A 57671-nucleotide genomic window follows, 5' to 3' on the forward strand; every position below is an offset into this window, starting at 1 on the left:
ATTTCAGCCCAGCTGTTGGTCTGTGAGCGCAAGGTTGCACTCATGCCAACAACCAGGCCCCAAAAAGGTCATCCCGGTCGGGATGCCAGCCCAGCTGTTGGCCTGTGAGCACGAGGCTGCACTCAGGCCAACAAATGCAGGCTGCGGGAGCGCACCCACTTAGATCGGGTAGATCAATCCCTGGGGTCGCTTGTCCTGTGGGCTTCCCCAGCCGAGGCCCTTTGAAGCCCATAATCGCTGGTCCAGGGGGCGTCCCTTACCGAGTTCGAGTTCGCGGCGGAGATCATGGATCCACTGGCCACTGGTGAAGGTCTCGGCTGTCACCCGGATCATGCGGGTGCCCAGATTCAGCAGGTCTTTTTCGCGGCGGCGCTCCTCCATCAGTGCCTGCTCGGTCGTCTGGTCGGGAGAGTTCCGGTATTTACTGCGGCCGTCGTATTCCACCAATACCGATGAGTCCGCGAACAACGCATCCGCGCGTCCAAGAAATTGACCTGATTCATCGATGATCGATGCTTGGAGGTGTGGCGCGGGAAAGCCGTTCTCCCATATCGCCACCCGCAGGGCGGATTCACGGGGACTTTCCGAGGCGCCGTGGGCCAGCATGAGCAACGTGCTGAGGTTGCCGGCTCCCTTGTGGCGTGCGAGATGAGCAGCATGATCGCCCAGTTGCGAAACGCTGAACATATTATGGTGCAGGCAGTGGTCAGCGGCGGTCACCGCATCTGCAATGGGGTACCATCTAGCCAGGTCAAGGACGGTCTGAAGGGGTGTCGTCACGAAGACACCCCGGTGGATCTGAGGTGGCTGACCCGGGATGGGCGCCAAACCCCGCATTCTGACAAGGTCTGTACCCAGTCCGCCTGCCCCGTTCAATCGTGCCAGCTCCACCCGCCCAGGGAGGTCGCCGAATGGAATTTCCCACACCGCGGCTGCGGCCTTGCCCACCAGTGTGTACCGGGGATAGGCATATCCCACTGCGGCGCACCGGAGCTGGAAGCGATCCCAGGGGTCGCGTGAATCGAAGGCGGCGCGGGAGATAAAGATCCCCGGTGCCAGCTTGGATACCTGGCCGTCCTGGTGATGTCGGTAGATGTTCCGTCGTTTCGTTGTCGTCATGTCTGATGTTCTGATGAGTGCCCCCATGCCTCTGAATCAACCAGTCCTGCGGAAAGGGCGCAAAAAGTTATCCACAGATGAGGTGGAAAACGCAGAAAAGCAGCGCAGCCTGTGAATAACTCAACAGCAGATCCATGCCCCACCTGGGGTGAAGTGCGTATCCTGAGATTCATGCTGACTTCGGATTCGGCCCATATCTCAGTCCTCGTGAATGCCAGACCACATGATGTGTATGAGATCGCCCGTGATGTGAAGCGTCTGCCCCAGTGGGCCGCCGGCCTGGCCACCGGCACAGTCGACGTCATCAATGATGATCTGGTTGTTCTGAATGCCCCGATGGGCCCGGCGCGCACAGAGTTCGTACCCTGGAATGAGCTGGGGATCTTGGATCACACTGTCACGCTCTCCGACGGCATCCGTTCCTATAACCCTCTGCGCGTCACCCCACACCCTTATGGGTCGGAGGTGACATTCACCGTCCTGCGGCTTGACTCCACCGATGCCGAGTTTGAGAGGGACTGCCAGTTGGTCCGGGAGGATCTCCGCCGGTTGGCTCTATTGGTGGAGGCTATCGCAGGCCAAAGCCAGCTTTTTCTAGCACGCGACGAACGAGCCGACGATTGGTTTTAATGATGCTCTCCGCGCCGAGGCGGGAGACAAACTGGTGTGACCACAGCTGGTGTTGGCCATACCGAGAATAGTAGGTGTCCAGGGCGGTGTCATAGGCGTCGATAAGCTCGGGACGCGGCGCCCCGTAAGCGTCCCAGTGCAGGACCGCGTCCTGCGGCAGACGGGGTTTGATGCCGGCGCGCTCGGTGGGGTCGGGGTGGCCGATGGCCAGGCCGACCACCGGAACGACGTGCGTGGGCAGGTGGAGGAGTTCCTGGACGCGCTCCATGTCATTGCGCATTGATCCCAGATAGACCGTGCCCAGGCCCATCGACTCCGCCGCGATCGCCGCGTTCTGCGACATGATGCCGGCATCCAGGAAGCCCAGGCCAGCCTCGTCGAAATACTCCAGGGCACCGAGTTCCTTGCCCTCGCGCTCCGCGAGAAGTCGCGCGATGGAATGGTCGATGCACCAGATCAGCACCACCGGTGCGGTCTCGATATGGTTGAACATCTGACGACCGACCACCTGCAGTTCCTTCTTGATCTCCGCATCCTGCACCGCCACCACGGAAACGGTCTGCTTGTTGGAGGAACTCGGCGCGGACTGCGCGGCCGCCACGATGCTCCGGACCTGCTCCTCACTGACGGGTTCATCAAGCCATCTACGCACGGAACGGTGGCTGAGGATCACGTTGAGGGTGTCATTCCACTCCCCTGGTTCCCAGTCGAGCTCGGTTCCATACCTCGCATTGAGGAGTTCCCGGGCGTTGTCATTGATGGTCATGGCGGTTGGTCCTTCCGATTGTTGGTCTGCCTATCCAGGCTACCGATGGGGGTTGCCCGCCCCCGGCCTCAACGAGTCACCTCCACCATGAACCGCGCGATCTCCTCCGGATCCTCCAGGAAATCCCGCAACGCGCGGAACGCCGTGGTCTCCTCCACGTCGAGCCCACGGTGAAAGCCGCCGTCGGCGGTGAACTCCCAGATCTCCGCGCCGGGGATCGCCGCCAGGATCGGCGAGTGCGTTACGACGACAATCTGTGCCCCGGCCTGTGCACACAGGTGCAGTTCGGCGAGCAGGGTGAGTTGGTGGATCGTCGACAAGCCGCTTTCGGGCTCGTCGAGCAGGTAGAGCCCGTTGCCGGCGAACGCCTCGCGGACGATGTGCATGACGGATTCCCCGTGGGACATCCGGTGCAGGTTGCTCACCCCCGGTGCGTTGTTGCCGTACTCGCTGGCCACGTTGAAGTGGGATTCGGCGCGCAGGAAATACCCTTCCATGGCGCGTGGTCCCCTGGTCACCCCGGCCACCGCGCGTAGGGGATTCTTACGTCCCGCCGGAGATGCCCCGAAGGGACCGCCCTGGTCATTGAAGCCACAACTGACGGCAATACCTTCCAGGAGTGTGGATTTACCCACCCCGTTCTCCCCGGTGATGATGGTGATCGGCGCACAGAAATCCAGCGCACCGACAGCACGTAATGCCCGGAACGCCGGTACCGCATACACCCACCCGTCCGCATCACCGAGGGGCTGGTCAAAGGCATAATAGCTGCGGAGGAAGGCAGTCATGCCCCCTCCCCGACCATGAACCGGGCGGTGCCGCGGGGATCGGCGACGAACTCGCGCGCAGCCCGGACGGATTCGGCGGCATCGAAGGCCACGGTCTCCACGCCACCTGCGGTGACCTCCCAGATCTGGGCCTCCGGGATGGCCAGCAGCACCGGCGAGTGGGTGGCCATGATGATCTGCGAGCCGCGTCTGGCCAGGTGGTACAACCTGCCCAGCAGTTCCAGTTGGCGCAGCACCGACAGCCCTGCCTCCGGCTCATCGAGAAGGAACAGACCGTGGTCGTGGAATCGCCGTTCGATCAGCGCCATGAGTCCCTGCCCGTGGCTCATCTCCAACAGATCATCCATCCGGGGGCCGCCCCGGGGCGCGGGATCCAGGTCCTCGTAGTACCGGGCGACATTGAGATAGGACTCCCCGCGCAGGAAGAACACATCGCGCGGGTTCTCCCGGCGGGACAGGGTGAGCAGCGAACCCAGCGGTGAGACGGATTCCCCCACGGTCTGGAACCGGGCATGCCTCGACCCGCCCTCGGGGTTGGCGCGCATCCCCACCGCCAGGGCCTCGATGAGTGTGGACTTCCCCACCCCGTTCTCCCCGGTGATCACGGTAACCGGGGTCTGGAAACGCAGTGGTGAGGACCTCAGGGCCTGCACCACACCGAGGTCCCGGAGATACGGGTCCAGGGTGTCCGGGTCATCATCAAGACGTGCTGCGGTGAGGAACATAACCCCGATCCTCCCCCGTGGGGGTATTCGTGTCCACCCGCTGGTTTATGGTTACGTCCATGACCGCAGGGACCACAGAAACCACCCAGGCTGCCGCGCACCCGGCACGTAAGAAGGTGCTCGCCGGGTTGATGTTCGCCCAGATCATGATCGGCCTGTCCAACGGCATCACCCTGTCCATGGGCAGTCTGCTCGCCGCCTCCATGGCGGGCGTGGCCTGGGGTGGGTCGGCGGCGACCCTGACCACGATCGGTGCCGCCATCTGGGCGGTGCCACTCGCGAGAATGGTGAGCAGGTATGACAGGCGGACGTCGTTAAGCACCGGCATGCTGCTGGGGGCGGTGGGCGCCGTGCTCGCGGTGATCGGCGCCCAGTTCGGGCTCTTCCCCGTCGTGCTGATCGCGTTCGCGTTTCTGGGCGCGATGAGCGCGGTGAATCTGCAGGCGCGGTTTGTGGCCACCGATGTCTCTGCAGAATCGACACGTGGGCGTGATCTGTCGCTGGTGGTGTGGTCCACCACGATCGGTGCGATTGTCGGCCCGAACCTGTTCACCCCCAGCGCCCGGTTCAGCGAGATGGTCGGGCTGGAGGTACACGCCGGCGCATATGTGCTCAGTCTCATCGGTCAGCTCATCGCCATCGCCGTCTGGATGTTCACCCTGCCCAAGGGCCTGAAACCAGGTGTGATCAGCGCACCGGATGACAGCCCGGCCACCCTCACCCCGATGGCCCGGCGCGCGATCGCATCGGTGGCCGTCGCGCATTTCTCCATGGTGGGCATCATGTCCATGACCGCCGTGCACATGCAGGGCCACGGCGCGGGTCTGACCATCATCGGTTTCACCATCAGCCTCCACGTCGCGGGCATGTACGCCCTGTCCCCGCTGTTCGGCATCCTCACCGACCGCGTCGGGCGTGGTGTCACCATCGGGCTGGGTTTCGGCATGCTCGCCGCCTCCGCGCTGCTGCTGGTGATCTGGCCGGAACCGCAGTGGTCAGTGATCGCCTCCCTGGTGTTGCTCGGCCTGGGCTGGAACTCGGCGCTAGTGGGTTCCTCCGCGATGCTTAACGACGCAACCCCAGCCCACCACCGTGCCCGCGCCCAGGGACGTTCCGACCTGACCATGAACCTCGCCGGTGCCACAGGTGGCCTGCTGGGAGGTATCATCGTCGGCGCCGCGGGCATGCCCTACCTGGCCGGGCTGGTGCTATTGGTGGTGCTGGTGCAATCATTTCTGGTACGTCCCAGAAGAACCGCCGAGAAGCGCTGATCCGCGCTAATCATAGTGTCGATCCACCCGGAACTGCTGTTCAATGTTGGCGATGATCTTCATGGTGAATCCCACACCGAAGGCAGCGAATATCGTACCTTCGCGGACCCCCTCCAATCCCCCGAGCAGGATCAGGGACAATATCGTCGAGATGATCACCAGACTCCAGTCGAAGATCATCTTCAGGGTGCTCACCCTCACGGGGGTCACCATCGCGAGCAGTGCCACCACACCATCGGCGGGGATGTAAGTGAATCTCGGTTTCATCTCGATGTGCACGCCGAGGGCGATGATGATCACGCTGATCACCACATACACCCACTGCATCAGGTAGTTCCCGGGAGCAACCCAGGGGGTCAGCGACATGGAGAAATCAATAAAGAAGCCGAAGAGGACTGCCGCCGGGATCTGCATCAGCTGAAAAAGTGGAAAGCGTTTCCGTGCAATGAGACTGATGAGCAGAGACAACGCCATCATCACCATATTGAAGATGATCGACAGGGTGCCCACCGACCACGGCAGGGCGAAGGATAGCACCGTTGGCAGGGAGATCACCGGCCCCGTGCCCAGATTCGCCCGGATGGAGATGGCGATACCGAACGCCATGATGAACATGCCGAGGGTGAAGATACCTGCCCGCCTGAGCGCGTCAACAACATTCCTGGAACTCATATGCGCGGGCAACCGATCCTTATCAAAATTAACTATATGTATCTTTGATGATCATAGTCCTGACATAAGAATTGGCATGTGAGGCCAGGAACAGACTGTATCGCGCGAGGAGATCCCCTGCGGCCTGTGTGTGGTGCCCATGACACACAGTTAGATAACGAAATCGTGAACAACACCTGTAGCGTTAGGAAACAACAGTTGTTTCACTGCTTTGAAGAAGAGGTGCCCCCATGCGGACTACCCGCCTGGCTATTGCCGGATCTGCCCTGACCCTTCTGCTCGCCCTCACCGGCTGCCAGGCCCCGGAGTCGGAGCAGACCACCAGCACCCCGGTGAGCACCTCGACGACGACGTCGGTCACCGCATCGGCGCAGGCCGAGAGCTCCCCATCATCAACCACCGCCACCACCACGGTTGCTGCAGACCCCGACAGCAACCTGGCCGTCGATGTTCTCAACATCCTGGAGGTCAAGGGCCGTGCCCCGAAGACCGGATACAGCCGCGACGAGTTCGGACCCGCCTGGGCCGATGTGGACCACAATGGTTGCGACACCCGCAATGACATCCTCGACCGTGACCTGGAGCAGGTGATCTACCGGGATAACACCCAGGACTGCGTGGTGCTCACCGGCGTGCTCAATGATCCGTACACCGCAACGCAGATCAACTTCCAGCGGGGACAGGACACCTCCACCGCAGTGCAGATCGATCACGTCGTCGCCCTGTCGGATGCCTGGCAGAAGGGCGCCCAGCAGCTCACCGCCGACCAGCGCAGGACATTTTCCAATGATCCGTTGAACCTGCTCGCGGTGGACGGGCCGGCCAACCAGCAGAAGAGCGACAGCGACGCAGCCTCCTGGTTGCCCGCCAACAGGTCATTCCGCTGCGATTACGTCTCCCGCCAGATCGCCGTGAAACACCGCTATGACCTGTGGGTGACCGCCGCGGAAAAGGACGCCATGATACGCGTTCTCGACGCCTGCCCCGGCCAGGAAGTGCCCACCGACGACACGGTCTACACCATCAATGTCACCAGCACGACCACGGTGGAACAGCCCGCGGTGGCCCCGGCAGCGGTAGCTCCGGCCCCGGAGGCTCCTGCGCCCGTCCCGGAAGCTCCCGCCCCTGCTCCGGTGCAGCCTGCTGTTGTTCCGCCGGCACCGGTGGCGCCGGTTGAAGCTGCGGGCACCGACCCGCAGTTCCCCAACTGCAAGCAGGCCATCGCCGCTGGATACGGCAACTACATCCAGGGTGTTAATCCCGAATACAACTGGTACCGCGACGGTGACGGCGACGGCATCAACTGCGAACACTGACACTGAGCCACCTCATTGAGGTGGCTCTTCGTGGTTCTACACGGCTTTTCCTGCAAGCTCAGCTGGCCTGATTCCGGGGTTGGGCATCCGCACAGACCTGCGGCCAACGATGGCGTTTCGTCGATAAGCAGGAAACCCGGAACACCCCGAACCCCGCGCCGGGCCTGAATTTTTGTGATTCAAAACTTCCATGCCCTCCATATAGACATGTAAGTTCATTTCTAATAGACAATCCTGTCTGCAATTTTCATAGTTGATGTCCCACCCATTCCGACTGGCACCAGCCCCGCTGCGGGCATCCCCAGCCCGTCGAATGGCCCGCTGATGTGGAATTTCCATTCCCGGGCATTACCCTGAACACGAGACGATAGCTTGGCCTAGATATGACCACCACAACGCGAACTTCGACGGATCTGCACCTAGAGATGACACCCCATATGGATGGCAATCAACCTCCGAACCCCACCACTTCCCCGCCTCCGCCCGGAAGTGCCGTTCCCGCACCGGGCGGAGCGGTGCCACCCGCTGTGACAAACGAACCGGCACCTCAGGCCCCTCCGGCACCGGGTGCGGCGGTCCCCGCACCGGTTGCTGCCACCCCTCCGGCCGCCCCGGGTGGAGCCATCCCCGCTCCGGGCGCAGCCATCCCCGCTCCGGGCGCAGCCATCCCCGCTCCGGGCGCAGCCACCCCGACGGGCGTGCCGACGCCGGGTTCTGCGATTCCCACGCCAGGCGCCGCTGTACCTCCACCGGGTGCGGTAACACCCTCCGCGCCCGGTTCGTCGATCCCGACACCGGGTGCCGTTATTCCTGCTCCAGGCACCTCAACCCCCGCCCCGGGCGCGGCTGTGCCCGCACCAGGCGCAGCCGCACCAGGCGCAGCCGCACCAGGCGCAGCTATCCCGGGTTCAGCAGTACCAGCTCCTGGCGGGGCTCCAGCAGCTCCACCAGCCCCTGGCGCGACGGTTCCGAGAACTCCCGCGCCGGGTGCTGCAGTCCCAGGTTCAGCCGTGCCCGCGCCCGGTGGGATCAGTGCCCCGGGGGCGGTCCCAGCCCCAGGCATCCCCACCCCTGGAGCTCCCGGCGCTCCCGGCTCCCCAGCCGCTCCCGGCATTCCGGTCGCTCCCGGCGCCCCAGGTTCAGCAGCAGCCCCTGCACGAACCTCAGCACCAGAGCCTGCCGCACCCTCTACCGCCAACACGGACACCCGCACCAAGGGCTCAACGGCGCTGAGGGTCGAGGAGTTGAGAAAGCAGTTCTCCCTCCGCTATAGCCTGCTCAAACCTCTGACCAGGAAGCAGTGGTCAGGGACGCTCGGCATGTTCCTCCTCGCCGCAGTGGTGGTTGCTGCGATAGCGGTGGTTGCTGCCAGGTGGTTCCTCACCACCGATCTCGCCCAGGATTTCGTGGCACGGTATCCGGGTAAGTACGACAACCCGGAGGGCGCCCCTGTCGGCATTCCGGGTTGGTTGGCGTGGCAGCATTTCCTGAATATGTTCTTCCTGGTGTTGATCATCCGGACCGGTATCCAGATCAACCAGACGAGACGCCCGAAGGGTTATTGGACCTCGAAACGTGGTGGCAAGAAGATCTCGCTGCTCCTGTGGCTGCATCTGTCACTTGATCTGTTGTGGGTGCTCAACGGTGTTGTGTTCTATGTGCTGTTGTTCAGCACGGGTCAGTGGATGCGGATTGTGCCCACCAGCTGGGAGTTCATCCCCAATGCCGCGAGCGCGGGCCTGCAGTACCTCTCCCTGGACTGGCCGATGGAAACCGGGTGGGTCAACTACAACAGCCTGCAGGAACTGGCGTACTTCGTCGTGGTCTTTGTGGCCGCGCCATTGTCGATCCTCTCCGGTGTGCGGATGTCCGCCTACTGGCCGAAGGACAACAAGGTGCTCAATAAGATCCTGCCGATCGGGGTGGCCCGCGCCATCCACATGCCGGTGATGATCTTCTACATCGTGTTCACCATCATCCATGTGTTCCTGGTGTTCGCCACGGGCGCGCTGCGGAATCTTAACCACATGTATGCCGGGCAGGATGCCACCAACTGGACCGGGTTCTGGCTCTTTGTCGCCTCGCTGGTGGTCATCGCGGCGGGGCTTGTCGCCGCGCGGCCGTCGATCGTCGCGCCGATTGCGAAGCGCTTCGGTACCGTCACCGCACGCTGATCCCCACACAGTCGTGGCCGTGGCTGGACCCCTCGGGGTTCCGGCCACGGCCTTTGATCTTCCACAGCCCCGAACCCCACCGACAGGAAGGGCATGCATTGCCTGCCCTTGCTGTCGGTATTGCCTGTTCAGGCATAGGGTTGGTGTTATAGCGCATCCCCGCTTATCCACCTCTACCCGGAGCTGATGAACCATGTCTGCTGCTGTTCCCCATCCCCTGCCTGAACCCCATGATTCCAGTCATCACAACCGGATGAATACGCTGCGTGCCGGGGTCCTGGGTGCCAATGACGGCATTGTGTCCGTGGCTGCACTGTTGCTCGGTGTGATCGCCACGGGTGCCAGTGACAGTGTGATCTTCGGTGCCGGCATCGCCTCCACCATTGCGGGTGCGGTGTCGATGGCGTTGGGTGAATACGTGTCGGTTTCGTCCCAGAAGGACACCGAGAAGGTCCTCATTGAGAAGGAACGGCGCGAGCTGGTGGAGGATCCGGTGGCGGAGCATGCGGAGCTCGCCGGGATCCTGCAGTCGTACGGAATCTCGGATGAGACAGCCCACCGGGCCGCCACCGAGATCTCCCGTACCGATCCGTTGGCTGCACATCTCCAGCTGGAACTGGGCATTGACGACAGTGAGCCCACCAAACCCATGGCCGCGGCGGCATCATCAGCCATTGCGTTCCTCCTGGGCGCACTGCTGCCCCTGCTGTCGGTATTCATCGCGCCTGAAGGATGGACGGCGGTGGTGGTTTTCGTCGTCACGCTCATCACCCTGGCGCTGACCGGGGCACTCTCCGCCCGTCTGGCCGGCACCTCGGTGCCGCGGGCCTGCGCACGGTTGGTGATCGGAGGTGCCCTGGGGCTGGCGCTGACCTACGGGGTGGGTGCGCTGTTCGACATCACGGCCTGAACGGCCTGAACGGCCTGAGAGGTCGGGCTGTCAGTCGGGAATGTAGCAAACCCTTGAAATGTGATATCACTTTCCTGTATTCTGATATCAGATTAATCTTCCACCCCAGCGCGCTTCCCGATTACCACCCGAAGGGATCGACACCATGAAGCAGGAACAGAACCTCCCCGACAACCCCGCAGAGGCCACCCCAGTCGCCGTTGCCACCGAACCGGTGGGCAACGAGGGCACCCGCGTCCGCATCAAGGAACGACCGGTATGGTCGCTGGGTGCAGGCCCGGCCGCAGTGGCGCTCATCCTCCTGATCGCCGTGTTGATCATCACGGTCGTCACCGGCATCAATGCCATCAACTCCCTGGAGGCCACCGCCGGGGCAGAGGGACTGCCCGGCCTGATCATCTCGTGCGTCATCTTCCTCATCGCCACCATCGTCCTGGCCACGTCCATCAAGGTGGTCAGTCCCGGACACACCATGACCACGCAGTTCTTCGGCCGCTACATCGGCACGCTGCGCCGCACGGGACTCTCCTTCATTCCGCCCCTGACCGTGGCCAAGCGCGTCTCCATCCGCGTGCGCAACTTCGAAACCGAGGAGGCCAAGGTCAACGACTACAACGGCAACCCCATCAACATCGCCGCCACCATCGTGTGGCAGGTCGCCGACACCTCCCAGGCCAGCTTCGCCGTCGAGGACTACGAGCAGTTCCTAACCCAGCAGGCGGAGTCTGCACTGCGTCACGTCGCAACGCAGCACCCCTACGACGCGCCTGTCGACGGCCGCATCTCCCTGCGCGGCTCCACCGAGGAGGTCTCCCGGGAGCTTGCCGACGCCGTCGCCGAACGCGCCGCAGTCGCCGGCATCGAGATCATCGAGGCCCGCATCTCCTCCCTCAGCTACGCCCCGGAGATCGCCCAGGCCATGCTGCAGCGCCAGCAGGCATCCGCCATTGTCGACGCCCGCGAAACCATCGTCGAAGGTGCCGTCACCATGGTCGAATCCGCCCTCGAGCAGCTGCAGCAACGCGAGATCGTGGACCTGGATCCCGAACGTCGCGCGGCCATGGTCTCCAACCTGCTGGTGGTGCTGTGCTCTGATACCAATGCGCAGCCGATCGTCAACGCCGGCAGCCTCTACCACTAAGATCATGGCCCGCAAACAGGTGCCGCTGCGCCTCGACCCCGCGGTGTACGATGCAATCGCACGCTGGGCCGGCGACGAGGCCCGCAGCACCAACGCCCAGATTGAAATGATGCTCCGAGATCAGCTGCGCCGCGCCGGCCGACTCCCGAAGAACATCGGTGAGATCCCGAAACCGGGCCGGCCGAAGGAGCAGCCATGAGCACCATCACCGGCGCGGATGGTCTGGCACGCCCACTCTGGGCAGCCACCGATCCCCTCCTTCGGGACTACTACGACACCGAATGGGGCATGCCCGTCCGCGATGAGCAGGGACTCTTCGAACGCATCTCCCTGGAGGCCTTCCAGTCGGGCCTGTCCTGGGCGACGATCCTGCGCAAGCGCCCCGCCTTCCGCGCCGCCTTCTGTGATTTCGACCCGGAGCAGGTAACCGGGTTCGGTGAGGGACGCGTCGAGAAGCTTCTCGACGACCCGACCATCATCCGCAACGAGCGCAAGATCCGCGCCACCATCACCAACGCGCGGGCCACCCTCCGCCTGCGCGACAAGGGTGGCCTGGTCGATTTCGTGTGGGGCTTCCAGCCAGCAGAAACTCCGCGACCCCGGACCATGGAGGAGGTACCCACCCAATCCGCCGAATCCCGGGCGCTGGCGACGGCCCTGAAGCGGGAGGGGTTCACCTTCGTGGGCCCCACCACCATGTTCGCGCTTATGGAAGCCATCGGAATGGTGGACACCCACCTGCTATCCAGCCACCGCCGGGGCAGTTCCGGGGTCTGGCCGGGATGAGTGGCACAGCTGTTGGCCTGTGAGCGCGGGGTTGCACTGAGGCCAACAACTACACCCGAAAACCGCACCCAAACCGTCCGAACCCACACAGCTGTTGGCCTGTGAGCACCCCCGTGCTCACAGGCCAACAGATCCCCCCAACCCAGCTACCAGAGCTAGGAGATCAGCCAGTCGTTCGGGGAGAAGAGCTCGAAGCGGATCTCGCGGGGCTGATTCTCAAGGTTCTGAAGCTGGCCGCGGACATTCTGCAGGAATTCGTTGCCACCACAGAGGTAGACCGAGGCATCGGATGGGATGTGGCCGGCAACATTGAGCCACTGGTCCGCGTCGCGGTAGAAGGTGTAGAGGGCGGCGTTGTCCAGCCCCTCGACCAGCGAGGCCATCTCCCCACGCTGGGCGTGATCCTTCTCGGACTGGTCGGCGTGCAGGACAGTGACGTGGCGCTCGGACGCAACCTGGGTGAGCATGCCCACCATCGGGGTGGAGCCGATGCCCTGGGAGATGAGGACCACCGGGTTGGCATCGTCGTTCATGACCAGGTCACCGGCAGCGACGCTGGCCTCGATGGTGTCGCCGACCTCCACGTTGTCGCGGAGGAAGGTGGAGACCTCGCCGTTGTCCTCCACGGCGATGCGGTACTGGGTGTCGGTGCCGCTGAGCAGGGAGTACTGGCGGAGCTGGCGTGCGCCGTCGGCAAGCTTCACGCCGACGGAGGTGTACTGGCCGGGCGCCGGGGTGACCAGGTCGCCCTCGAAGGTGTACTCCCAGACCTTGTCACTGAGCTGCTTCTTGCCGGTGACGGTGACGTGGCGGAACACATCGCCCGGTGCGAGGTCGTTGGAGGCGTAGAGGTCGTTCTCCAGGTCGATGAGGACGTTGGCCATGAGCCAGTAGACGGCGTCCCAGGCCTCGGCCACCGGTGGGGTGACCACGTCTGCACCGAGCACCTCGACGATGGCGCCGAACAGGTGCTCATGGACGATGTTGTACTGGTCGGCGGTGATTCCGAGGGAGACGTGCTTGTGGCCGATGCGGGCGAGCATGTCCACTGGGTCCGGAGCTTCTGGGTTAACAAGCATGGTGGCGAAGGTCGCGATGGAGGCGGCCAGTGCCTTCTGCTGATCGCCCTGCTTCTGGTTGGCACGGTTGAAGGTGCTGCGGAGCAGTTCCGGGTGGGCGGTGAACATCCGGTTGTAGAAGACCGGGGTGATGTCGTTGATCTTGCCCCCGACCAGTGGCAGGGTCGCCTTGATCATCTCGGCGTGGGCTTCGGACAGCCTGCTGCGGTCGGTTATTGGCTTGGTCGAGACGATCACGGTGAAACCTCCGGGGTGGGGATGCTGGGAACTGGGGCGGGGAGCCCCGTTTGATTAACTACGGCCAAACTCTAACTAATTAACCGGCATCTGAGGAATAGCTACAACTTTCGGATGACTACAAATCGTCCCATCAATTCGATTTAATCTATTTGTTAAAACCTGAAACATCCGGGCAAAATGCGCCCAACAGCATGAATAACCACGGATCCCCGTCGTCACCCCCGCTCCCACACCCCAATCGACATGAGGCCCCGTCGCAACCACCGAAAATCAACACGGCACCACAGCCACCCCGGCCATCTCGGGGAAGTTCCCGATTCCGAATGCCCGCCCATCGCACTAGTCTTGGGGGCATGGGTAGACAGTTTCCGGGAGATCCGCATGTCCGTGTCAGCGACAGTGAACGGTCGGCGGCTCTTGCAGCTCTGGGCCAGTTCTATGCCGAGGGGCGCCTGTCCATGGAGGAGACGGATGATCGCTGCTCCGCGGTCGCGGCGGCCACGACCCGCGAGGACCTGAATAAACTCTTCATCGATCTTCCCCAGCGGGAGATCGCGGTGCTCGCGGGCCAGGAGATGACCTACACCGCCAGCGAGGTCAATGAGCTGCACCGGAAGGGTGCCCGCCCCCGCGCTGGCCTCCTCGGGCTCACCACTGTCGGGGCCATCACCGGCACCGCGGTACTGGCCAGCACCACCCCGTTCGCCCCGGTTCTCCTCGCCCTCATCCCCATTGTGTTCATCCTCCTCTACGTGATGAAGGTCGGCCCGACCGAGTGGTATGCCCCGAGCGCCCGCCAGCTGGAACGCGAACGCCTGGCGGAGCTGCGCAAGGAGGAGAAGATCCGTGCCGCTGAACTGCGTGCCCAGCGCAAGGAGCTGACCGGCAAGATCACCAACCGCGCACTGAAGGCCGCGGAGGATGCACTGAACAACAGGCGGAAATAAAACCACCACCAACTTTGTTGATCTATAAACAAGCTGGCCTTGGCGCCCCAAGCTGCCCCGGGCCACGCACAAACCCTCAACAAAGATGAAAAGGTGTTGTTCTCGATGACGCAGCCCCAGACCAAAAACCACACAATCGCTATTCTCGGCGCAGGTCGCGTTGGTTCCTCCGTCACCCGGGCGGCTGTTACCGCAGGTTACACGGTGCGGGTAGCCGGTTCGGGAGCGGTGGACAAGATCGCCCTCACCGCTGAGATCCTCATGCCGGGAGCAACCCCGATGACCGCCGCGGATGCGGTGGACGGCGCTGATCTTGTCATTCTGGCCGTGCCCCTGCACAAATACCCGTCGGTGGATGCAGGCTCGCTGCGCGGGAAGGTGGTCATTGACACCATGAACCACTGGGTCCCGGTCAATGGCCCCATGGAGGAGCTCGACACGGATGAGCGCTCCACCTCCGAGGTCATCGCGGAGTATTTCGAGGGCGCACGTCTGGTGAAATCCCTCAACCACATCGGTTATCACGAGCTCGAGCAGGACGCCGCCCACGAGGGTGAGCGTCGCGCGCTGGGGTACGCCACCGATGACGAGGAGGCCGGTGGGATGGTCGCGGAGTTCATCGACCGCATCGGTTTCGACCCGGTCAACATCGGCCCCCTGGCCAATGGTCGCATCCTCGAACCGGGCCACGAGGCGTTCGGGGTGTGGCTCACCGCCGCCGACCTCCGTGAGCTCGCCATGAGCCGACGTTAAAGATGCTTGTCGACGCCCGCCCCTGACACCATCGGGGTAGGTGATCAGCGGTTTACTTTCAACTGCTGCAACAAAGTGGCAACATATACCGGGTGACTACCAAAAAGCGCAACACCTCAGAGACCACCGACACCGCCCCGAAGGCAGTGGGCGCGGATCAGGCAGCGCGTCCGGTTCGGCGGACCACCCGCCGCATCTTCGATCAGTCGGAGAAGATGAAGGACGTGCTGTACGAGATCCGTGGCCCGGTGGCCGCGGAGGCGGAACGCATGGAACTTGATGGACACAACATCCTCAAGCTCAACACCGGCAACCCGGCCGTCTTCGGGTTCGATGCCCCCGATGTGATCATGCGTGACATGATCGCCGCCCTGCCCACCTCCCAGGGGTATTCCACCTCCAAGGGCATCATCCCCGCACGTCGTGCCGTGGTGACCCGGTATGAGGTCATCCCGGACTTCCCCAACTTCGATGTCGATGATGTCTTCCTGGGCAATGGTGTCTCCGAGTTGATCACCATGACCATGCAGGCCCTGCTCAACGACGGCGATGAGGTTCTCATCCCGGCACCGGACTACCCGCTGTGGACCGCCGCGACCTCCCTGTCCGGTGGCAAACCGGTGCACTACCTCTGTGATGAGGAGAACGAGTGGAACCCCTCCATCGAGGACATCCGCTCCAAGATCACGGAGAAGACCAAGGCCATCGTGGTGATCAACCCGAACAACCCGACCGGTGCTGTCTACTCCCGCAAGATTCTGCAGGAGATCGCGGATGTCGCCCGCGAATATGATCTGCTGGTGCTGGCCGATGAGATCTACGACCGCATCCTCTACGACGATGCCCAGCACATCAACATGGCCACCCTGTGCCCCGATCTGATGTGCATCACCTACAACGGTCTGTCCAAGGCCTACCGTGTCGCAGGCTACCGCGCCGGCTGGATGATCATCACCGGCCCCAAGCGTTACGCCAAGGGCTTCATCGACGGCCTGGAGCTGCTCGCCGGCACCCGCCTGTGTCCGAATGTCCCGGCACAGCACGGCATCCAGGTGGCACTCGGTGGCCGGCAGTCCATCTACGGGCTCACCGGTGAGGGCGGACGTCTGCTCAACCAGCGCAATGTCGCGTGGGAGAAACTCAATGAGATCCCCGGTGTCAGTTGCTACAAACCGATGGGTGCGCTGTACGCCTTCCCCAAGCTGGACCCGAATGTCTATGAGATCCACGATGACACCCAGCTGATGCTCGATATCCTGCGTTCGGAGAAGATCCTCCTGGTGCAGGGCACCGGTTTCAACTGGCCCCACCATGACCACTTCCGCGTGGTCACCCTGCCGTGGGCGTCCCAGTTGGAAAACGCCATCGAGCGACTGGGTAACTTCCTGGTCAGCTACAAGCAGTAGAACACCCCACATAGTGAGAAGGCCCCGCCGAAACCGGCGGGGCCTTTGTGCTGCTGAATCTAGACGTTGCGGCCCAGCGCGTGGATGGTCCAGCCGGCATCCTTCCACGCCTGGACATCCAGGACGTTACGGCCATCGAGGATCACCGGTTGCGCAACGAGCGCGGCGGAGGCCACGGGATCCAGGTCGCGGAATTCCTGCCATTCGGTGGCCAGTACGACCACATCGGCATCCTCGAGGGCCTCCTGGACACTGTCGACGTATCCGAGGGTCGGGAACACCTTGCGTGCATTGTCCATGGCCTGCGGGTCGTAGACCGACACCGCTGCGCCCTGCAGGGACAGGGAACCCGCCACGGATAGTGCCGGGGAGTCACGGACATCATCGGAATTCGGTTTGAAGGCGGCACCCAGGACGGTGACCCGCTTGCCCAGCAGGGATCCCCCACAGACCTCGCGGGCCAGCTGGACCATCCGGTCCCGGCGGCGCATGTTGATGGAATCCACCTCACGCAGGAAGGTCAGTGCCTGGTCGGTGCCCAGTTCGCCGGCACGCGCCATGAAGGCACGGATGTCCTTGGGCAGGCAGCCACCACCGAAACCGAGGCCAGCGCCGAGGAATTTCCGGCCGATGCGGTCATCGTGGCCGATGGCGTCGGCAAGCTGCACGACGTCTGCGCCGGTGGCCTCACAGATCTCGGCGACGGCGTTGATGAAGGAGATCTTGGTGGCCAGGAACGCATTGGCGGAAACCTTCACCAGCTCGGAGGTGGCCAGGTCCGTGACCAGGAACGGGGTGCCGCCCCCGATGGCCGTGGCGTAGACCTCGCGGGCCACCTCATCGGCGGTGGAACCCTCGCGGATGCCCACCACGATGCGGTCCGGGGTGATGGTGTCCTTCACCGCGTAACCCTCGCGGAGGAACTCCGGGTTCCACGCGATCTCCACGGAGGTGCCGGGATGGCTGAGGGAATCGGCCAGTTCCTGTAATTCGACGGCGGTGCCCACAGGCACGGTGGATTTGCCGAAGATGATGTGATCGCCCTCCAGTAGGGGCACCAGGGAGGTGATGACCTGACGGACATAGCTCAGATCAGCAGCGAATGATCCCCTCTTCTGCGGGGTGCCGACAGCAAGGAAGTGGACGTGGGCGAACCCGGCCGCATCCCCGTAGGAGGTGGAGAAGGACAACCGGCCGTTCTCCAGGTTGCGCTCGAGAACCTCGGGCAGACCGGGCTCGAAGAAGGGAACCTTCCCGTCACGCAGCGAGGCGATCTTCGCCTCATCTACATCCACCCCGATCACCTCATGGCCCAGCTCCGCCATGCACGCCGCATGGGTCGCGCCGAGGTACCCGGTACCAATCACTGTCATCCGCATGTGAGCGCTTCCTTTCGAGAGTCAAGAATAACGTTCATCTCAACATGTTTATGGCAGGTCCGCGACCGGACAGGCCCCCTAGTCGGAGTCCTGCTCGCTGGCGAAGTTGAGGTACCCCTTGGACGGGGTGGGCCCCCGCTGCCCCTGATACTTGGAACCGAGGGAACCGGAACCGTACGGGGTCTCAGCGGGTGAGCTCATCATGAACAGCGCCAGCTGGCCGACCTTCATCCCAGGCCACAGGGTGATAGGCAGATTCGCCACATTGGACAGCTCCAGGGTGATGTGACCGCTGAAACCCGGGTCGATGAAACCTGCGGTGGAGTGGGTCAGCAACCCCAGCCGGCCCAGGGAGGACTTGCCTTCCAGGCGTCCGGCGAGGTGATGCGGAAGCGTGAACTTCTCCAGGGTGGCAGCCAGGACGAACTCGCCCGGGTGCAGGACGAACGGATCCCCGTCGACCACCTCCACCAGGCTGGTCAGCTCATCCTGGTTCAACTTGGGATCGATGTGGGTGTACTTCGAGTTGTTGAAGACACGGAAGTACCGATCCATGCGGACATCAATGCTCGACGGCTGGATCAACGCGGGATCAAATGGATCAATCCCCAGGTCACCGGAGTCAATTGACTTACGAATATCACGATCTGAAAGAAGCACGTGACCAGTGTACGTCACCCCCGACACCGACCTGCTATAGTTATCAGGTGGTCGCAAGACCAATGCCGGTGTAGTTCAATGGTAGAACCCCTGCTTCCCAAGCAGGCGGCGCGGGTTCGATTCCCGTCACCGGCTCCACAGATTCATGCAGGTGCCATGATCCCAGCGGGGTGGGATCGGGGATCGCTTTTCGTCGAAAAGCATTCTTTAGGCAATCGTTATACACAGGGAAAGCCCAGCTGCTGCTGGGTTTTTTCCTATTTTCGGGCCTGGGGGCGGGTGACACCCTCTGATCGAGTCGGTACAGATGGAGGGAACGTCCAATAACCGAATCACGTGAGGATCCCCGCATGCTGACACGTCTGGCCCGAGCACTTCGACTGAAGACCGATCCGGTGGTGTTTTTCTCCTCGGTGGGCATCATGGCCGTCTTTGTGATCATTACCATCGTCGCCGGGGATACCGTCTCCGATGTCTTCGGCACCGCCTCCGATTGGCTTCTCACCAACCTGGGTTGGTTCTACATCCTGGGTGTCACCGTATTCCTCATCTTCCTGGTGCTCATCGCGGTCAGCCGTTTCGGACACGTACGCCTGGGCGGGGATGACGAACGCCCCGAATATTCCACCCCGGTGTGGTTTTCCATGCTGTTCGCCGCCGGCATCGGAACCATCCTGATGTTCTGGGGGGTGGCGGAACCGATCTCCCACTTCGCCAACCCGCCGATCGGCGACACCGAACCGGAGTCAGTGGAGGCCGCCAATCAGGCGATCGCGCTGACCCACTACCATTTCGCGCTGCACACCTGGACAATCTTCGCCCTGCCGGCGCTGTGTTTCGCCTACTTCATCTACAAACGGAAGATGCCACCACGGGTGAGTTCCATCTTCTCCCCACTGTTGGGGTCCAAGGTCTACGGGCCGATCGGTAAGACCATCGATGTGGTGGCCCTGATCGGTACCGTCTTCGGTGTGGCTACCTCCGTCGGACTGGGCACCCTGCAGATCAACGCGGGTCTGGCGGACCTGTTCGGCATCGAGGTATCCCCCCTGGTCCAGCTGGTGATCATCGTGGTGGTCACCTCGATCGCCTCGGTGTCGGTGGCCCTCGGACTGGACCGTGGCATCAAGATCCTGTCCAATGTCAATATCCTGATGGCCATCCTGCTGCTCATCTTTGTCATCCTGGCCGGGCCGACCGTACTGATCCTCAAGGGCACCTTCGAATCCGTGGGCACCTACCTGCGGTGGCTGCCGGAGCTGGCATTCTGGAACAACACCGTTCCCAACAGCCCGGAGAATGAGACCTGGCAGAACACCTGGACGGTGTTCTACTGGGCATGGACCATCACCTGGTCGCCCTTCGTGGGCATCTTCATCGCCCGCATCAGCCGTGGTCGCACCATCCGTGAATTCGTCGCCGGTGTCCTCGGCCTGCCGGTGGTGTTCTCCCTGCTGTGGTTCGGTGTCTTCGGTACCGCAGCCTTCAACATCGAGCGCAATGGTGAGGGTGGGCTGGTCAATCGTGTAGTCGGCGAGGGAGATATCCCGGGCGCCCTGTTCGAGTTCCTCTCAAACTACCCGGCAGCCACCTTCACCTCCGGGCTGGCCATCCTCGTCGTGATCATCTTCTTCACCACCTCCGTGGACTCCGCGGCGATGGTCACCGATATGATCGCCTCCGGCCAGGAGCCACGCTTCGCCCCCACCCACCAGAAACTCATCTGGACCGCCCTCATGGGCGCAGTGGCCGCGGTGCTCCTGGTGGCCACCGGCGAAGGCGGACTCACCGCGCTGCAACAGACAATCATCGTGGTGGGCCTGCCGTTCTTCGTCATGGGCTTCATCCAGATGTACAGCCTGTACGTGGCGTTGAAGAATGATGCCGGTGTCGCCGCACCGGTGGTCACCCGACAATGGGAACCGGCCAATGACCCCGAGACCTGGGAGAAGAACGAGTCCGTGGCCTCCCCTGAACCCATTGGACCCATCCACCACATCCCCGACCAGGATGCCGAGGATCCCGTCAACCCGGCGGTCATCGGTGCTGTGCTTGAGCAGATTCACCATGGCGATGAGGATGATAGCGCCAACCGGGTGAAATATGTCGAGATCTCCAGCCCGCGGGTGCCGGAGGATGATGAGGGCGCGGGGAAATAGGACCGCGCCCAGACCACTTTTAGTTCTCCCTTCAAGTAACTCCCTCTAGGCTGGGCTCCACACCCAAGAGTTCCATGCCGCCAACATCGGCCTCACCCTCACCGACCTCCCCGCCATCACCGGCACCACCGTCCCCGTCCTGGTCGCCGGCGACGGTGGACTCATCGGTAGCCACGCCGCCCGGGCCTATCACGATCTGGGTTGGGAGGTGCACGGGGTGAGCCGACGCGCGCTCGATGTGCCTTGGACCCACCACAGCATCGACCTGCTCGGCTCCGCAGCCGCCACCACAGGTCCCGCCGGGATGGGGACGTCAGCCATCTGGTCTTCGCCGCCATCTCCAGCGAACTGGGGCTGCCCCTGCGCTTCCCGGCACCCGTGTGGCCTACGACATCCTGCACCAGACCACCGATGCCGAACTGCTGGCACGGGCCACCATCTGGGCGGGCGCGAACCCGCGGGCCCGCGATCAGATCTTCAACATCACCAACGGCGACCAGTTCCGCTGGGCACAGCTCTGGCCACAATTCGCCGAACATTTCGGCATGGACTACGCCGCACCCCAGCAGATGTCGCTGAGCGACGCGATGCCCACGCGTGGCGACGTCTGGACCTCACTCGTGGAGAAATACAACCTCGTAGACACCCCCTTCGACCAGCTCGTGGCCTGGCCCGTCGGTGATTTCCTATTCCACCACGAGGCGGACAACATCACCTCCACCATCAAGGCCCGCCAGGCGGGATTTGCCGACGCTCTGGACACCCCGAGCCGACTGCTGGACCTCTTTGATGAGCTCATCGCGATGAAGGTGCTCCCACCCACGCTTTCCGCCGCTGAGCACTAACAACAGGTGGTGGGATGAGGCCTTACCACCAACCCTGCAGCTGACCTATGCTTGGTCGCATGACTCGTCTGTTGCTGGTAAAGGCAGCTTCGCTGGGCGCAGCCGCCGTGTTGTTGAGTTCCTGTTCCGCCATCTCTGCGAATATTCCGGCGGATTCGGAAGGGACCTTGTCCCGGGTCGAGGACGGCACCCTGGTGGTCGGAGTCTCCGAGCATCCGCCCTGGACCAATATCTCCGATACCGGGGAGCATTCCGGATCCGAGGTTGATCTCATCCGCGGGTTCGCAGAACACGTCAACGCCGAGATTGAATGGCAGCAGGCCCCCGAGTCCGTCCTCGCCGAACGCATCAAGAACGGCGAGGTGGATGTGGTCATCGGGGGCCTGACCGATTCCTCTCCCTGGTCCTCCCATATGGCGTTGACCCGCCCCTACGCAGAGGTCGACGGGGAGAAGATGGTCATGGGCACCCCGCTCGGGGAAAACGCCTTCCTGGTGGAACTGGAACGCCACCTCGCCGAGGAGTTCGGAGAGACACGATGAACACAGCAAAAAATCCCGGGCCCGGATCCGGTATCGGACGGCTCCCCGCCCCACAGCAGGAAACACTGCGTAAGGCGGTCCGTTATGAGTGGATCACCATCGGATCAATGATCATCATCGTCATCATGGTCGGGCTGGTCGCCGGCCAGTCACAGGCGATGAAGAGCGCCTGGTCGGAGGACATCATCTCCCTCGTCCCACCCATCGCCTTCCTGGTCGCCACCCGCATCATCCACCGGGTGCCCACGCGTAACTATCCCTATGGGCCCCACCGCGCGATCGCGGTCGCTCACCTGGTGGCGGGCGTGGCGTTGTTCGCCATGGGTTTCTTCCTGGTGTATGAATCCGTGCCGACGTTGTTGTCGGGTGAGAAACCGCCCATCGGCATGATGGTGCTGTTCGGTGTCGATTTCTGGTCCGGGTGGCTGATGATCGTGGTCATGGCCCTCAGCGCCATACCGCCGGTCATTCTCGGCCATATCAAGATCAAATTGGCCAAGGAACTGCACGACAAGGTGCTCTACGCCGATGCGGATATGGCCAAGGCCGACTGGGGTACCGCCCTGGCCACCATCGTCGGTGTCCTGGGTATCGGCGTGGGCCTGTGGTGGGCGGATTCGGTTGCCGCACTGGTGATTTCCCTGTCCATCCTCAAGGACGGTGTCTCCAATATCAAGACGGCGGTGCTGGATCTGAGCGATGCGCGCGCCACCGGTTATGACGGCAGGCATCCGCATCCGCTGACAGAGGAGGTCGAGGAACTGGTTCGGGATGAAGTGGAGTGGGTGGAGGTCGCCCGCGCGCGTGTCCGCGACCAGGGGCATGTCTTCCACACGGAGATGTTCGTGGTCCTCCGAACCGGGCATGAGCCCACACTGGAGGAACTACTGGCCGTACGCCATCTCATCGAGGGCTTGGACTGGAAATTCCAGGATGTGGTCGTGGTGCCGGTCAGCCACCTCGATCCGCACCAGGTGCCCCGGTGATCAGCTCTAGCTGCAGATCACGTTGGGCTGGGGATCGTAGACGGTGGTAACGGTCTCGCGGGTGAGCTCATTCCCGGCCAGATCACGGATGACGCGGGTATCCGAGGTGGTGAAGCCGGGTGCACCGGAGGACGGGATGCACTCATCATCCGAGACGCGGAGCGTTTTCGGCTGGGTGGGGGCCCAGCGACCATTGTTGATGGACTGGACCTCACGGATGTTCACACCCTTGATCCGGACCGTGACGCTGTTGCCGCCCATCTCGGTTTCAATCATGACGGGGTACGGGGTGTCATTGCGGAACTGCAGATCAATGGCCCCGTCGTAGATGGTGGCTTCACGGCCCGCAGGGTACCGGGAGATGTAGTAGCTGTGCGGGGTGTGGGTGATATCCTCCAGGCCCGCGAAATAATAAGCGTTGTACAGGGTGGTGGCGAACTGGCTGATGCCACCGCCGATCGCGGTACCGGAGCGACCCTCGAGGATGATGCCGGAATCAACAAATCCCTGGGCCGCACCACGCGGTCCGGTGAAGTTGTTGAGGGAGAAGGTGTCGCCTGGCGACACCACGGCTCCGTTGACCATCTCGGCGGTGAGACGGATGTTGGTGCCGGACGCCGATGAGAAGCCCGTGGTGGTGAACTCCCCCATCACCTCGTTGAAGGTGGCCGCCTGGGCGTCGGTGGCGGTGAAGGTGGCCAGTTTGTCCACATATACCGCGTCGATCTCACGGGGGCCGTCACCCACCAGACCCGCCTCCAGATCAACCAGGGTCTGCTCCCAGTCGATCTCATGCCCGTTGACTTCCGGGGTCACCACGCGGGAACCGGAGGTGAAACTGATCTGCGCGTTCTTCGGCTCGGTCTCGGTTTCGGCCAGAGGCTCGGCAAGTATCTCCTGCGCCAGCTCCCGGTTGACCTCCACCCGGATGTCCCCGTCGATCTCGGGGAAGGTGACGATCTCCCCCATGCGTTCAACAGGGAGAACACCCTGCACACCGTCATCACCACGCACGACGAAGGGGCCTGACACCGCGCGGGCGGCGGGGCCGTCGACAAGCTCCTCAATGCGGTCCTGACCGATGGGGGCGGGGACCGCGAACGGTTCGATCTCCACACCTTCCGGGTCGAGCCAGTAATCGGTGACCCTGTCCTCCAGGACCCCACGGTCAACCGCCTGCCCCTCGAGGGAGGGGGCGGAGACAACCGCGCCGTTGTCGATGGCCACGCTGCCAGTCACCGGCTCACGGTAGAGCTCGCCCACCATGCGGTCCAGGGTGGGGCCGAAGAGCACCGGATCCACAATGCTGACGATTGGGGCCTCGGTCTCCGTGAACAACCCGGTAATGCGGGCAACCGGGTTCCAGGACTGCTCGGGAACACCGGCAGCTGTTGCCTCCCAGTCGATGCCCAGGCCGGAGGTGGCCGGATCGAACTGGGTGGTCGCCTCCCCCGCGATGACAGTGACCGGCTCGGTGTACACCGAATGCAGCTCCGTCTCCAAGGTGCGGCGGGCTTCCTCATGGGTCATGTTGGAGATGTTCACGCCACCCACGGTGGTGCCACGCGGAATGCGGTCTTTGGACAACATGACATCAGCGAGGTACACCAGGGCGGCGATCAGGACCAGACCCAGCAGCACACCAACGATGATGCCGCTGGTCCGGTTACGCCCTCTACCTGAACCATGATTACCGGAAACTTTCACAGACCAAGGCTATCGTCGTGCTACCGATTTTCCTACTCAAAGGGTGACACATCCCCACCGGAGCAGGCCCCGGCGGAGGTGGTCGTGGTGCCTCCCACTCGGTTCCGCACTCCCAACGAGATGCCCCATTCATCATCCCCACCCTGTTCAGGGTCAACCGGGGGCGCATATGGGGGTCAACCGGGGGCCATGCGGGGGCCAACCGGGGCCATGAGGGGATGGAAATAGAACCAAATAACCCCGTTAGAGATATGAATCACTATTATTGTTTCCACTAGGAAATATAACAATCTCCTCTTTGTTGCCGTCGCATCCATCCCGAGCCCAAGGAAACCCCATGCCCACCTCATCCGGGAAATCGCATCTCCCCGGTATCGTCACCGCCGTGTTGATCATCGTTGTCCTGGTAACGGTGGGTGTCACCGTAGCGGTTATGAGGAGCACGGATCCCAATCGCGCGACCGCAGGGAACTCCGGGATCCCCACCCTCTACACCGATGATCTGGCCACCACCGGGGACGCACCGACCGGCCCTGTTCCGGTCCCTGAACCCGGGTCCATCGGCGGCGAGGCGGACACCTCCACCGCACAGACCCCGGACGACCAGGACCGGGCACCCGATGGCCCCACGGTGATCCGCTATGTCTCCCCACTCGATCGGGCCGGCACCATTCAACCGGGGTGGCGGCGCATCGATGACCTGGGGGTACAGGATGTTAGATGCCGCACCTCAGATGTCAGCATCCACGACGATGTCTACAACTGTGGAAACCTCTCCCCGGAGGCGCAGGTCTGCTTCCCTTCCCTCAGCAGGGGACAGTCCTACTGTGCGGTCAGTCCCTTCACCACCCAGTACGTGACCGCGACCTTCACCGGACCCGTCGAGGAAATACAGAACAGGGATCCACGTCCCTGGGGTGTCGTGCTGGAGGATGGTCGGCGGTGTGTTGTCGGCCAGGGCGATGACTGGGGTGTGCGCGCTGATGGCCACCGGGGTGCCTACTTCTGCAACGGTATCGGGCCCGAGGTGGTGCTCTCCCAGGGGGAGACACCTGAGATCTTCGATGTCGGCAGTGATCGGTGGACCGTGAAGGCAGGTGAGCTGGGCCTGCCGGGAGATTCCCTGCCCCCACCCAGAACTGTCGAGGTCACCGAGGTGTACTACGCCGCCTGGGCCAACGAGGGCATCGACAACTGGGGGCGCACACCCTACTGATCGCCTGTGTTCCCTACTGCTCCGGGATGTGCTGCATCTGCACCCGGAGTGCGGACTCCAGCATCTGTTCCCGGGGATACTCACCGCTGGTCACGGCGGCATCAACACGGTCGATGGCTGCGGACAGGGAGGAGAAATCGATCCACAGCGCCTGATCCGCACCCGCCCTCAGTGAGGCCAACACCGCCTCGGCCGGGCTGTGGGTGGCGGCGATGGCACTCATTCCGGATAGATCATCGGTGTACACCACACCGTCATAGGGAACCCCTCCCGGATAGTCGCCGGTGCGTAGCAGTTCATAGGTGGCGGGGTCGAGGGTGGAGGGCACCCCGTCGGTTCCCAGTCCGGGGACGACCATGTGTCCGACCATCACCGCACCGTCCGTCTGCGCCAGAGCCGTCCCATAGGGGATGAGGTCATAGATCTTCATCTCCTCCAGGTGCGGGGTGATGACATCCTGGGTGTGACTGTCACCGCTGGCGCGCCCATGACCGGGGAAATGCTTGAACACCGGGATAATCCCGGCGTTCTCCAGACCCCGGGCGAAAGCGGTGGCATAGGTGGCGGCGATCTCCGGGTTGTCGGAGAAGGACCGGTCCCCCACCACGGGCAGCCCCCAGGCATCCACATCCACCACGGGCGCGAAGTTGACGTTGATCCCGTGGGCTGCCAGTCCGGTGCCGAGGATCTCCGCGAGATCCTCCACCTGCTCCGGGGTCATGGTCTGGGCCATCACACGTGGCGCCGGGAAATCACCGAGCAGGTGGGTGGCACGCTGGACACGACCACCCTCAAAGTCAATGCTGACCGAGAAATCACGGCCGACGATCTCACGCAACGCCGCAATATTCCGCCCCGGTTCCGTGAGCAAATTCTCATCAGTCCACGACCCGATGAAGATTCCACCCGCCCCCTGGTTGAGGGCCTCGAGCGCCTGATCAAAATTGCCCACTCCGACCATCATCAGGGACGCCACCTGCGCGCGCTGCCCGGTCGGCAGCTGGGCCCGGGCGAGATCCTCCCGCGTGGGCGCAGGTGGCTCAATCGAGGTGGTGGGCACGGTAGATGCCGGGGACTCCGGGGCCACAACCGAACCGGTCTCGCTGGAGGGCGGCGAGGTGGGCGTCGACAAGCTCCCATCAGAACAGCCCGCCAGGAACAGGCAGGCGAGGAGGATAACGGCGTGGGGTTGCTTGAGCACGGTTACCCACTATAGGAACAGAACATGAGTTTTTCTTAATCCTTTCCCGCGACCGGGTTAGACTTGGTCACACTGTTGTCGAGCACCAGCCCAGAGCACCAGCCCAGAGCACCAGCCAGAGACCGCGGAGGTATGCACCATGCCGGAGAGCCCCGAGAGCCCCGAGACCACCATGCTCATCGCCTATGACGGGTCCGCCGAGGCCCGTCGGGCACTGGAGTACGCGGCCCGCCTGCTGCGGCCACGGAAGGTGGAGATCCTCACCGCATGGGAGCCGCTGCACCGTCAGGTCGCCCGCGCGATCACCCTGACCCAGGTCAGCGCTGATGATGAGGACCCCGCCTACCTGACCGCCCGCGATCACTGCCGCGAGGGCGTGGAACTGGCGGAGTCCCTCGGACTGCAGGCGCGCGCCCACATGGTGGAGTCCGCCACCGCGATCTGGAGCGCCATCGTGGATGCGGCGGTGGAGCTGCGCCCCGATGTGATTGTCACCGGTACCAGGGGCATCACAGGGTGGAAATCCCTGTGGCAGTCCTCCACCGCCGACAATGTGGTGCACCACGCCGGCATCCCCGTTTTCGTCGTTCCACCATTGGCTACCGACGGGGACTAGCTGGTAGTCTCGACACTCGTCATGGCTTATGAAACTGATTCACTCAACCGTCGCACGATCGGTCCCGCGGTCGCCAGTGCGGTTGTGGGCATTGCCCTCGGCGCTGTCGCCGTAGCCGGCGTTTCCATTCTCGCGGGGCAGGACACCGTTCCCTCCTCCAATGCGGTGACCGCCGATGATGCCTTGCTCGGTGGTCCTGAATACGGTTCCCGCCAGGCCGCGCAGGACGGTCAAACTGCCCAGGATGGCGAGTCCGCCGCCTCCGGCCAATCCGACTGATTCACCCAGGTGAGGCTGGTCGATGAAACGGCTTATCGCCGGTGTCCACGTTCCCGCCTGGTTCGCGCTGGGTCTGCTGGTGTTCCTGCAACCCATCGGACAGGTCGCCGCCGACACCAAACTTGATCTCATCCTCAACCCCGCCGGTTTCCTCGGGCGCGCCCTGCACGCCTGGACCGATGATTTCACTCTCGGGCAGCTGCAGAACCAGGCCTATGGGTATCTCTTCCCGCAGGGGCTGTTCTTCCTCCTCACCGATCCGCTGCCCGACTGGGTGGCGCAACGACTGTGGTGGTGGCTCACCCTCGGCGTGGGCTTTTCGGGCTTCTACCTGCTGGTATCGCGCCTGGGAATAGGCTCTGTACCGTTGCGCATCATCGCCGCCACGCTCTATGCCCTCTCCCCGCGCACCCTGACCACCCTCACCGCGATCTCCTCGGAGACCTGGCCCGCGATGGTGGCGCCGTGGATCTGCATCCCGCTGCTCCATAAGCGTATCGACGCCCGCTCCATCGCCCTCTCCCTCATCCCGGTCGCGATGATCGGCGCGGTCAACGCCACCGCCACCCTCGCCGCCCTCATCCCCGCGGCGCTCATCCTTGCTTATCGACGCCAGTGGCTCCCCGGCGTGCTCTGGTCCCTCGGTGTGCTGGCCGTCAACAGCTGGTGGATCGGCCCGCTGCTGGTGCTGGGCCGGTATGCCCCGCCGTTCACCGAGTTTATCGAGAGTGCGGCCGTGACCACCAACTGGCTGAACCCGGTGGAGATCCTGCGGGGCACCACCAGCTGGACACCGTTCGTGGACACCGAACGCCAGGCCGGTTATCTGCTGGTCAATGATCCGCTGTTTGTCATGCTCACCGTGATCGTCGCGGCACTCGGCCTGGCCGGTCTGGCGCTGATGACACGTCGCGGCTTATGGGTGGTCATGCTGGCCGTGGGTCTGCTCATCCTGGGTACCGCCCAGTTGGAGCCGGTCCGCGCATTCCTCGACGGGCCCGGCGCGGCGCTGCGCAACATCCACAAATTCGACCTGCTGGTGCGGATGCCGTTGATGGTGGGTGTGGCGGCGCTGGGCACAAGGGTGAGCTTGCCGCGGACGCTGCACCCGGGGCGTCGAGAAGCAGCGGGCATCATGGTGGTTCTGGTGGCGCTGGGGTCGGTGGCCCCCGCATGGTCGGGGCGCCTGCTCCCCGTGGGCACCTGGGATGAGGTGCCGTCCTACTGGTACGAGGCCACGGACTTCATCAATGACAACGCCTCTGATACCCGCACCCTCATCCTGCCCGGTTCCCCTTTCGCCCGGCAGGACTGGGGATGGACCCGCGATGAACCCGCCCAACCCCTACTCGAGGTGCCGTGGGCTGTCCGCGATGCGATCCCACTGGTCCCCCCGGAGGCGATCCGCGGCCTGGACGGCCTGGAGGACTCCCTGTCCGATGAGACCCTGAAACGCCTGGGTATCGGGGCGGTGATCGTGCGCCATGACCTCCTGGCCGATCCTGACACCCCCGAACTGGATGCCCGGAAGCACACCTTCGGTGAGGTGGATGTATACCTCCTGGACACCGGGCGGGACATGTGGCTCAGCGACGTCGATACGCCCACCGTCGCCGGCGGCGGGGAGATCCTGTCCCTGCTGGACACCATCGGGGGGCATTCGCCACGCCGACTGGTGGATTCGGATGCACTGATCGTCACCGACACCCCACAGCTGGTGGGCACCAACTACGGCAACGGGGATTCCTCCGCCGCGCTGGCCGATCTGTCCGAGACCGAGGTGCGCAACCGCATCGTGGACTACCCTTCCGCAGGGCCAATGACGCAGGTGGAGACGGAGGGCTCCATAAGCGTGTCGTCCTCGGCCTCTGATGCCACGAGTTTCGGGGGATCGAACCCCGGCAGATCCCCGAATGCGCTGGTGGACGGCCGCCGCGCGACCAGCTGGTATCCCACCCCGGGGGATGTGAACCCCTGGCTGGAGATCGCCGGTTCCGGCACCGAGGTGGAGATCATCCCGGCCGATGACGTCACCGTGACCGTCCGTTCCGGAGAGTCCGTGATCGTGCGGGAACTTGAGCGACGCGAACCGGCCACCTTCCTGCTGCCGGAGGCGTCGGCACGCATCGAGCTCGACCGCTATGCCGGGATAGCCGAGATCACCATGGACGGGCTGTCGCGCACCATCACGGTTCCGGACACCTCCCCCGATGTGCAGCAGTTCGTGTTCCAGCGCCTCACCGTGCCCACCCCGCATCTCGACCGCGCGTTCACCGTGCCCCGCGACATGACCGTCACGGTTGACGCCGAATCCTGCCACAACATCCGGTTGAACGACGAGTGGATCACCTGCGGCCCCCTCGACCTGCCCCGTGGCGACTACCTGCTGCGCACCACCTCGCAGTGGGTGACCCTCACCGACACCGCCCCCGCCGCCACCGCGGTGCCCACCGGCACAACCATCGGGGCCTCCCCAGAGGACAGGTTGTTGCTCACCTCGCGCGCCGCCAACCCGGGCTCGCGTGCGCTTCTCGACGACCAACCCCTCACCCCCACCACCATCGACGCCGCAGCCCAGGCTTTCATCATCCCCGCAGGTGCCTCCGGGGAGGTGACCTTCTCCTTCGCAGGCGAACGTCCCTACCGGATCAGCCTGTTCGCCGGTGCCGGTCTGGCAGCACTTGTCCTCCTGGGCTGCCTGGCTATCATCCGGCGCCCCCGCCGCCACGAATTCTGGCAGGACCCGGGCAACGCCCCCGCCGCGGTATTGTTGCTGATCCCCGTCCTGGGCTGGTGGTTCATCCCCGCCGTGGCCGCGTGGCTGATCCCCCGCGTCACGTTGATCCCCCGCTGGGTCATGGCCTCGGTGCCGCTGACCATCGCGGGGCTGTGGTTGGCCCAGGCTCCGTGGCCGTCTGCGACCTACCCCGGGGATTCACCGGCCCTCGCCCTCCTGGCCGGCATCTCGGTGGTGGCGGCGTATGCGCCAGCGGGGCGTTGGCGGAGTTGGGGACGGGCTGGCGCGACAGATGTTGTCCTGTGAGCAGACCCGCGCTCACAGGACAACAAACCCGGCAAAAACAGCCCCACCCTGGCCACACAGGACCACAGCTGTTGTCCTGTGAGCAACCCCGCGCACACAGACCAACAAACCGGCGCCCCGAACCCGGACCGGTACGATATCCCCATCCACACCCCCAAGGAACCCGGAGGATCACCGATGATTATTCGCCCCATCGAAGAGCGGGATAATGCGGCGGTGCGGGAGATCATCAGTGACTCGCTGGAATCCCATGGGCTCGCCATCCCCGGGTCGGCGTATTTCGATCCCCAGCTCGGTGAGCTCACCCAGTTCTATGACAGTCTCCCCCACGCCTGTTACTGGGTGGTGGAGGTGGACGGCAGCGTGGTCGGTGGAGTCGGCATCGCCCCCTTCGGCACCGATGCCACCACCATCTGTGAGCTGCAGAAACTCTATCTCCGCCCCGAGGTGCAGGGGCGTGGGCTGTCGCGTCTGCTTATGGATCAGGCCCTGGCCTTCGCAGCCCGCCACTACAAGCAGTGCTATCTGGAGACCACCCACTCACTGCGCACCGCGTGCATTCTGTACGAGAAATACGGCTTCCGGCTGCTTCCGGAACCGCTGCCGGGTTCGGAGCACTCCGCGATGGATGCCTGGTATCTGAAGGATCTCGAACCGCAGCCGTAACAATCAGATGACTGGTGCCATCCGGGAGGCCGGCCGGAAGATCAGATGCATCTGCCCGTCGATGTCGATGCGTCGCACCGGGATGCTATAGACGGGTTCGAGGGTTTCCGGGGTGAACACCTCGGAGGGAGGACCCTGGGCAATCACCCGTCCGTCCTGCAGGATCAGGACGTGGTCGCAGTAGTGGGCGGCCAGGTTGAGGTCATGGAGGACCACCACACAGCTGGTGGGTAGCTCCGCGAGGAGACCGAGCACCTCATGCTGGTAGCGGATGTCCAGGTGGTTGGTGGGTTCATCCAGCAGGATGTGGGTGGCATCCTGCACCAGGGCGCGGGCAATGAGGACGCGTTGCCGTTCGCCACCGGACAGGTCCGCGAAATTCCGCCCCGCCAGGTGCAGCATGCCCACCTGCGCCAGGGCGTCGGCAACCAGGTGTTCATCCTGCAGAGAGGACCGTGAGGCCAATCCCTGGTGGGGCATCCGGCCGAGCATCACCAGGTCAGCGACCACCATCGGCAGGTCCGAGGCGTGTTCCTGGGCCACGACGGCCAGGGTGCGCGCCAGTGTCCTGCGGGGCACCTTGTGAAGGGGCGTGTTGTTCACCGTGACTGCTCCCCTACCGGGTTGCAGGGAACCGTAGAGGGTGCGCAACAGGGTGGTCTTGCCACTGCCGTTGGGTCCGACCAGTCCCACGGTGCCGTGATCCGGGATGGAGATGGTCACCCCGTCGACCACCACGGTGCGGCCATAGGAATAGCTGACGGCGTCCCCGTGGATCATCGGGTCTCCTCGAGGTAGTCCGCCAGGTTCTCCAGGCCGTCGATGGTCAGTGGGCTGGGTGGTTCCGCGTAGCTCAGCAGCATGGGGTGGATGGCGTCGTCACGCACTGCGGTGAGGGCCTCCGCGCCGGGCAGCTCCCTGACGGCCGTGCGGATGGCGTCGACGTTGCTGTCGGTGTGCAGGGCGATGATGACATCGGGATCGCGTGCAATGAGTTCCTCCGCGGTGACCTCGAAGACACGCTCGGTTTCATCGGCGAAGACATTCTCCAGGCCCGCGGCCGTGACCAGCGGATGGGACATGGAACCGGTGCCATAAGCGTAGGTGGTCGGGGATCCCGGGGTGGGGAACAGCACGGCGACGGTGCGGTCCTCACCACCTGGCACCGCCTCCACCACCGCCTCGACGCGGTCCTCCAGCTCCGCGATGTACCCGGCTGCGGCATCACCCTTCCCGAAGACCGTGCCATAGAGCTCCACCTGATCCCAGACATCATCGAAGGTGACCTCGCCGTCGAGGGAACCGCAGTAGGCCGGTTCGTCCAGCAGGGGGATGCCGTTGGGTCTGAGTGTCTGGCGGTTGACGGTGTCGGAGGAACCAATGACCAGGTCCGGGGTGGTGGCCACGACTGTTTCCCGCGCGATCTGCAGGTGGCCGGTGGCATCCACCTGGTCGGTGAGGGTGGGGATCTCCTCCAGCTGAGCGGCCACGTCCTCGCCGTAGTACTCGGTGGGGTACAACCCCGCTTTGGCGGTGACCCGGTCAAGCACACCCAGGGCAGCCAGGGTGGCGACTGCGGGGTTGTCCAGCAGCGTCACCCGCTGGGGTATCCCGGCGAAGGTGACGGTATCCCCGCAGTTGTCCACGCTGATGGTCTCGGCCGTGTTCGTGGTTTGCACCTGAGCATCACCGGCAGTTGAGCAGGCGGTGACAGACAGCAGGGCGGTGATCGCCCCGAGGGCGGTGGCGAGGCGGATGCGGTTGGTCATGGGGGTCGTCTCCAGGGAGGTTAGGCCGAGGTCCGCATGCGCCGGACCAGGATGAGCAGGAAGGGAGCTCCCACCAGGGCGGTGATGATGCCGATGGGCATCTCCTGGGGGGCGAGGACGGTGCGGGCGAGGATATCCGCCCAGATCAGGAGGATGGAACCGAGCAGCGCGGCCACGGGCAACACCGCACGGTGGGTACCCCCGACGATCCGGCGCGCCAGGTGCGGGACCACCAGGCCGATGAAACCGATGGATCCGGCCATGGCCACGATGACCCCCACCAGCAGGCAGGACACCACGAGGAGAACCAGGCGGAAGCGCTCCGGGTTGATGCCCAGGGTCAGGGCTGTCTCATCGCCTGCGACCAGGGCGTCGAGGTGCCGGCCCCAGATCATCAGCACCACGGCCACCGAACTGACCACCACGATGATGACCGCCAGCGGGCCGTTCCAGGTGGCCAGGCCCAGTGAGCCGAGCAGCCAGAACATCACCGAACGCGCGCCTTCCGCCGAGTCGGAGGCGAAGACCAGGAAACTGGTGGCCGCGGAGAGGGCGTACCCGACCGCGACACCGGCCATGAGCAACCTCGTGGAGGTCAACCGGCCGGCGCCGCGGGCGATGAAGAAGACGAGGAGGGACGCCACCAGCGCCCCCAGGAAGGCACTGCCCTGCAGGGCGTAGTCGCCGAATCCGGCACCCGCACCGAAGAGAACGGCGGCTGCAGCACCGACGCTGGCACCGGAGTTCACCCCAAGGACATAGGGGTCGGCCAGCATGTTGCGCACCAGCGCCTGCAGGATCACCCCGGCCAGGGCCAATCCGGCCCCAACTGCCGCGCCCAGCAGCACGCGGGGCACCCGGATCTCCCAGACAATCGCGTCCTGCGCCACCTGTGCCTGATCGGTCAACCCCACCCCGAGCAGGTGGTGGCCGAGGATCCGGACCGAGTCAGCCACCGAGATGTCCACCGGCCCGGCGATGATGCCTGCGCCCATCGTGGCCACCAGCGCACAGGTCAGCGCCACGCACCAGACCAGAGCGTGACGACGCCTTGCGGTGTACCCGAGCGCGTCATCAAAACCCTTGGTTTCCGCAGGCCGCGACCGTATCATTGGTAGCATGTTTCGATGCTAACACTCAATCACCCGTTTGACTATGAAACGGCCTGAGAAGTGAAGGACACTGTTGTGAACCCCACACATGAGCACCCGGTCCACCTCGCGGATGAGTGGGCCCCGACCTTCAAGGTCCTGGGCGACCCGACGCGCCTGCGCCTGCTGCTGGCCATGCACTACCGCGGCCCCGGCGTGGCGACGGTCTCCGAACTCGCCGAGGCTGCGGGCGTGCGTGTACCCACCGCCTCAGCCGCATTGATCCACCTCACCGATGCCGGCACGGTCACCCGCACCAAGGTTGGCCGGGAGGTCCGCTACAGCCTGACCGATCCCCGCACCCATGACCTGCTGCACCACCTGGGCGGCACGCACGTGCACGACCACAGGTAAGGGTCATTCCGCCCGCGGCACCCTGATCACATCACCGGGGCGGATGAGGTTCGGGTTGGTGATGGCCGGGTTCGCCGCCACCAGCCGGTGGTAGAGACTGCCGTTGCCGTAGTGCTGCTGGGCGATCGCCCAGAGGGTCTCCCCGCCTGTCACGGTGTGCTCCAGGTACCCGGTATAACCAGGCACAATGGCATCACCGAGGATCACCGGAACCACGGTGAGATCGAGTCGGGAGCCATCCCGGGCCGAGGTGTGGAACACCTCCACATAGGCCACCACATGCTTGAAGGCCGCCCCGGATGCATCCACGGTGATCTGGAATTGCCCATGCCCGCCCACGCCGTCACCGGCCATGAAATGCCCGCGCACCTCATCATGGCCCTCGGTGACCACGTAGTTGTAGGAGGCCTCGAAGGCCCCACCGGCCACGCCCGCGATCTGGATGACATCCGAGACGATGTCATGGGGCTGGGGTTGTTGGATTCTGATGCTCACGGCACGCTTCTCCTCATCTGGTGACTTCTCCATGGGAGGAGCACCACCGCACCTGCCGGAGCCCGTCCCTGTTAACAGGTATGCTACTCCTGTGTGGCGCTGGTCACCAGAGCCTGCTGCGCCCGGGTCCGTGCGGGCCAGCTGCCGACCCACCTCATCACGGGTTCCTCGATGAGCGTGTAACTCACCGTCGCGACAGGCAGGGTGATCGCCGTGGTGGCCAGGAGGACAAGCAGGAAATCACCACTGAACAGATCCAGTCCCAACAGGGGGAACACGATGGTGAGCACCGGCAGATGCCAGAGGAAGATCGAGTAGGACCATTTACCCAGCGCCCGCATCCATCCGGTGTTGAGCAGCCGGGAGGGCGAGCCCAGGGCATAGGGCACTACGATGAAGGTGGCGAAGGCTGTGCCCGCCAGGACGCGCAGCACGAATTCACCCGGTGTGGGGTGCGTGAGGCCCAGCGGTCCGAACCATTCCTGGCCGGCGATCCAGGCCGTCGTCAAGCTCAGGGCCCACCAGACCACGGTGGGCACGCGCGGAAACCGCACGCCCTCGAACTCGGCGGCGAGCATGCCCACCGCAAACCAGCACACATAGGCCGGCGGCCAGATCTGCAGGTTGGGCAGATCCTGGTCGAGGGAGGTCTCCACCACCGGCAGATAGGCCCACCCCAGGCTCAGCGCGGAGGCCCCCACGATCCAACCCACCCGCGCGCGACGGCCAAAACGATCAAGCACCACCACCACCAGGGGCAGGACCAGGTAGAACGCGACCTCCACGCACAGTGACCACAGGTGGGTCAGGCCGGTCATCAGGCCACCGACCACATAGATCTGCGTCAGGGTCAGGTTGGCCAGCCACGGGCCGGTGGGGATGAACAACAGCACCGACACCACCGTCACCCAGTAGGCCGGCAGGATCCTTGCTGCGCGTTTGAGGTAGTACCTGCCCGCCGGCTGGTGTCCGCGCCTGCGCCACAGCAGGAACGCGGAGAGGGCGAAGAAGACGGCCACGAAGAAATCGAAACGCGCCAGGATGCTCCCGACCGTCCCGGCGGGGTCCACACCCGTCTGGAAGGCGACATGGGTGGTCAACACCCCGAGGGCCGCGATCGCGCGCAACCCCTCGAGTGAACTGATGAAGCCCGTCGCCGACGGGGCTGCGTAGGATTGATGAGACATGTTTGTAAGTTCTGAGCCTAGCGGATGGGGTTGAAACGGATGGGGTTGCAAGGGGTCTGCGGATGAGGAAATCAGCCGCCATCCTGATGGTCATTGGCGTGGCGCTGCTCGTGTTCGCCTTCACCGTCCCACCGTATATGCAGGGACAGGCACGCACCCTGCCCACGGACCTGGATGTGGTGATCGTCAGTGACAGTCCCCAGGGATACACCCGGACCGAGCACCTGACCACCGCCCCCACCGAGGAGGTGGATGAGATCGCCGTGCGGGTGGAGCAGACCGTCGAGGATCCGGAGGGTGAGGTGGTCGCTGAGGTCCTGGACCAGGTCACCCTCATCGGCCACTCCCGTTTCCCCGTGCTCGACCCCACCGCCTCCCTGACGGGGTCACAGGCGGATCATTCCGGTGAGATCCGCGAGGGCCTGCACTATTTCTTCCCCGCCAACACCCTGCGCAACTCCTACCAGTTCTACGACATCACCCTCGGCGACGCCGAACCGGTGGACTATGTCGGGCGTGAGGGCGATATCTACACCTTCCACCAGAATCGTCGTTTCCGGCCGGTGGATGACCAGATGAACTACTCGGTGGAACGCACCATTGAGGTGGAGCGGGAATCCGGGATCATCATCGGCAAGCAGGAGTCGATGATCTTCCACGAACCGGGCGGCGACCGCGAGATGGACTTCACCTACACCCAGGACACACGCGACACCCTGATGGCGCACGCGGATGAGGTGAAAACCACCCTCCTGGTGGCCGACGTGCTCGCCTTCAGCGCCAAGGTTGTGGGCCTCGTGCTCATCGGCATCGGCCTGTTCCGGACCGGGATCTTCCGAATCCGCAGGTAATCATGCCCCGAACCAGTCAGCACACCAGGCAGATTCTCCTATGGGCGTGGGTGAGCCTGCTGCTGGGGTCCCTGTTGTGGCCGCTGGCCGCACCGGGTGAGTTGCTGCTGCGCGACATGGCGGTGGTGGATGATCCCGCGCTCTCCCTCAGCGCGCTGGGTTTCGGTGATCTGCCGTCGCGCAATGCGCCACAGGATGGGGTGCTGGCGCTGCTGGGCCTTCCGGGTCTGATCCCCGTCAGCTGGGTGGTCCGGGTCCTGTTGGTGGCCGCCGGTCTGGCCGGTGCGTGGGGGGCGATGCAGCTGGGCCGCGCACAATTCGCCGCCACCACCGTGGCCCTCTACAACCCGTTCGTGGTGGAGCGTCTGCTGCAGGGCCACTGGTCGCTGGTGCTGGCGGCCTGGTTGTTGCCGCTGGTCGTGGCGTTGCGGGCGCATCCACGCGCGCAGATCGTGGCCATGTGGGCGGCGTCGCTGACCCCCACTGGTGCGGTGATCGCCGGTGTAGTGGCGGTGGTTACATCGCGTCGACGCGTCCTGACCAGTGTGTTTGTGCTGCTGGCGTGGTTACCGTGGCTGGTGCCGGCTCTGCTGAGCACACCCACCTCGGGTGGCGCGCAGGCGTTTTCGGTGCGTGCGGAGGCCGGCGTGGGCACCATCGGCACGGTGCTGGGTCTGGGTGGGATCTGGAACGCCGGGGCGGTACCCGCGTCGCGCGAGGCGGGTTTCGCAGTGGCCGGGGTGGTGTTGTTCGTGGTGCTGCTGGCGGGTGTGCGCAACTGTCCCCCGGCACTCCTCATCCTGGGCGTGGTCGGGCTCGTCGCTGCCCTCGGCACCTGGGCGCTGCCCGGTTTCACCTCCTGGCTGGTCACCCACGTGCCCGGCGCGGGTCTGTTCCGCGACTCCCAGAAGCTGCTCATGCTGGCCATTCCGGCCTATGTGTCCATGGCCGCCGGGCTCAACAGGCCCCTGCAGTGGGCTGCGGTGGTGCTCGCGCTGCTGCAGGTCCCGGATGCGCCACGGGAGGTGCAGGCGCTGCGACCGTCGTCAAGCAACACCGCCGAACTGGCCGAGCTCGCCGCCGGACGCGACGTCCTCATCGTCGGCGCGCCCACCCTCGTGCTTCGCGACGACGACCTGCCCGTGGTCGACCCCCGCGCCAAGGCCGTGTCGCTGGTGGAGTCCGGCGAGCTGCGTGTCGACGGGATCATCACCGACCCACCCAGCCCCCGCTGGACCGAGGCTGTCGACGCCTGGTCCCACCGTGATCTCGACCGTCTGCGTGAGCTGGGGGTCGGCGTGGTCATCGAGGGGGAAAACGTGGTGGAGACCGGCGCCGGGCCCCAACGGGGTTGGCGTTTCCACCTCGGCCTGGGGCTGACGGTGTTCTGGTTACTACTGCCGTGGGGGCTGGTTCTTATCCGCAGGCGCCAGCGCTGACAGCAGTTCCTCAAACTGCTCACCCGCGGTGTCCCAGGAGAAGGAGCCGGCCCGCTCGGCGGCGCGCCGGCCGAGGTCGGTGCGGAAGGGGGCGTCGATAAGCAGGCGCCGTACCGCGGCGATCAGCTCGGCCTTGGAGTCGACCAGCACCCCGGTCCGGCCGTCGATGATGGAATCGCGCAGGCCACCGGAACTGCGGTACCCGATGGTGGGCACGCCGTGCTGGGCGGCCTCCACCACCGCCAGACCCCACCCCTCCTTCCGGGAGGGCATGAGGTGGATCACCGCGCGGCGCAACAGGGCATGCTTATGGTCCTCGGCGACCTGGCCGTGGAAGGTGATGCGGTCCTCCACACCCAGCTCATGGGCATACTCCCGCAACTGGTCCTCCCACCAGCCACTGCCCACCACATCCAGGTGGATACCCTCGACCGCGGCCACCACATCCATCGCATGCTCAATCTGCTTATGGGGCACCAGGCGCGACAGGGTGACCAGATGGATGCCACCCTCATCCAGGCGCGGAATATGTTCGGGGACCGGATCCAACCCATTGCGGATCAGATGGATACGCCCGGCATCCACCCCCAGTTCCACCAGCTCATCGCGGCTGGGCACCGACACCGTGACATACGGTGCCGACCGGTACGCCCGCGGTGCCACCCGGCTTTCCAGGAACCACCCCACCGGCGCCAGGAGCTTGCCGACGACCGGCCACTGCTCCCGATGACAATGGTGCGTGAGCAGGACCGTCGGCTTCCCGGAGAAGAACCGCCCGAAGAACGGGATGCCGTTCTGGGTATCCACCACCACATCCACCCCACGGAAGGTCCCCAGGCCCACCCGGCCCAGCATCATGGCCACCCACGCCTTCGGATAGACCGTGAACTTCCCCCCGCTGAGGGAATAACGCACCCCATTGCGCACGGTACGACGCGGCGCATCGGTATGCCCCGCCGTGCGGTAGACCACCTCATGGCCCTGCCTGGCCAGGTACTCCCCCACCCGTTCCAGGTAGCGTTCACTACCGCCACCCTGGGGATGGGTGGATTCACGCCAGCACAGCAGAAGGATCTTCATAGGGTTATCCAGCTTAGTTCCGTGGTGGGGGTGCGGGAAATCTGCGTGGAAACACTACAGTTGTCCCGCATCTCATATGAACAATCCAACTCTTCATATGGACTTTTTTCTTTCATATGAGGCCGGGATTTGCATATGAGGTTCATATGAGGCGGGCGATACCCACGACATCGGGGCAACGGTAGCCTGGGGCCACAATCCAACTATCCAGTGACCATGTCGGGAGGTCCTCACATGTGGTTCGATTCCTGGGATGATGTGGTGCGCATTGTCCTGGTCGGGGCGGCGTCCTACACCGCCCTGGTCATATTGCTCCGGCTCGCCGGCAAACGCACCCTGAGCCAGCTCAATGCCTTTGATTTCGTGGTCACGGTTGCGCTGGGTTCGATCCTGGCATCGGTGCTGCTCGATTCCACCCTCTCCTTCACCGAGGGTGTCACGGCGCTGGCACTGTTGGGGGGTCTGCAGTTCAGCATGGCCTCCATCTCATCCCGGTGGCCACGCACCCGAAATATCATCACCGCCGATCCGGTGTTGTTGCTGGCCAACGGTCAGATCAGGCATGAGGCGATGCGACGCAACCGGTTGACCGAATCCGAGATCAGGCAGGCTGTCCGCTCCTCGGGTGGCGGGGATTTATCCCAGATCAGGGCGGTGGTGTTGGAGTCCAACGGCAAGATCAGTGTGATCACCAACGGCCAGTTCGGAAACGGCTCCGCACTGCAGGACGTGCTGGGCAACGAAGATCTTTAACTGGCGGTGCGACCTGGTGCTGACCCGGGTGGGGGCACCGCGCCATAATAGGGACCATGACATCATCAGGTGCCCAGAATTTCTCGCGACCGGATAATCCCGCCACCACCATCACCCTGTTCTCACCGACCGGGCTGAGCCCCACCCAGGTGCGCGCCACCCTGGTGGACCTGGCCAGGGAGGACCAGATTACGTTCCTCGACGACATCGACGCCGGTTTCGTCGCCACGGCTGCCAACGTCACGGTCACCGTGGAGGATTACCTGATCAATGATGCCCTGGGGTGGCTCGATGATGTGGCCCTGGCAGAGGGCCTGGGCATGCTCCACGGGGATCAGCCCCTGCGGTTCGGTGATGAGGATGTGGACTTCACCATCAAGATGCGCGGGGATGATGATGCCCGCATCGGTGTCTCCCGCCTCGGCCTGGAACCCCTGATGAAGGCGATGCGTGATGATGAGGATTTCATCGTCATCACCCGCTTCGACGTGGAGGACCCGGCAGATGAATCCCACTTCATCCAGGCCCGCAGCTTCACGGAGCTCGATGGCTGGACCATGGAATACGCCGAGGGCGGCACCGAGCACAAGACAATCGTCGCCGATGTCGACCAGGCCATCAACACCATCCTGCGCTGGATGAACCATGAGGACATCAGCGATCTTGACTGGACCCGCAGTTGAGACTGCCCCGTACACGCCGCTTCGCCACCCTCCGGCGCGCCGTCGGCCTGCTGCGTGATTTCCGCTTCGAGCAGACGCGGCCCGACATCTTCTACGGCAACCTCGCCACGGACACCGCCGAGCTTGTCGACGCCCTCCTCACCGACATCCGTGGCACCTCCGGGACATCAGCCCTCAACGGTCAGCTGATCCTCGATGTCGGCGGCGGGCCCGGCTATTTCGCCGAATCCTTCCATAAGCGGGGTGCGACCTACCTGTCCGTGGAACCGGATGTGGGTGAGATGTCGGCGGCCGGCATCGATGTCGCAGGGTCGGTGCGGGGATCCGGGATGGATCTGCCCTTCCTGGATGAGATTTTCGATGTGGTGTATTCCAGCAACGTTGCCGAACACGTCGACAAGCCCTGGCGCATGGGGGAGGAGATGCTGCGCGTCGCCCGCCCCGGGGGCGTGGTGATCCTGAGCTACACCATCTGGCTGGGCCCCTTCGGTGGACATGAGACCGGGTTGTGGGAGCACTACGTCGGCGGGCACTTCGCCCGACGACGCTATGAGCATAAACATGGGCATCCGCCGAAGAATGTCTTCGGGGAGTCCCTGTTCAATGTCTCCTGCGCTGAGGGCCTGACCTGGGGGCGTGAGGTGGACGGTGCCCGCCTGATCGCCGCCCTGCCCCGATACCACCCGGCGTGGGCATGGTGGATGGTGAAGGTGCCGGTACTGCGGGAATTCCTGGTGAGCAATCTGGTGCTGGTGCTGGAGAAGACATAGAAAAAGCGCAGCGACCTGCGGGAGGTGCTGCGCTTTTATCCGGGTCAGACGCGGGCAGGTTCCGGAACGCGGTTTTCCGGGAACGGCATCTGCTCAATGACGATGAGGGGATCGCGATCCTGGTTGGCCACGATCTCCTTGGCCTCCTGCTTGGTCTCCACGGTGGGGAAGGAACCGAGCAGCGGGCGTTTGGCGGTCTCCGGCATGAACAGCAGGGCGATCGCCGCGACAGCGGAGAATGCCATGATGTAGAGCGCCGGGACGATATCCAGGCCGGTCCGTTGCAGCAGGAACTGGGTGATCAACGGGGTGGTGCCACCGAAGAGTGACACCGCCAGGTTGTAGGAGATACCCATCCCGGAGAAACGCGAGGCGGTGGGGAACATCGCGGGGATCGCAGAGGCTGACAGAGAGACATAGGTACCGGTGGACACCGCCACGATGCACAGGGCGATCACGACTCCCCACAGGGTGCCGGTGTTCATGATCATGAAGGCCGGGACCATCATCACCAGAGTGAACACCACGGCGAACCAGTAGACCGGTTTGCGGCCCACACGATCCGAGATCCTCCCCACCACAGGCAGACACAGCGCCATGACGATGAGTACCGGAACAGTGACCATCGCAGCGGATGCCGAGTGCATCCCGATGTGGGTTTCCAGGTAGACCGGCATGTAACTGGTCAGCGCATAACCGGCGGTGTTGGCGGCCGCGGCGATCGCAATGGCGATGAGCAGGGGGCGCCAGTGGTGGCGCACCACACCGAGCAGGCCCAGACGGGAGTACGGATCCTCCGGATTCTCGGCTTGAACATCCGCGTCCTCACCCTGGTTCTCGAAGGCGGGCGTCTCCGGGATACGGGTGCGGAGGTAGACGGCGATGATGCCGAGTGGGATGGCGGTGAGGAAGGGAATGCGCCATCCGAAGTCCTCCATGGCGGTGGGACCCCAGAAGTGGGTAGTCACCCAGGTGGTGACGGCCACGACGGTGGCTCCGGCGGCGAAGCCGGTGTAGGACCCCAGGTCCAGGAAGGAGCTGTAGTAGCCACGGCGACGGTCCGGGGAGAACTCGGAGACGTAGGTGGTGGCTCCGGCGTATTCACCGCCGGTGGAAAAACCCTGGAAGAGTTTGAGCGCATAGAGCAGGATCAGTGCCCAGCCACCGATGCTGGCAGCAGTGGGGAGCAGACCGATCAGGGCGGTGGCAATGGCCATCATCGCCATGGTGACATAGAGGACCTTCTGTCGGCCGATCTTGTCACCGAGTGGCCCGAGGACAATTCCCCCCAGTGGGCGGACCAGGTAGCTGACGGCGAAACCGAACATCACAGCCAGAAGCTGCCATTCAGTCGGAAGTCCCTGGGTGAAGACAGCGGTCATGGTGACGGTGAGATAACCGTAGATACCGAAGTCGTACCACTCCATGAAGTTTCCGACGACGGTGCCGCCAATGGCGGGCTTCAACTTCTTCGGGGGTACCACGTTGACGTCATCGACAGTCAGACGGGGTTTGTTTTCAGTTTTGTTGTGAAATTTTATGGGGCTCACGAGCTAATGCCTCTCGTGTCGTTCGCGGCAGATGATTCATAGGAATCACCTCTTCTTTCAAACGGAGTCCTGTTGGTACTTACCTTCCTTGCGCGATCCGGTTCCGGGGGATATCCCCGGCTCCCAGCCGAACCGCAGCGACCTTGAAGACCATACGTGCACCTCATGGGCCTGTCCCAATTGCTGCCCCTGGTTTTCCACTCCCCGGACAGAGATATAACACTGTCTCGCTGGCATTCTGGGAATTAGGTCACATTTTGATAAACCAACTTAATGGGCCCGCAATAAAGGGTTGTCGCGCCGCCCTTCGCCGGCCCCTGCACAAAAGGAAGGGGTGGGAAGTGCTGCCCATTTACCACCCCCACCAATGAACCCCTGAGAGCGTAAATCTCATTTCAGGGGGTGGTCCTGCCCCTCCCACCGCACATGCAAAACGGGCCCTGCCTGACCCATTTAGTGGGTCAGGCAGGGCCCGAGATGGAAAGCGGGGATTTAACGACGGGGCAGGTCGGTCTCCCCATCGCGACCACGGGTGATGTCACCATCGACGTCGATCTCCTCGCGGGCGACATCCTCGCTGACGACCTCGGTATCGCGGACGGTTTCCTTCTCGAGGCGAACCTCCTCAACCGGGACGGTCTCCTTGTTGACCACGACGCGCTCCTCGGAGAGGGTGACAGACGCCTCCTCATCGTGGAGTTCGCCACCACGGTGGGCAGCTGCGGCATCAGGGTCGATCGGAGTGCGCTCCACGCGGACCTCTTCACGCTGAACCGGGACCTCGACGGTCTCGGTGTCGTGAACGACGTACTTGCGCAGACGTACCTGGCCAGCGCTGACACGCTCCTTGTCCACATTGAGACGCTCCTCGGAGCGGGTGATGGAGTCACCGTTAGTGTGGGTTGCGGTATCGACGGCATCAGCGGCATCGACACGGTCGCGGTCATGAACTGCACCACCGGCACCGGCGGCGCCACCCGCAAAGCCTGCGGTGCCACGCTGGTGGTCACGGATATCAGACTCGTAGGTCTCGATATTGTCAGTACCTTCAAGGCCGTAGTGGCGGTAGATGGTCTGCTGGTCACTCTCGGAGAGGTGCTCATCGGAGTGGAAGTCCGGCGCGTCGGAGATGCGGTCCTTGGTGAAGGCCAGGCGCAGCTCCTCACCGGCGAGCTGGTGACCACGAAGTGGTACCACGCTTGAGCTCATGCCGAAGAGACCATGGCCGACCTCGACGAAGTCGGGCTGACCGCTGGCATCGTTGATATAAACTTCCTTGACAGAACCCAGCTTGTCGCCGTTCCTGTCGTAGGCGGTTGCATTGGCGAGATCGTGAATGTTGCGCTGAACCATGAAAAGCTCCTTTTCGTGTTCGTTTCATTCACCCAGGCCATGAGGTAACTGGTGGACTACTGCCCGTGAACCTCTGGGCTCTCAGCCTGGATGCTTACGAGGCCCAGTGTAGGGATGAATATCAACCTGTGTGTGACGCCCACCACATTCCCAGATCCTTGTCACTTTGCATTCAGAAAGCATTCAGAAAGCCTGCAGTACCTTTTCAACGCCCACCGCCCCGGGACTCCCGAGAACTATGCTCGGAAAACAATATGAATGCGCTGCTCATCACGCATCGCGCCCCCAAGGAAAACCCCGGGAAAGCGCGATTCACTCAACCACTCCCCGCTCTGAACATTCAGCATTTTCCAGGATGAATATTTTTCCCTCCGGCTGTAGGGGATGTCGCATTTGGCCGGATGGGCGCCGGAACGCCCCCTTAAAAACACCATAACCCCACCCGCTCCGCTTATGGGAGGGGATGGGGTTGTGGCAAGAAGGGCGAATCAGGCGGAGATTAGGAAGCCTGTGCTGCCTGGATGCGCTTCTTCAGAGCCTCGAACTGCTCGTGGACCTCGGTTGGGACCTTGGGCCCCAGGAAGGTGAGGTACTCGGCGTTGTCCTCGACGTCGCCTGCCCACTGCTCTGCGGGTGCGGTGAGGGCTTCGCGGATGTCCTCGATCGGGGTGTCCAGACCCTCCAGGTCGAGATCCTCGGCGCGGGCGGTGTAACCGACAACGGTCTCCTCGGCGCCGACGCGACCCTCGATGCGGTCGATGACCCACTTGAGCACGCGGGAGTTCTCGCCGAAGCCAGGCCACAAGAAGCGACCGTCCTCGCCACGGCGGAACCAGTTGACCAGGAAGATGGACGGCATCTTGTCGCCACCCTTGTTCCCCATGTCAATCCAGTTCTGGAGGTATTCACCGGCGTTGTAACCCATGAATGGCAGCATGGCCATCGGGTCGTGGCGCAGGGTGCCCACCTTGGCCTCGGCGGAGGCTGCGGTCTGACCGGATGCCAGGAGGGCACCGACCATGGTGCCGTGCTCCCAGTCGTGGGTCTGGGTGACCAGCGGGACGGTGTCAGGACGACGTCCACCGAAGAGAATCGCGTCGACCTTGACACCCTTCCAGTCGTTGAACTCCGGGGCCGCGGTCGGGCACTGCTCGATGGCCACGCAGTAGCGGGAGTTCGGGTGTGCGGCGGGCTGGTTGGACTCGGGAGTCCAGTCGTTGCCCTTCCAGTCGATGAGGTGCTCCGGAGCATCGCCGTCCATGCCCTCCCACCAGATGTCGCCGTCGTCGGTGAGCGCGACGTTGGTGAACAGGGTGTTGCCCGGCTCCATGGTCTGCATGGCGATCGGGTTGGAGGCGTAGTTGGTGCCAGGTGCAACACCGAAGAAGCCGTTCTCCGGGTTGACGGCGTAGAGGTGGCCGTCCTCGCGGAACTTCAGCCATGCAATGTCATCGCCGACGACCTCGGCCTTCCAACCCGGGATGGTCGGGGTGATCATGGCGAGGTTGGTCTTGCCACAGGCGGATGGGAATGCGGCGGCGATGTGGTAGGCCTGCCCCTCCGGGTTGGTGAGCTTGAGGATGAGCATGTGCTCAGCCATCCAGCCCTCTTCCCGTGCCATGACGGAGGCGATACGCAGGGCGTAGCACTTCTTGGCCAGGATGGCGTTTCCGCCGTAACCGGAACCGTAGGACCAGATCTCCTTGGTCTCAGGGAACTGGGTGATGTACTTGGTGTCGTTGCATGGCCATGCAACGTCTTCCTGACCCTCCTCGAGGGGGGCGCCGACGGAGTGCAGGCAGCGGACGAAGGAACCGTTCTCACCGATCTTGTCCAAGGCATCCTTGCCCATGCGGGTCATGATGCGCATGGACATGACCACGTAGGCGGAGTCGGTCAGCTGAACGCCGAGCTTGGGCTCCGGGTCGGTGATCGGACCCATGCAGAAGGGAACCACGTACATGGTGCGGCCCTTCATGGAACCGCGGTAGACCTCGGTCATCTCCTCCTTCATGGCCTGAGGTGGTGCCCAGTTGTTGGTCGGGCCCGCATCCTCCTGGTTCTCGGAGCAGATGAAGGTACGCGATTCCACGCGTGCCACATCCGATGGGTTGGAACGTGCAAGGAAGCTGTTGGGACGCTTTTCCTCATTCAGCCTGATGAGGGTGCCGGCCTCGACGAGTTCCTCCGCCATGCGGTCCCACTCTTCTTGGGATCCGTCAGCGAATACAACTGCCTCAGGCTGAAATAGCTCGACCGCCTCGGCGATCCAGTTCAGCAGTTCCTGATTATTCGTAGGTGCCTCGCCCTGCAGGCCCGGGATTGCAGCTGTAGTCATCACTTCTCCAGACAATTTGTCACTCACTGAGTACTCGCCCATCAGATTAACCCCCCGCCTGGGAACAGGATAATAACTTTAATGAGACTCGGGCCACATTTGTCATGACCAGTGCCGTTATCCCCTATCAATGCATATCCACCCACTATTCATATGATCATTTGATGTCATTCCTCGCCCCCGGACAGGGGTATCTTCGGACTCTAGCCCCCACGAAGTTGATGGGTTGACGGGACTATCGGTAGGTAATCCCCAGTCAGCGGGCGTGGATTGACGCGACCACACCTCATACCCGCCCGCGTAATCGTGCGCAGTCACATGATCAACCACCCCATCACCGTCCAGGTCGGCGTAGATGGTCAATCCCGCACCATGCGGGTGGGTTACGCTCTCCTGTCCCGGCACCCCGATCTCCACCAGTTCCCCGTCGACCTCCAGCGCCAATCCACCCGGGACCCCGGTCACCGCCGAGAGGAACTCTCTGACACCAAACCACCACATCTCCACCTGCCGCTCACCTCCCCCGTCCTGCCCGGTGGACCTGTCCCCGCAGCCAGTGCACCGGCCCTCTGCCGGTGCCGGCACGCGCACTGGTTGTATCCAGCTCCAGGGCACGGGGCACTGAGTCCCACCACCTGGCCACCACCCGTCGACGCCGCTGCACGAGGTAGAGGATCAACACCACAGCCCCCAGGGGGAGGGCATCGGGCCGGAGGATGCACATCCCGAGCACCCACCCGGAACCGGTGGCCAGATCCACGGCTGTCAGGACCGGTTCAGCCGGCAGCACGTACCCGTGGCGTGTGGCCCACTCCCGCATGCCCCGGCGATCACCGGCCAGACGCATGTCCAGCACCTGTCGGTGGCGTTCCCGGTGCCACTGGCGTTCCATCCTCTCCACGGCCTGCACCCACCGGACGTCGGGGACAGGCGGCACGTCCCACCCGGCGGGGTGGCGCGCCACCCGACGCACGGTGTCCACCAGGTCCCACCCGGCGGGGACCGCCTGCGGGCACACCCCGTCGGGCAGAGGTGACAGGGTCACCAGTCTCCCCACGCGACGCCAGGCATCCTGGATGGTCGGGGCGTCGACAAGCAGGAAACCCCGCCCACCCGGCACCGCGACCACCACGTCCGCGTCCGCCGAGGCCACCACCTCCACATGCGCGGCCAGCACGGCGCGGACCTCCGCCACCCGGTCCACGTCCGGACCGATCACCACCACCCGGGGCGCACCCGTACCCTGCGGGACCACCGGATCAGGCACCAGCCCGGACAACTCCGGGAACCGCACCGACAGGGCGTGGAGTTCGCAGGTCAGGAGCTTTTCCCGGATGCGCAGCAGCTCCGGAACCCCAATCGTGTAATTCTCCGCCTGTTCCTTATCTTCTATGTGTATGAATTCCTGGGGCCCGGCGCGCATACGGGAACGCATCCGGCCGGGCACCTCACCGGCATGGATGAGCAGGACCACATCGGTTCCGGATCCCACCGCGGGCCAGTGGGTGTGCACCATCCTCGCCCCGGGCACTATCACCCGGACAGGCGCATCCACCGTGCACACCCCGATGCGGGGAGGCCCGGTCAATTCATTCAGCACCTCCCGCACGGCCATTCCGGCCGCGTCACCGAAGGCGCGCCCCTCGGCCCATGCCGCGGCCGCCCGGAAGTTCTCAGGCACATCAACCATGGTCTTTCCCCCAACGGCTCCGATCACACCCCGGATCCGACACCATCACACCGCACTTTCCCGGCCTGCGCAACGGCTGCCGTCACCTGGTTCGGCGACAGCGCCTCATCGTAACCGGATGCACCGCTATTACCGCCCGCTATGCATGGCCCCTAATCTGTGGGGGTGTCCACTCCGTCGTCCCGCATCTCCGCCCTGCCCTCCTCCCTGGTGTCCACGCTGCATTCCCTCGGTGTGCCCGGTTATGTGAAAAACCGCCGCCGGTACACCGCGGTGCTGCCCCCGGCGGGTCCGGCGTGGGCGGGTTCCCTCATGGGCACGGCACTGACGGCGGCACTGCTGGAGCTCCACGGGTTCGTGGCGGGTGCGCGGGCGATGTTGCTGATCGCGGGGGTGGTCACTGCCATCATCACCATCGGGTGGTTGGTGTACCGCTCCCCGAAGTTCACTCCCGTGGTCATGCCCGCCTGGGCGATGGTCTCCCTCGGGGTGGTGTCTCTGGGGTCGGCCTCCTCGACGATCCTGGTCGGTTCCCTCGGGGATGCGGTGTGGTGGTTCCACTTCTGGTGCTGCGTGATCGGCGGGGCGCTCGGCCTGGTCACCTGCGTGGTGTACCTGCGCCAGCTGATCACCGGGCGGGCTGGTACACCCACCTTCTCCTGGGGATTACCGCTGGTCACACCGATGGTGACCGCAACCGCGGGGATGCGGTTCCACGACTGGTTGGCAAGCACCGGGGCAGACGGTGCACACGGGGTATGGACCACCCTCATCCTGCTGCTGTCCATGGGCGCCTTCCTCCTGACCCTGCTGACCGCCCCGGTGGTGTTCACCCGCGTCTACGCCTACTATCTCGGCCCCCGTTCCCGGCGCGCCAGCCAGCACCGTCTGGAGCCAATGGCGGCGCCGACGATCTGGATCCCACTCGGCATCGTGGGGCAGTCGATGGCGTGTGCCCAGTTGTTCGGGGCCGCCACCGGATGGGTGCGCACCGGGGTCGTCTACGGATTCATCATGTGCGTGGTGGCCATCCCGGTTGTCCTGACCGCGGTGGTGGTCCATTACCAGGCCGCGTTGCGCGGGATCAGTTACAGCCCGACCTGGTGGGCGAGCACCTTCCCCGTGGGCGCACTCTGCCTGGGCGTGCACTGGCTCTCCGACTCCAGTGGCCTGGCCTGGTTGGACCAGATCAGCGTGTTCCTGCTGGTCATTCTGCTATTTCACGCCGGGGTGGCCACCCTCGGCGGTACGATGGCCATCATTGCCAGGATGGTCCGCAGGGTGCACGCGGTTGCCAGTGGTCGCCGTCGGTGATGCTTGTCGACGTCTCCCCGCTTCCCTCCCCCACACCCACCGTGGTCCTGCCCTGGCCTGTCCTGGCCTGTCCCCCTGTTCAACAGCACAGGTGGCAGATTGAAGTTTCTCCGCTGAACAGGAAAAATGATCACCGATGTCTATTTCTGATAATTCCCGAGAAGAACTGGGTGAACTGCCGGCCGGCCGTCCCCTCCAATCCGAATTCAACGACGACCTTGATTACCCGCGTCTGGGCAGTGTCACCTTCCGCCGTGGCACCCTGACCGAGAACCAGCAGACCATGTGGAATGAGAAGTGGCCTGAACTGGGCCGTCTCCTCGAAGACGAGCTCATCGACATCGATGCCTGGTTCGGCCGCGCCGGCGCGAAAACCATCGTGGAGATCGGTTCCGGCACCGGAACCTCCACCGCCGCGATGGCCCCGCTGGAGGCTGACACCAACATCATCGCCGTCGAGCTGTACAAGCCCGGCCTAGCCAAGCTCATGGGGTCTGTGGTGCGCGGTGGCATCGACAACATCCGCATGGTGCGCGGTGACGGCATCGAGGTGCTCAACCGCATGTTCGCCGACGAGTCCCTCGACGGTGTGCGCATCTTCTTCCCCGACCCCTGGCCCAAGGCGCGCCACAACAAGCGCCGCATCATCCAGTCCGGTCCGCTCAACCTCATTGCCCGCAAGCTCAAACCGGGCGGTGTGCTGCATGTGGCCACCGATCACGCCGACTACGCCGAGTGGATCGATGAACTCGTCGAGGTGGAGCCTCTGCTGGAGTACAAGGGTTGGCCGTGGCCGGAGTGCCCGCAGCTTACCGACCGTCAGGTGATCACCAAATTCGAGGGCAAGGGCCTGGACAAGGATCACACCATCAACGAGTACCTGTGGCAGAAGAGGCAATAATGGCTGACGTACACGACACCGTCCACAGTTACGCCCCCACCGACCAGTCCGGCCCGGAGAACCTCCTCCTGGTCTGGGATGCACCCAATCTGGACATGGGGCTGGGTGCGATCCTGGGTGGTCGCCCCACCGCGGCGTACCGTCCGCGTTTCGACGCCATCGGCCGCTGGCTGCTGGCCCGCGCCGACAGCCTCGCCTACGACCTGGGTCGTCGCATCGAGCCAGAGGCCACCGTGTTCACCAACATCGCACCGGGTGGTGCCGATGTGGTGCGCCCCTGGGTTGAGGCCCTGCGCAATGTCGGTTTCGCGGTGTTCGCCAAGCCGAAGCTCACTGATGATTCCGATGTGGATGAGGATATGCTCGCCCACATCCGCCGTCGCTTCGAGGAGGGTGTGCTCTGCGGTGTGGTTGTCGCCAGCGCCGATGGGCAGAACTTCCGCGAGCTCCTCGAGGAACTCGCCGGTGACGGCATCCCCGCCACCGTCATCGGCTTCCACGAACACGCCTCCTGGGCCGTGGCCCACGAGGCGATCGAATTCGTGGACCTTGAGGAGATCGCCGGTGTCTTCCGCGAACCGCTCCCACGTGTCAGCCTCGACAACCTGCCGGATGGCGGTGCATGGCTGCAGCCGTTCAGGCCACTGACCGCCCTTCTGTCCAACCGCAACCAGTCCCAGGAGTAACCACCCGTGTTCTCGAGATGGGGTCACTTCGCCTACAACCACAGGCGTATCATTCCGCTGATCATTGTCGTTGCCATCCTGGCCCTCTACGTCGGGTTCGGCACCAAACTGGGTGAGCGGATGAGCCAGGAGGGCTGGGATGATCCCGGTTCCTCCTCCACCGCCGCCGCGCAGATCGAGATGGAGACCTTCGGCCGGGACAACAACGGCGATGTGGTCCTGCTGTTCACGGCACCGGAGGGCACCTCATTCGACGACCCGGCGGTGTTCTCCGCCGTCTCCGATCACCTGACCGGCCTGCGGGAGGGTAACCCGGACGAGCTCAGCCACATCAACAGCTACTTCGACACCCGCAATCCCTCCCTGCTCAGCGACGATGGCACGCAGGCCTTCGCCGCCCTCGGGCTGGAGGGCGACGGTGAGCAGACCCTCAAGGATTTCCGTGCCATTGAGGATCAGCTCGTGCCGGAGTCGCTGCCGGGTGGTGTGACCACGCAGGTCGCCGGTGCGACCGCCGTGGCCGACGCGCTTGACGACGGCATGGCCGGCGACATCCTCCGCGCCGAGGTCTACGCCCTGCCCGCCGTGGCGATCCTGCTGCTGTTCGTCTTCGGCTCCGTGGTGGCCGCCGGCATGCCCCTGATCGTCGGTGTGCTCTCCATCCTGGGTTCCCTCGGTGTGCTGTCCATCCTGGCAAGCGTCACCCAGGTCAACGTCTTCGCCCAGTCCGTGGTCACCCTCCTGGGTCTGGGCCTGGCCATCGATTACGGCCTGTTCATGGTCTCGCGTTTCCGCGAGGAGATGGACAAGGGCTCCCCCGTCCCCCAGGCCGTGGCCACCACCACGGCCACAGCAGGTAAGACGGTGGTGTTCTCCGCCGCCATGGTCGCGGTGGCCCTGTCGGGTCTGTTCGTGTTCCCCCAGGCCTTCCTGAAATCCGTGGCCTTCGGTGCCATCTCCGCGGTGGGTCTGGCTGCACTGATGTCGGTGGTGGTCCTGCCGTCGATCTTCGGCATGCTGGGCACCAACATCGACAAGTGGAGTCTGCGCCGTACCTCGCGCACCGCGCGACGCCTGGAGGACACCATCTGGTTCAAGGTGCCGTCCTGGGCGATGAGGAACGCCAAGCTGGTCACCGCGGCCATCGTGCTGGTGCTCATCGGCCTGACCGTGCCCCTGGTCGGGGTGAAATTCGGCGGCATCAACGAAACCTACCTGCCACCCACCAATGACACCCGCGTGGCGCAGGAGGATTTCGACGACTCCTTCGCCACCTTCCGCACCGAGCCGGTGAAGCTGGTGGTCACCAACGCCGACAACAACCAACTCATCGATATCTATGTCCAGGCCAATGAGGTCGAGGGGCTCACCGACCGGTTCAGTGCGGGTGCCACCACCGACGGCACCACGGTGCTCTCGGCCGGCATCATCGACCGGTCCATGAATGAGTCGGTCATCGACCAGCTGCGGGCCATCGACGTGCCCGAGGGCGTCGAGGTCTACATCGGCGGCACCCCCGCCATGGAGATCGAATCCATCGAGGCCCTCTTTGAGAAACTGCCCTGGATGGCGCTCTACATCGTCGTGGCCACCTTCATCCTCATGGCCCTGGTGTTCGGCTCCCTGATCCTGCCCGCCAAGGCGATCATCATGACCGTCCTGGGCATGGGCGCCACCCTGGGCATCCTCACCCTCATGTTCGTCGACGGTGTGGGCGCGGACCTGTTCAACTTCTCCCCCGGCCCGCTGATGAGCCCGGTGCTGGTGCTGATCATGGCCATCATCTACGGACTGTCCACGGACTATGAGGTGTTCCTGGTCTCCCGGATGGTGGAGGCCCGCGACAAGGGGGCCTCCACCGATGATGCGATCCGCTACGGCACCGCCCACACCGGTTCCATCATCACCGCGGCGGCACTGATCATGATCGTGGTCTGTGGTGCCTTCGGGTTCTCCGAGATTGTGATGATGAAGTACATCGCCTTCGGCATGATCGCCGCCCTCATCCTCGATGCCACCATCATCCGCATGCTCCTCGTGCCGGCCGTCATGCATCTGCTGCGCGAGGACAACTGGTGGGCCCCCGGCTTCATCAAGAAGGCCTACGCCGTCATGGGGCACGGCTCCGACGGCCCTGAAACGACCGTACCCACCGGTCCCACCCGCCCCCTCGACGAGGGTGAGGAGGTCACCATCCACGAGGCCGTACCCGCCGAGGAGACCGTCGCCTCCCGCAGCGGACGCAGCACCGCCGAGGATGGGGAACTGGTGCCCTTCGCCGAACTGATGTCCCGCCTGGAGAACAAACGCAGCTCCGGTGACCGCAGCTAGGCCGGGGCCGGTGACCGTGCGCAGAGTCCTCAGCAACCCCTGGGTCAGGTGGATCCTGTCCCTGGTGATCCTGGGCGCGATCCTCTTCTTCCTCCGGGATCACCTCGACTTCCTGCGCAGGGGGATCGGGGAGATCCGGCACGCCGACCCGTTCGGCGTGGGACTCGCCCTGCTTCTGCTCATCGCCTCGTTCGTGGCCATGGCCGAGGTGATGGGCATCCTCCTGCGGGCCGGGGGTGTCCGGCCACCGCGCACCGCCACCACCGCACTGACCTTTGCCTCCAACTCCTGGTCCGCCACCTTCCCCGGTGGGCCGGCCCTGTCGGCGATCCTCACCTTCCAGGTGCAGCGCACCTGGGGTGCCAGTGTGATCCTGTGCTCCTGGTTCTTCGTGCTCTCCAGCGCACTGTCCACCATGTGGTTGGTGGCCCTGGGGGTGTCGGCGGTGTTCTTCATGGGGGCCACACTCAACCTGTGGTCCCTGCTGGCCAGTTTCGTGCTCATGGTGGGCCTGTCGGGCCTGGTGTACTGGGGGGCCAACCACCCCGACCGGATAGAGAGCCTCGGTCGGGCCGTGCTGCACCGGAGCAACCGGGTGTTGCGCAGGCCGGTGGAAACGGGCGTCGACAAGCTCGTTGGCCACATCAGCCAGCTGCGCACCGTGACGCTCAGCGCCGGGAACTTCGCCAAGGCCGCCACGTGGTCACTGTTCAACCGGCTTTTCGACGCCGCATCCCTCTGGCTCTGCGTCTGGGCCGTCACCGGGGAACTGCCCTGGATCGAGGCGAGCCCGGACAACACCTCCCTCGCCGGGGTGGTGCTGGCGTACACCACCGCGAAGATCGTCGGTTCCATCCAGGCGACCCCCGGTGGTGTCGGCCCCGTGGAGGCCGCCTACATCGCCACCCTCGTGGCCACCGGAATGACCGCCGTGAACGCCGCGGGAGCCGTCATCATCTACCGGCTGCTGTCCTTCATCCTCATGTCGTTGATCGGATGGGTCATCTATTTTATGTATTTCACCCCCCGGGGACTGCGCGCCAACCGTGCCGTGGAAAGTGAATCAATCAAACGGGATAGCATGGAAACAGACCCACCCGGCGCGCACCGGTCCGCCTCCGATGCCGCCCATGACCCCAGCCCCTGAGAGGTAATTTCACGTGAACCGTTGGTTAGCCCTGCTCCTGGATGCGATCGCCATCGGACTCTTCGCACTGTTCGCCCGCATCGCCCACCAGAGCGAGGAGATGCCCCTCAACCCCGCCGGCTGGTTCAACACCATGCTCCCCTTCCTCGCCGGTGTGTTCCTCGCCTACCTGGTGGTCATCCTGCCGCTGAGGGCGCACGCGGAGTTCATCCGGCCGGCGGGGCTGTCCGTCTGGATTTTCGCCGTGGTCATCGGCCTGGTCTTCTGGGGCATCACCAATGGCGAGGTCCCCCACTGGTCGTTCATGATCGTGGCCACCACCGCCTCCGCGATCCTGGTCCTGGGCTGGCGTGCCCTGCACCGTGTGATCCGTAAATAGGCGGACCAGGGCAGCAGAAGCACCAAGAGTCCCCTTTACCCCCTCACAGCCCGCTCCATAAGCGGATTGAGGGGATAAAGGGGACTCTCTTCTCGTCGGGGGTCTGTTAGCTGAACAGGCCCTGGATGTAGGCCACGAATGTGGTCAGGATGTCGATTCCGGAAAGAACTGCCAGAATTGTCATGGTGTTTGGCCTCCTGGGGCTGTTCGTCGGATCAGCGTGTCATGTTTCCACGCTCATCTAAATGGGTAAAACGGGTGCGCCCGATGATAGTCGTAAAATCCATTACGTGTTGCCGGGGCGCATCACGGGCACAGAAAAGCCGGGCGCCTCACCGTGGTGTTTCCACCATAGTGAGGCGCCCGGCCCGGATCAATCCGCTTATGGGCGGATCGCTGCACTACATCGGGTAGATCGTGTGCTTCTTCGGCAGGTCCTTGACGTCCTTGGTGGCCAGCTGGCGCACGGCCTGACGCAGCATCAGGCGGGTCTCGGCGGGCTCGATCATGGCATCGATGTAGCCGCGTTCGGCGGCGACGTAGGGGCTGGTCATGTTCTCGTCGTAGAAGTCCATGAAGACCTTCTTCATGTACGCACGCTGGGTGGGGTCCTCGATGGCCTCCAGCTGTTTGCCCTGGATCATCACCACTGCGGCTGCGGCACCCATGACGGCGATCTGTGCGGTCGGCCAGGCGAAGTTGAGGTCACCGGTGAGGTTCTTGGACCCCATGACCGCGTAGGCGCCACCGTAGGCCTTGCGGACGATCAGGGAGATCTTCGGGACGGTCGCCTCCACCACGGCGAAGGCCAGTTTGGCCCCACGGTGGATGAGTCCGGCGCGTTCCTGTTCCACACCGGGCAGGTAACCCGGGGTGTCCACGACGAAGATGACGGGGATGTTGTAGGCATCGCAGATGCGGATGAACCGGGCACCCTTGTCGGCGGCATCGGCATCGATGCAGCCGGCCTTCTCGATCGGCTGGTTGGCCACCACACCCACACTGCGGCCGTCAATGCGGGCGAAGGCGGTGATGAGGTTGGGGGCGAACTCGGCCTGGATCTCCAGCAGGTCCGGGTCGTCGAAGAACTTCGACAGCAGGTCATGCATGTCGTAGCCCTGGTTGGTGTCATCCGGCATGAAGGTGTTGAGGGACTCGTCGTGGGCGACTTCCTCATCGGTGGGTGCCGCGTAGACCGGGGCCGGGTCATCGCAGGTCAGGGGCAGGTAGTCGAGGAGGTCCTTAACCATGTTGAAGGCCTCGGTCTCATCCTGGGCGATGTAGGAGACGTTGCCGTTCTGCATCTGCTGGCTGGCGCCACCCAGGTCGGCGGAGGTGATCACCTCACCGGTGACCTCCTTGATCACCGCGGGACCGGTGACGTACATCTCGGTCTCGCCCTCAACGGCGATGACGAAGTCCGTGGTC

The 57671-nt window shown here is 63.9% G+C and carries 53 protein-coding genes, 1 tRNA gene and 1 pseudogene (1 of these 55 running past the window's edge); 33 read left to right on the forward strand and 22 right to left on the reverse strand.

The genetic code is table 11. The features are described 5' to 3' along the window. Positions 1 to 159: 159 nt before the first annotated feature. Entirely contained in the window at positions 160 to 1119 is a 960-nt protein-coding gene (locus H9627_RS07560; RefSeq protein ID WP_225213594.1) for a hypothetical protein, read from the reverse strand. Between the two features lie 171 nt (positions 1120 to 1290). Between H9627_RS07560 and H9627_RS07565 the strand changes: the two genes are divergently transcribed. Continuing rightward, entirely contained in the window at positions 1291 to 1749 is a 459-nt protein-coding gene (locus H9627_RS07565; RefSeq protein WP_191733393.1) for an SRPBCC family protein, read from the forward strand. On the opposite strand, the gene H9627_RS07570 is transcribed toward H9627_RS07565, so the two are convergent. The 3 genes from H9627_RS07570 to H9627_RS07580 all read right to left on the reverse strand — a co-directional run bounded on the left by H9627_RS07570 (position 1688) and on the right by H9627_RS07580 (position 4028). Then, entirely contained in the window at positions 1688 to 2515 is an 828-nt protein-coding gene (locus H9627_RS07570) for an NADPH-dependent oxidoreductase (protein ID WP_191733394.1), read from the reverse strand. The two genes, H9627_RS07565 and H9627_RS07570, sit on opposite strands and share 62 nt — an antisense overlap. 68 nt (positions 2516 to 2583) lie before the next feature. Further along, positions 2584 to 3303 (reverse strand): AAA family ATPase, encoded by a 720-nt coding sequence (locus H9627_RS07575; RefSeq protein ID WP_191733395.1) that lies wholly within the window; start codon positions 3301 to 3303, stop codon positions 2584 to 2586. After that, positions 3300 to 4028: an AAA family ATPase gene (locus tag H9627_RS07580; RefSeq protein WP_191733396.1), complete on the reverse strand. Its 729-nt coding sequence runs from the start codon at positions 4026 to 4028 to the stop codon at positions 3300 to 3302. The genes H9627_RS07575 and H9627_RS07580 overlap by 4 nt, the downstream gene beginning before the upstream one ends. A gap of 59 nt (positions 4029 to 4087) precedes the next feature. Between H9627_RS07580 and H9627_RS07585 the strand changes: the two genes are divergently transcribed. Then, positions 4088 to 5299, forward strand: a complete 1212-nt coding sequence (locus H9627_RS07585; RefSeq protein ID WP_191733397.1) for an MFS transporter — start codon at positions 4088 to 4090, stop codon at positions 5297 to 5299. A gap of 6 nt (positions 5300 to 5305) precedes the next feature. Here H9627_RS07585 and H9627_RS07590 read toward each other — a convergent pair whose 3' ends face one another. After that, the gene (locus H9627_RS07590) at positions 5306 to 5971 is read right to left on the reverse strand and encodes a YczE/YyaS/YitT family protein (protein WP_191733398.1); all 666 of its coding nucleotides are present in this window, start codon (positions 5969 to 5971) and stop codon (positions 5306 to 5308) included. Between the two features lie 230 nt (positions 5972 to 6201). On the opposite strand from H9627_RS07590, the gene H9627_RS07595 reads away from it, so the two are divergent. The 6 genes from H9627_RS07595 (at position 6202) to H9627_RS07620 (ending at position 12298) form a co-directional block, all read left to right on the forward strand. After that, entirely contained in the window at positions 6202 to 7287 is a 1086-nt protein-coding gene (locus tag H9627_RS07595; protein WP_191733399.1) for a GmrSD restriction endonuclease domain-containing protein, read from the forward strand. Positions 7288 to 8531: 1244 nt separating this feature from the next. Next, positions 8532 to 9461 (forward strand): cytochrome b/b6 domain-containing protein, encoded by a 930-nt coding sequence (locus H9627_RS07600; protein ID WP_225213595.1) that lies wholly within the window; start codon positions 8532 to 8534, stop codon positions 9459 to 9461. 253 nt (positions 9462 to 9714) lie between these two features. After that, positions 9715 to 10371 (forward strand): VIT1/CCC1 transporter family protein, encoded by a 657-nt coding sequence (locus H9627_RS07605; RefSeq protein ID WP_225213596.1) that lies wholly within the window; start codon positions 9715 to 9717, stop codon positions 10369 to 10371. A 145-nt stretch (positions 10372 to 10516) separates the two neighbouring features. Beyond that, positions 10517 to 11512 (forward strand): SPFH domain-containing protein, encoded by a 996-nt coding sequence (locus H9627_RS07610; RefSeq protein ID WP_191733401.1) that lies wholly within the window; start codon positions 10517 to 10519, stop codon positions 11510 to 11512. A 4-nt stretch (positions 11513 to 11516) separates the two neighbouring features. After that, a complete protein-coding gene (locus H9627_RS07615; protein ID WP_191733402.1) occupies positions 11517 to 11711 on the forward strand; it encodes a hypothetical protein in 195 nt (64 codons plus the stop codon). Next, the gene (locus H9627_RS07620; RefSeq protein ID WP_191733403.1) at positions 11708 to 12298 is read left to right on the forward strand and encodes a DNA-3-methyladenine glycosylase I; all 591 of its coding nucleotides are present in this window, start codon (positions 11708 to 11710) and stop codon (positions 12296 to 12298) included. Before H9627_RS07615 ends, H9627_RS07620 begins: the two co-directional genes overlap by 4 nt. Positions 12299 to 12453: 155 nt before the next feature. Here the strand turns inward: H9627_RS07620 and H9627_RS07625 are convergent, their stop codons facing one another. Continuing rightward, positions 12454 to 13614, reverse strand: coding sequence for a globin domain-containing protein (locus tag H9627_RS07625; RefSeq protein ID WP_191733404.1), 1161 nt, complete (start codon positions 13612 to 13614; stop codon positions 12454 to 12456). A 356-nt stretch (positions 13615 to 13970) separates the two neighbouring features. Between H9627_RS07625 and H9627_RS07630 the strand changes: the two genes are divergently transcribed. The 3 genes from H9627_RS07630 to H9627_RS07640 all read left to right on the forward strand — a co-directional run bounded on the left by H9627_RS07630 (position 13971) and on the right by H9627_RS07640 (position 16723). After that, positions 13971 to 14564, forward strand: coding sequence for a DUF1707 SHOCT-like domain-containing protein (locus H9627_RS07630; RefSeq protein ID WP_191733405.1), 594 nt, complete (start codon positions 13971 to 13973; stop codon positions 14562 to 14564). Between the two features lie 105 nt (positions 14565 to 14669). Continuing rightward, positions 14670 to 15317 carry an NADPH-dependent F420 reductase gene (locus tag H9627_RS07635; RefSeq protein WP_191733406.1) on the forward strand — a complete coding sequence of 216 codons (648 nt, stop codon included), beginning with the start codon at positions 14670 to 14672 and terminating at the stop codon, positions 15315 to 15317. A gap of 92 nt (positions 15318 to 15409) precedes the next feature. Next, positions 15410 to 16723: a pyridoxal phosphate-dependent aminotransferase gene (locus H9627_RS07640; RefSeq protein ID WP_318247768.1), complete on the forward strand. Its 1314-nt coding sequence runs from the start codon at positions 15410 to 15412 to the stop codon at positions 16721 to 16723. Between the two features lie 59 nt (positions 16724 to 16782). Here the strand turns inward: H9627_RS07640 and H9627_RS07645 are convergent, their stop codons facing one another. After that, positions 16783 to 18096, reverse strand: a complete 1314-nt coding sequence (locus H9627_RS07645) for a UDP-glucose dehydrogenase family protein (RefSeq protein ID WP_191733407.1) — start codon at positions 18094 to 18096, stop codon at positions 16783 to 16785. Between the two features lie 84 nt (positions 18097 to 18180). Continuing rightward, positions 18181 to 18762 carry a dCTP deaminase gene (gene dcd, locus H9627_RS07650; protein ID WP_191733408.1) on the reverse strand — a complete coding sequence of 194 codons (582 nt, stop codon included), beginning with the start codon at positions 18760 to 18762 and terminating at the stop codon, positions 18181 to 18183. A gap of 64 nt (positions 18763 to 18826) precedes the next feature. Here dcd and H9627_RS07655 point away from each other — a divergent pair. Together H9627_RS07655 and H9627_RS07660 are read left to right on the forward strand one after the other, a co-directional pair. Beyond that, positions 18827 to 18900: transfer RNA gene (locus H9627_RS07655), tRNA-Gly, on the forward strand. Between the two features lie 212 nt (positions 18901 to 19112). Beyond that, on the forward strand, positions 19113 to 20921 hold the full coding sequence (locus tag H9627_RS07660; RefSeq protein ID WP_191733409.1) for a BCCT family transporter: 1809 nt from the start codon (positions 19113 to 19115) through the stop codon (positions 20919 to 20921). Between the two features lie 31 nt (positions 20922 to 20952). Here the strand turns inward: H9627_RS07660 and H9627_RS07665 are convergent, their stop codons facing one another. Continuing rightward, positions 20953 to 21096: a hypothetical protein gene (locus H9627_RS07665; protein ID WP_191733410.1), complete on the reverse strand. Its 144-nt coding sequence runs from the start codon at positions 21094 to 21096 to the stop codon at positions 20953 to 20955. 205 nt (positions 21097 to 21301) lie between these two features. Here H9627_RS07665 and H9627_RS07670 point away from each other — a divergent pair, with 205 nt between their 5' ends. From H9627_RS07670 to H9627_RS07680, 3 genes are read left to right on the forward strand one after another with little or no spacing between them, the layout of a single operon-like run. Beyond that, on the forward strand, positions 21302 to 21766 hold the full coding sequence (locus tag H9627_RS07670; RefSeq protein WP_191733411.1) for a Rossmann-fold NAD(P)-binding domain-containing protein: 465 nt from the start codon (positions 21302 to 21304) through the stop codon (positions 21764 to 21766). Positions 21767 to 21825: 59 nt separating this feature from the next. Then, complete coding sequence (locus tag H9627_RS07675) at positions 21826 to 22308, forward strand: substrate-binding periplasmic protein (RefSeq protein WP_225213597.1); 483 nt, start codon at positions 21826 to 21828, stop codon at positions 22306 to 22308. Continuing rightward, positions 22305 to 23294 (forward strand): cation diffusion facilitator family transporter, encoded by a 990-nt coding sequence (locus tag H9627_RS07680; RefSeq protein ID WP_191733413.1) that lies wholly within the window; start codon positions 22305 to 22307, stop codon positions 23292 to 23294. Before H9627_RS07675 ends, H9627_RS07680 begins: the two co-directional genes overlap by 4 nt. A 6-nt stretch (positions 23295 to 23300) precedes the next feature. On the opposite strand, the gene H9627_RS07685 is transcribed toward H9627_RS07680, so the two are convergent. After that, positions 23301 to 25001 carry a VanW family protein gene (locus H9627_RS07685; protein WP_191733414.1) on the reverse strand — a complete coding sequence of 567 codons (1701 nt, stop codon included), beginning with the start codon at positions 24999 to 25001 and terminating at the stop codon, positions 23301 to 23303. 337 nt (positions 25002 to 25338) lie between these two features. On the opposite strand from H9627_RS07685, the gene H9627_RS07690 reads away from it, so the two are divergent. Beyond that, complete coding sequence (locus H9627_RS07690; protein WP_191733415.1) at positions 25339 to 26217, forward strand: hypothetical protein; 879 nt, start codon at positions 25339 to 25341, stop codon at positions 26215 to 26217. A 13-nt stretch (positions 26218 to 26230) separates the two neighbouring features. On the opposite strand, the gene H9627_RS07695 is transcribed toward H9627_RS07690, so the two are convergent. After that, a complete protein-coding gene (locus tag H9627_RS07695) occupies positions 26231 to 27418 on the reverse strand; it encodes a glycoside hydrolase family 3 protein (RefSeq protein WP_191733416.1) in 1188 nt (395 codons plus the stop codon). 139 nt (positions 27419 to 27557) lie between these two features. Between H9627_RS07695 and H9627_RS07700 the strand changes: the two genes are divergently transcribed. The 4 genes and pseudogenes from H9627_RS07700 to H9627_RS07715 all read left to right on the forward strand — a co-directional run bounded on the left by H9627_RS07700 (position 27558) and on the right by H9627_RS07715 (position 32022). Beyond that, positions 27558 to 28034: a universal stress protein gene (locus H9627_RS07700; RefSeq protein WP_191733417.1), complete on the forward strand. Its 477-nt coding sequence runs from the start codon at positions 27558 to 27560 to the stop codon at positions 28032 to 28034. A gap of 21 nt (positions 28035 to 28055) precedes the next feature. Next, positions 28056 to 28253: pseudogene (locus H9627_RS07705) on the forward strand (DUF2613 domain-containing protein); the annotation flags it as partial. Between the two features lie 82 nt (positions 28254 to 28335). Continuing rightward, a complete protein-coding gene (locus H9627_RS07710; RefSeq protein ID WP_191733419.1) occupies positions 28336 to 31356 on the forward strand; it encodes an alpha-(1->3)-arabinofuranosyltransferase domain-containing protein in 3021 nt (1006 codons plus the stop codon). A gap of 177 nt (positions 31357 to 31533) precedes the next feature. Then, positions 31534 to 32022, forward strand: a complete 489-nt coding sequence (locus tag H9627_RS07715) for a GNAT family N-acetyltransferase (RefSeq protein ID WP_191733420.1) — start codon at positions 31534 to 31536, stop codon at positions 32020 to 32022. Between the two features lie 3 nt (positions 32023 to 32025). On the opposite strand, the gene H9627_RS07720 is transcribed toward H9627_RS07715, so the two are convergent. Genes H9627_RS07720 through H9627_RS07730 form a run of 3 tightly spaced genes read right to left on the reverse strand, consistent with a single transcriptional unit; the run spans position 32026 to position 34912 of the window. Then, the gene (locus H9627_RS07720) at positions 32026 to 32802 is read right to left on the reverse strand and encodes an ABC transporter ATP-binding protein (protein ID WP_191733421.1); all 777 of its coding nucleotides are present in this window, start codon (positions 32800 to 32802) and stop codon (positions 32026 to 32028) included. Next, on the reverse strand, positions 32799 to 33791 hold the full coding sequence (locus H9627_RS07725; RefSeq protein WP_191733422.1) for an ABC transporter substrate-binding protein: 993 nt from the start codon (positions 33789 to 33791) through the stop codon (positions 32799 to 32801). Before H9627_RS07725 ends, H9627_RS07720 begins: the two co-directional genes overlap by 4 nt. A gap of 20 nt (positions 33792 to 33811) precedes the next feature. Beyond that, positions 33812 to 34912 (reverse strand): FecCD family ABC transporter permease, encoded by a 1101-nt coding sequence (locus H9627_RS07730; RefSeq protein WP_191733423.1) that lies wholly within the window; start codon positions 34910 to 34912, stop codon positions 33812 to 33814. Between the two features lie 66 nt (positions 34913 to 34978). Between H9627_RS07730 and H9627_RS07735 the strand changes: the two genes are divergently transcribed. After that, positions 34979 to 35296, forward strand: coding sequence for an ArsR/SmtB family transcription factor (locus H9627_RS07735; RefSeq protein WP_191733424.1), 318 nt, complete (start codon positions 34979 to 34981; stop codon positions 35294 to 35296). Between the two features lie 3 nt (positions 35297 to 35299). On the opposite strand, the gene H9627_RS07740 is transcribed toward H9627_RS07735, so the two are convergent. Then, a complete protein-coding gene (locus H9627_RS07740; protein WP_225213598.1) occupies positions 35300 to 35824 on the reverse strand; it encodes a Gmad2 immunoglobulin-like domain-containing protein in 525 nt (174 codons plus the stop codon). A gap of 50 nt (positions 35825 to 35874) precedes the next feature. Beyond that, complete coding sequence (locus H9627_RS07745) at positions 35875 to 36978, reverse strand: acyltransferase family protein (protein ID WP_191733425.1); 1104 nt, start codon at positions 36976 to 36978, stop codon at positions 35875 to 35877. 62 nt (positions 36979 to 37040) lie between these two features. Here H9627_RS07745 and H9627_RS07750 point away from each other — a divergent pair, with 62 nt between their 5' ends. Both H9627_RS07750 and H9627_RS07755 read left to right on the forward strand, forming a co-directional pair. Next, positions 37041 to 37829 (forward strand): porin PorA family protein, encoded by a 789-nt coding sequence (locus tag H9627_RS07750; RefSeq protein ID WP_191733426.1) that lies wholly within the window; start codon positions 37041 to 37043, stop codon positions 37827 to 37829. Positions 37830 to 37831: 2 nt separating this feature from the next. Next, a complete protein-coding gene (locus tag H9627_RS07755; protein WP_191733427.1) occupies positions 37832 to 39268 on the forward strand; it encodes a hypothetical protein in 1437 nt (478 codons plus the stop codon). Here the strand turns inward: H9627_RS07755 and H9627_RS07760 are convergent. Next, the gene (locus H9627_RS07760; RefSeq protein ID WP_191733428.1) at positions 39224 to 40348 is read right to left on the reverse strand and encodes a glycosyltransferase family 4 protein; all 1125 of its coding nucleotides are present in this window, start codon (positions 40346 to 40348) and stop codon (positions 39224 to 39226) included. The two genes, H9627_RS07755 and H9627_RS07760, sit on opposite strands and share 45 nt — an antisense overlap. Positions 40349 to 40582: 234 nt before the next feature. Between H9627_RS07760 and H9627_RS07765 the strand changes: the two genes are divergently transcribed. The 3 genes from H9627_RS07765 to H9627_RS07775 are packed head-to-tail and all read left to right on the forward strand — an operon-like array spanning position 40583 to position 42554. Next, positions 40583 to 41101: a DUF421 domain-containing protein gene (locus tag H9627_RS07765; RefSeq protein ID WP_191733429.1), complete on the forward strand. Its 519-nt coding sequence runs from the start codon at positions 40583 to 40585 to the stop codon at positions 41099 to 41101. 56 nt (positions 41102 to 41157) lie between these two features. Continuing rightward, entirely contained in the window at positions 41158 to 41784 is a 627-nt protein-coding gene (locus H9627_RS07770; RefSeq protein ID WP_191733430.1) for a hypothetical protein, read from the forward strand. Beyond that, a complete protein-coding gene (locus tag H9627_RS07775; RefSeq protein WP_225213599.1) occupies positions 41781 to 42554 on the forward strand; it encodes a class I SAM-dependent methyltransferase in 774 nt (257 codons plus the stop codon). The genes H9627_RS07770 and H9627_RS07775 overlap by 4 nt, the downstream gene beginning before the upstream one ends. Positions 42555 to 42598: 44 nt before the next feature. Here the strand turns inward: H9627_RS07775 and H9627_RS07780 are convergent, their stop codons facing one another. The 4 genes from H9627_RS07780 to H9627_RS07795 all read right to left on the reverse strand — a co-directional run bounded on the left by H9627_RS07780 (position 42599) and on the right by H9627_RS07795 (position 49485). Continuing rightward, entirely contained in the window at positions 42599 to 44104 is a 1506-nt protein-coding gene (locus H9627_RS07780; protein WP_191733431.1) for an MFS transporter, read from the reverse strand. 492 nt (positions 44105 to 44596) lie between these two features. Further along, positions 44597 to 45457, reverse strand: a complete 861-nt coding sequence (locus H9627_RS07785) for a DUF2382 domain-containing protein (RefSeq protein WP_191733432.1) — start codon at positions 45455 to 45457, stop codon at positions 44597 to 44599. Between the two features lie 499 nt (positions 45458 to 45956). Then, complete coding sequence (locus H9627_RS07790; RefSeq protein WP_191733433.1) at positions 45957 to 47795, reverse strand: phosphoenolpyruvate carboxykinase (GTP); 1839 nt, start codon at positions 47793 to 47795, stop codon at positions 45957 to 45959. Positions 47796 to 48309: 514 nt separating this feature from the next. Further along, complete coding sequence (locus H9627_RS07795) at positions 48310 to 49485, reverse strand: hypothetical protein (protein ID WP_191733434.1); 1176 nt, start codon at positions 49483 to 49485, stop codon at positions 48310 to 48312. Between the two features lie 165 nt (positions 49486 to 49650). Between H9627_RS07795 and H9627_RS07800 the strand changes: the two genes are divergently transcribed. From H9627_RS07800 to H9627_RS07825, 6 genes are all read left to right on the forward strand, one after another. Next, positions 49651 to 50799: a TDT family transporter gene (locus H9627_RS07800; RefSeq protein WP_318247769.1), complete on the forward strand. Its 1149-nt coding sequence runs from the start codon at positions 49651 to 49653 to the stop codon at positions 50797 to 50799. Between the two features lie 136 nt (positions 50800 to 50935). After that, on the forward strand, positions 50936 to 51700 hold the full coding sequence (trmB, locus tag H9627_RS07805) for a tRNA (guanosine(46)-N7)-methyltransferase TrmB (RefSeq protein ID WP_191733436.1): 765 nt from the start codon (positions 50936 to 50938) through the stop codon (positions 51698 to 51700). Then, positions 51700 to 52386 carry an NYN domain-containing protein gene (locus H9627_RS07810; RefSeq protein WP_191733437.1) on the forward strand — a complete coding sequence of 229 codons (687 nt, stop codon included), beginning with the start codon at positions 51700 to 51702 and terminating at the stop codon, positions 52384 to 52386. Before trmB ends, H9627_RS07810 begins: the two co-directional genes overlap by 1 nt. Before the next feature lie 6 nt (positions 52387 to 52392). After that, positions 52393 to 54717, forward strand: coding sequence for an MMPL family transporter (locus H9627_RS07815; protein ID WP_191733438.1), 2325 nt, complete (start codon positions 52393 to 52395; stop codon positions 54715 to 54717). 16 nt (positions 54718 to 54733) lie between these two features. Beyond that, positions 54734 to 55864, forward strand: a complete 1131-nt coding sequence (locus H9627_RS07820) for a lysylphosphatidylglycerol synthase transmembrane domain-containing protein (protein WP_191733478.1) — start codon at positions 54734 to 54736, stop codon at positions 55862 to 55864. Between the two features lie 13 nt (positions 55865 to 55877). After that, a complete protein-coding gene (locus H9627_RS07825) occupies positions 55878 to 56243 on the forward strand; it encodes a DUF3054 domain-containing protein (RefSeq protein WP_191733439.1) in 366 nt (121 codons plus the stop codon). Positions 56244 to 56644: 401 nt separating this feature from the next. Here the strand turns inward: H9627_RS07825 and H9627_RS07830 are convergent, their stop codons facing one another. Then, a protein-coding gene (locus tag H9627_RS07830; RefSeq protein WP_191733440.1) for an acyl-CoA carboxylase subunit beta crosses the window boundary here: on the reverse strand, positions 56645 to 57671 show its 3' portion. The gene runs 527 nt beyond the window's last position; the window shows 1027 of its 1554 coding nt (coding positions 528-1554); its start codon lies off the right edge, out of view — the gene reads right to left on this strand; the stop codon is at positions 56645 to 56647.

Source organism: Corynebacterium gallinarum (assembly GCF_014837045.1).
GTDB lineage: Bacteria > Actinomycetota > Actinomycetes > Mycobacteriales > Mycobacteriaceae > Corynebacterium > Corynebacterium gallinarum.

Bases quoted from the DNA above. Each gene is read 5' to 3' on its own strand.
- H9627_RS07725 (WP_191733422.1), bottom strand. From the start codon at position 33,791: ATGACCAACCGCATCCGCCTCGCCACCGCCCTCGGGGCGATCACCGCC.
- H9627_RS07560 (WP_225213594.1), bottom strand. From the start codon at position 1,119: ATGACGACAACGAAACGACGGAACATCTACCGACATCACCAGGACGGC.
- H9627_RS07610 (WP_191733401.1), top strand. From the start codon at position 10,517: ATGAAGCAGGAACAGAACCTCCCCGACAACCCCGCAGAGGCCACCCCA.
- H9627_RS07575 (WP_191733395.1), bottom strand. From the start codon at position 3,303: ATGACTGCCTTCCTCCGCAGCTATTATGCCTTTGACCAGCCCCTCGGT.
- H9627_RS07680 (WP_191733413.1), top strand. From the start codon at position 22,305: ATGAACACAGCAAAAAATCCCGGGCCCGGATCCGGTATCGGACGGCTC.
- H9627_RS07700 (WP_191733417.1), top strand. From the start codon at position 27,558: ATGCCGGAGAGCCCCGAGAGCCCCGAGACCACCATGCTCATCGCCTAT.
- H9627_RS07750 (WP_191733426.1), top strand. From the start codon at position 37,041: ATGAGGAAATCAGCCGCCATCCTGATGGTCATTGGCGTGGCGCTGCTC.
- H9627_RS07580 (WP_191733396.1), bottom strand. From the start codon at position 4,028: ATGTTCCTCACCGCAGCACGTCTTGATGATGACCCGGACACCCTGGAC.
- H9627_RS07785 (WP_191733432.1), bottom strand. From the start codon at position 45,457: ATGGTTCAGCGCAACATTCACGATCTCGCCAATGCAACCGCCTACGAC.
- H9627_RS07570 (WP_191733394.1), bottom strand. From the start codon at position 2,515: ATGACCATCAATGACAACGCCCGGGAACTCCTCAATGCGAGGTATGGA.
- H9627_RS07585 (WP_191733397.1), top strand. From the start codon at position 4,088: ATGACCGCAGGGACCACAGAAACCACCCAGGCTGCCGCGCACCCGGCA.
- H9627_RS07760 (WP_191733428.1), bottom strand. From the start codon at position 40,348: ATGAAGATCCTTCTGCTGTGCTGGCGTGAATCCACCCATCCCCAGGGT.
- H9627_RS07730 (WP_191733423.1), bottom strand. From the start codon at position 34,912: ATGCTACCAATGATACGGTCGCGGCCTGCGGAAACCAAGGGTTTTGAT.
- H9627_RS07790 (WP_191733433.1), bottom strand. From the start codon at position 47,795: ATGACTACAGCTGCAATCCCGGGCCTGCAGGGCGAGGCACCTACGAAT.
- H9627_RS07590 (WP_191733398.1), bottom strand. From the start codon at position 5,971: ATGAGTTCCAGGAATGTTGTTGACGCGCTCAGGCGGGCAGGTATCTTC.
- H9627_RS07675 (WP_225213597.1), top strand. From the start codon at position 21,826: ATGACTCGTCTGTTGCTGGTAAAGGCAGCTTCGCTGGGCGCAGCCGCC.
- H9627_RS07740 (WP_225213598.1), bottom strand. From the start codon at position 35,824: ATGGAGAAGTCACCAGATGAGGAGAAGCGTGCCGTGAGCATCAGAATC.
- H9627_RS07710 (WP_191733419.1), top strand. From the start codon at position 28,336: ATGAAACGGCTTATCGCCGGTGTCCACGTTCCCGCCTGGTTCGCGCTG.
- H9627_RS07615 (WP_191733402.1), top strand. From the start codon at position 11,517: ATGGCCCGCAAACAGGTGCCGCTGCGCCTCGACCCCGCGGTGTACGAT.
- H9627_RS07595 (WP_191733399.1), top strand. From the start codon at position 6,202: ATGCGGACTACCCGCCTGGCTATTGCCGGATCTGCCCTGACCCTTCTG.
- H9627_RS07635 (WP_191733406.1), top strand. From the start codon at position 14,670: ATGACGCAGCCCCAGACCAAAAACCACACAATCGCTATTCTCGGCGCA.
- H9627_RS07810 (WP_191733437.1), top strand. From the start codon at position 51,700: ATGGCTGACGTACACGACACCGTCCACAGTTACGCCCCCACCGACCAG.
- H9627_RS07770 (WP_191733430.1), top strand. From the start codon at position 41,158: ATGACATCATCAGGTGCCCAGAATTTCTCGCGACCGGATAATCCCGCC.
- H9627_RS07605 (WP_225213596.1), top strand. From the start codon at position 9,715: ATGAATACGCTGCGTGCCGGGGTCCTGGGTGCCAATGACGGCATTGTG.
- H9627_RS07660 (WP_191733409.1), top strand. From the start codon at position 19,113: ATGCTGACACGTCTGGCCCGAGCACTTCGACTGAAGACCGATCCGGTG.
- H9627_RS07715 (WP_191733420.1), top strand. From the start codon at position 31,534: ATGATTATTCGCCCCATCGAAGAGCGGGATAATGCGGCGGTGCGGGAG.
- trmB (WP_191733436.1), top strand. From the start codon at position 50,936: ATGTCTATTTCTGATAATTCCCGAGAAGAACTGGGTGAACTGCCGGCC.
- H9627_RS07765 (WP_191733429.1), top strand. From the start codon at position 40,583: ATGTGGTTCGATTCCTGGGATGATGTGGTGCGCATTGTCCTGGTCGGG.
- H9627_RS07630 (WP_191733405.1), top strand. From the start codon at position 13,971: ATGGGTAGACAGTTTCCGGGAGATCCGCATGTCCGTGTCAGCGACAGT.
- H9627_RS07620 (WP_191733403.1), top strand. From the start codon at position 11,708: ATGAGCACCATCACCGGCGCGGATGGTCTGGCACGCCCACTCTGGGCA.
- H9627_RS07565 (WP_191733393.1), top strand. From the start codon at position 1,291: ATGCTGACTTCGGATTCGGCCCATATCTCAGTCCTCGTGAATGCCAGA.
- H9627_RS07690 (WP_191733415.1), top strand. From the start codon at position 25,339: ATGCCCACCTCATCCGGGAAATCGCATCTCCCCGGTATCGTCACCGCC.
- H9627_RS07795 (WP_191733434.1), bottom strand. From the start codon at position 49,485: ATGGTTGATGTGCCTGAGAACTTCCGGGCGGCCGCGGCATGGGCCGAG.
- H9627_RS07720 (WP_191733421.1), bottom strand. From the start codon at position 32,802: ATGATCCACGGGGACGCCGTCAGCTATTCCTATGGCCGCACCGTGGTG.
- H9627_RS07755 (WP_191733427.1), top strand. From the start codon at position 37,832: ATGCCCCGAACCAGTCAGCACACCAGGCAGATTCTCCTATGGGCGTGG.
- H9627_RS07745 (WP_191733425.1), bottom strand. From the start codon at position 36,978: ATGTCTCATCAATCCTACGCAGCCCCGTCGGCGACGGGCTTCATCAGT.
- H9627_RS07645 (WP_191733407.1), bottom strand. From the start codon at position 18,096: ATGACAGTGATTGGTACCGGGTACCTCGGCGCGACCCATGCGGCGTGC.